Raw genomic sequence first — 46027 nt, 5'->3', positions numbered from 1 at the left:
TCCCAGGGGGGTGGGCAAGCGCCGCGTGGGCGGGAGATGGGGATTAGAGCGATATGCGATTAAGTTGACGCGGCAGCGGCAACATAATCGCATGAAATTGCTCGAAAAAATATAGAGTTAGAGCGTTAAGCTGAAAGCATAACGCTCTAAAGAATGAACCGGCTGAGATCGCCCTTGGCGGCGAGCGGGGCGACTTTTTCGTGGACCAGGCTGGCGTCGACGCTGATGGTCTCGCCGGCGCGGTCGGTGGCGCCGAAGCTGATTTCCTCGAGCATGCGTTCGAGCACGGTGGCGAGGCGGCGGGCGCCGATGTTTTCGACGCGGTCGTTGATGTCGGCGGCGAGGCTGGCGATGGCGTCCACCGCGTCATCGGAGAAGTCGAGATGGACGTTTTCGGTTTCCATCAGGGCGACGTATTGCTTGAGCAGCGAATGTTCGGGTTCGGTGAGGATGCGGCGGAGATCGTCGCGCGAGAGCGGGGCCAATTCGACCCGGATGGGCAGGCGGCCCTGGAGTTCGGGCAGCAGGTCGGAGGGTTTGGCGATGTGGAAGGCGCCGGAGGCGATGAACAGGATGTGATCGGTTTTGATCGGGCCGTATTTGGTGGTGACGGTGGTGCCTTCGATCAGGGGCAGCAGGTCGCGCTGGACGCCTTCCCGCGAGACATCGCCGCCGCGGAAGCCGCCTTCGGATTTGGCGCAGATTTTGTCGATTTCATCGAGGAAGACGATGCCATGGTTTTCGGCGTGGGTGCGGGCGTCGGCGGTGAGCTGGTCGGTATCGAGCAGGCGGTCGGCCTCCTCGCGGTTGAGCGCGATGCGGGCGGCGGCGACGGTCATGCGTTTGCGGCTGTGCGGGCGGCCGAACATGGATTTCATCATTTCGCCGAGATTGGCGGCACCGCCGGGGGGCATGCCCGGCATGTCGAGCTGGCCGATCATGGCGGCCGGGTTTTCGGCGACTTCGATGTCGATTTCCCGGTCTTCGAGTTGACCCTCGCGCAGCATGGCGCGGAAGCGGTTGCGCGTGTCGGCGGAGGCGCCCTCCCCGACCAGCGCGGTCAGGAGCCGCTCTTCGGCGGCAAGCTCGGCGCGGGCGGCAACCCCCTTGCGATTGAGCTCGCGCAGCATGGTGATCGAGATTTCGACCAGATCGCGGATGATGCTTTCGACGTCGCGGCCGACATAGCCGACTTCGGTGAATTTGGTGGCCTCGACCTTGATGAAGGGGGCTTGCGCCAGTTTCGCCAGTCTGCGGGCGATTTCGGTTTTGCCGCAACCGGTCGGGCCGATCATCAGGATGTTTTTCGGCACGACCTCCTCGCGCATCGCTTCGGGCAGTTGCTGGCGGCGCCAGCGGTTGCGCAGCGCGATGGCGACGGCGCGTTTCGCGTCGTTCTGGCCGACGATGAAACGGTCGAGTTCGGAGACGATTTCGCGGGGTGTATAGGTCGGGCTATCGATCACAGGGTTTCCACGATCACGTTGTGATTGGTGTAGATGCAGATGTCGCCGGCGATTTTCATGGCGCGGCGGGCGATGTCCTCGGCGGTGAGGCCCTCGATGGTGAGCAGGGCGCGGGCGGCGGCGAGGGCGTAATTGCCGCCGGAGCCGATCGCGATGATGCCATCGTCGGGTTCGAGCACGTCGCCATTGCCGGTGAGGGTGTAGGAGTGCACGTTATCGGCCACCGCCATCATGGCTTCGAGGCGGCGGAGGTAGCGGTCGGTCCGCCAATCCTTGGCGAGTTCGACGCAGGCGCGTTCGAGTTGGCTGGGGAAGCGTTCGAGCTTGGCTTCGAGGCGTTCGAGCAGGGTGAAGGCATCGGCGGTGGCGCCGGCAAATCCGGCGAGGACGGCGCCGTTGCCGATGCGGCGGACCTTGCGGGCGTTGCCTTTGACCACGGTGTTGCCGAGGCTGACCTGGCCGTCGCCGGCCATGGCGACCGCGCCGTTCGCGCGGACGCAGAGGATGGTCGTGCCGTGCCAGCCGACCGGATCGTGCGGGAGTTCCATCAGCGGGAGATGGCATGGGTTGGGTGGGTTAGGAAGGGAAGCGCTGCTTTTTTGAAAAAAAGAAGCAAAAAACTTTTCGGAGTTGGGTTGCCGGCGCGGTCACCGGCACGGGCTAACGAAAGGGAGTTTTTTTGCTGCTTTTTTTGCAAAAAAAGCAGGCCTTGCTTTACTTTTACCTGTCGTGGTGTGTTTGTCGCGGGGCGGGCGCTGGTGCGCTGGACACGCAAAAAAGGATGATCAGGAATGCGCGCAGGCTTGGAGACCAGGATCTATCATTATTTCGAGATCGTCGTGGTGCAGGTGCTGACGCTGCTGATGGCGGTCGTGGTGACGGCGGCGCTGCTGCATCTGATTTTGAATATCGTGCATGATATTCTGTTCACCAGTTTCGATCCGACCAATCCGGCGATTTTTCAATCGGTGTTCGGGGCGATTTTCACCGTGGTGATCGCGCTCGAATTCAAACGCTCGATTCTGGTGACCAGCGAGCGGGCCGAGGGGTTGGTGCGGGTGCGGGTGGTGATTTTGATCGGAATGCTGGCGATCGTGCGCAAGTTGATCATTCTGGATCTGGGCAAGGGCGAGTCGTTGCAGCTGTTCGCGCTCTCGGCGGCGTTTTTGTCGCTGGGGGCGGTGTATTGGCTGGTGCGCGATCAGGACCGGCGGGATCAGGCCGACCGGGTGGAGTGAGGCGGGATTTCAGGTTGGGGTGACGGGCGGTGGTTGGCGGGGATAGGATGCCACGGCGGGGTCGATCAAGCCCCAGGTCGGGGCGCGATCGGTCCAGATGAAGGCTTGCGGGCGGGCGGGCGCGGGATCGTCGAGCGCGCCGGCGCGGATCACCAGGAGACCGGGGCGGCCGGATGATTCGCTGAACAGCGGCGTGCCACATCGGGGACAGAACGAGCGCTGCATGGCGTTGCCGCTGTCCGCGGTGCTTTCATAAGCCTGGGTGGTGCCCGTGATGCTCAGGTGGTCTTTGCTGAAGATCACATTGATCGTGGCATTGCCGCCGGCGAGATACTGGCAGTCGCGGCACCAGCAGGCGCGCGTCGCGATCGGCGCGGCGCTCGATTGGAAACGGACGCTGCCGCAGAGGCAGCGGCCGGTGATGGGTGGTGCCATGATCGTGGCCTTTGCACGGTTGCCAGCTTGAACTTGGGCTTGGGCTTGGACGGTTGGAAACTGCCGGAAACCGTGCGGCGGGGCAATGAGTTTCGCGATCAGCCGGGTTGGGTGGATTTGAAGCTCGGCAGGGCCTGGATGGCGGTCCACCAGGCGTGAAAGCCAGGAATGTCGAACAGGGCGTCCTTGTCCGGGGTCATGGCGACATAGGCGATGATCGGGGCGAGGTAGAGATCGGCGAGGCTGAGATCGCCGGCGATGAAGGGCGAGGTGCCTTTGGTCTGCATGGCGATGGTGAGGAGTTTGCGGCCGGTTTCGATGCCGGCGACGCGGGCGGCCTCGTTCTGGCCGCCGACGAAATCGGGGAAGAGGTGATAGGCGGCGACGCCGCCGAGCAGGGCGCCGTAGCCGTAGGAATCGATCAGGCTGATGATCATGTCCATCCGGGCGCGGTCTTTCGGCGTGGCCGGGATCAGCGCGGGGCCGGCGAGGATGTCGTTCAGGTAGCGCGTGATCGCGCCGGTTTCGAGGATGCGCAGGCCGTCATGATCGAGGACGGGGACCTTGCCGAACGGGTGGCGGGCGAGATGGTCGGGGTGTTTCGGTTCGCCTTCGAGCACATTGACCTGGTGCTGGGTGTAATCGGCGACGCCTTTTTCGGCGAGGACCATTTTGACGGTGCGGACATAGGTGGAGCCGTCGAAGCCCCAGAGAACCAGTTCGGACATGGCGCGTTTCCTTGATGTGGCGGATCGGTAGGCTGATGTTGAGGCCGCCGCGCCGAAATGCAAGCGGGCGGCGGGGGGATGGGCGCTTGGCTTGATATTTGGTGAAGGTACTGGCTTAAGGGAGGGAAATAAAACGAATAGGGGGATCATCGGATGTCAGGCCAACATTCAGCGGATATTGCCGCGCGGCTCGACCGGTTGCCGCCATCGCGCACGGTCTGGACCATGGTGATCCTGATCTCGCTCGGCGGGATTTTCGAATTCTATGATCTGTTCTTCACCGGCTATGTCGCGCCCGGCATGATCGGGTCGGGGCTGTTCAAGCCGGCGTCGCTGGGGATTTTCGCCTCGCTCGGCGCGCTGAAGGTGGCCGGGTTCGGCACCTTCGTGTTCGCGACCTTCGCGGGGCTGTGGCTGGGGGCGCTGGTGTTCAGCCAGGTGGCGGACCGGTTCGGGCGGCGCATCGTGTTCACCGGATCGTTGCTCTGGTACATGGTGTGCACCGCGATCATGGCGTTTCAGACCAGCGGGTTCGCGCTGGATATCTGGCGCTTTATCGCCGGGGTCGGCATCGGGGTCGAGCTGGTGACGATCGATACCTTCATTTCCGAGCTGATCCCGCGCGGCGAACGCGGGCGGGCGTTTTCGGTCAATCAGTTCATCACCTTCTCGGTCGTGCCGGTGATTGCGTTCCTCGCGTTCGCGCTGAAGGGAACCCGGCCGTTCGGGCTGGATTACTGGCGGGTGGTTATTCTGATCGGGTCGCTCGGGGCGGTGGTGGTGTTCGTGCTGCAACGCGGTATTCCGGAAAGCCCGCGCTGGCTGGCGCGGCATGGACGGATGGCGGAGGCGGAGGCGATTGTCGCCCGGATCGAGGCGCGGGTCACCGCTGAGACCGGCATCGCGTTGCCGGCACCGCAGCCGGCGGCGCCGGAGGAAGAGGGGGTTGGCTCGTTTTTCGAGATTTTCAGCCCGCAATATCGCAAGCGCACCCTGATATTGTCGGTGTTCAACATGGCGCAGGTGATCGGGTTTTACGGGTTTGCCGCCTGGGTGCCGACCCTGCTGATCCATCGGGGCATTCATGTGACGGCGAGTCTTGAATATGCCTTCATCATCGCGATCGCCAATCCGTTCGGGCCGCTGCTCGGCACGTTGTTCGCCGACCGGCTGGAGCGCAAGACCCAGATCATCGGCGGGCTCGCGGTGATGGGGGTGGTGATGGCGCTGTTCGCGATGAGCAATGCGCCGGTGATCCTGATTGCGCTGGGGGTGGCGTTCACCCTGGCGGCCAATATCATGTCGTTCGCCTATCATGGGTATCAGCCGGAGCTCTACCCGACGCGCATCCGGGCGCGGGCGGTGGGGTTTGTGTATTCATGGAGCCGGATCGCGGCGGCGTTCGCGGGGCTGGCGATCGGGATTCTGCTGGCGGATTACGGCGTGCCGGGGGTTGCCGTGTTCATCGGGATCGCGATGCTGGTCGGGATCGCGATGATTGCGCTTGGGCCGTCCACCAAGGGTCTGGCGCTGGAACAGATCAACCATTAGTTGAAAAATAACCCGAACCGCCGCATTGGCGCGGCGGCGGTTTTGGGTTAGGCAGCGCGGATGAATCGCACCGCAACCATCAGCCGGAAAACCTCTGAAACCGCGATCGAGTTGATGCTCGATCTGGATGGCACCGGGCAGACCGAGATTGGCACCGGGATCGGGTTTTTCGATCACATGCTGACCGCGTTCGGGCGGCATGGGATGCTCGACCTCGATGTGCGGGCCGAGGGCGATCTGCATATCGATGCGCATCATACGATCGAGGATGTCGGGATCGTGCTGGGCCAGGCGATCCGCGAGGCGTTGGGCGACAAGCGGGGGATCACGCGGTTCGGGTTTGCCGTGGTGCCGATGGATGAGGCGTTGTGCGAGGCGGTGATCGATCTGTCGGGCAGGGGGTTTCTGGTGTTCGATGTCGCGTTCGAGCGGCCGATGCTGGGGGATATGGACACGCAGCTGGTGGGCGAGTTTTTCCAGGCCCTGGCGGCGAACGGGCAGTTTGCGCTGCATGTGACGAGGCGGGCCGGGCATAATGCGCATCACGTTGCCGAGGCGGCGTTCAAGGCGGTGGCGCGGGCGCTGCGGATGGCGGTTGAGCCGGATGCGCGGGCGGCGGGGGTGGTGCCTTCGACCAAGGGGGTGCTTTGAGGATCGCGGTGATCGATTACGGCAGCGGCAATCTGGCCTCGGCCGCGCGGGGGCTGGAAGTGGCGGCGGCGCGGGCGGGGTTGGCTTGCACGGTGACGATTACCGATGATCCCGATGAGGTCGCGCGTGCGGACCGGATCGTGCTGCCGGGTCAGGGGGCGTTTGCCGATTGCGCGCAGGGGTTGGCGGCGCGGCCGGGGCTGGCGGGGGCCATGCATCGGCGGGTCGATGCCGGGGCGCCGTTCCTGGGGATTTGCGTGGGGATGCAATTGATGGCGGCGCGCGGGTTGGAGCATGGCACGACGCCGGGATTCGGCTGGATTGACGGGGATATTGCGCCGATCACGGCGCACGGGTTGCGGCTGCCGCATATGGGGTGGAACGAGTTGGTGTTCACGCCGGGGGCGCATCCGTTGCTCGCGGGGTTGGTGCCGGGGGATCACGCGTATTTCGTGCATTCCTACGCGTTGGTGACCGATGACCCGGCGCCGGTGATCGCGACGACGGATTACGGCGGGGAGGTGGTGGCGATGGTGGCGCGGGGTAATCGGGCGGGGACGCAGTTTCATGTCGAGAAGAGTCAGGAGGTCGGGTTGACGATTCTGGGCAATTTTCTGCGCTGGACGCCGCAATGACCGGCGCGCCGATCCGCGACATGCCGCCGCCGCAGACGCTCGCGGTCGATCGGTTATCGGTGATCGGCGATGATGACATGCAGGCGCTGTGCGAGGCGGCGGATGCGGCGATTATCGATGGCGGCGGGTTCGGCTGGATCAAGCCGCCGGGGCGGGCTGCGCTCGAGCAGTATTTTCGCGGCGTGGTGATGGTGCCGGAGCGCGAGTTGTTCGTGGGGCGGATGGACGGCACGATTTATGGCGCGGCGCAACTGGTGCGGCCGCCGCGCAACAACGAGGCGCAGGCGTTGGGGGCGACACTGGCGCTCAATTTCGTCGCCCCCTATGCGCGGGGGCATGGGTTGGCGCGGTTGATCGTGCGGCGGGTTGAGGAGCGGGCGCGGTCGTTGGGGTATCAGGTGTTGAACCTCGATGTGCGCGAAACGCAGACGGCGGCGATTGCGCTTTATGAGGCGGCGGGGTTCGTGCGCTGGGGCAGTCATCCGGCCTATGCGCGGGCGGAGGGGCGGACGGTGGCGGGATTGTTTTATTATAAGATGTTGCAGGCGCAGGGATGAGGGAAGGTCAGCAAGGCTTCTTTTTTGTAAAAAAGAAGCAAAAAACTTTTGTTCCTCTGGTCCGTACGGGTTTCGACGTCGTGCACCAAATTAAGGGAAGTTTTTTGGTTCTTTTTTACAAAAAAGAACTCTTCTTCTGATGCCCCTCACCTTATTCCCCGCGATCGATTTGAAAGACGGCGCCTGCGTTCGCCTCAAGCGCGGCGCGATGGCGGAGGCGACGATCTATGCCGATGATCCGGCGGCGCAGGCGCGCGCGTTCGAGGCTTTGGGGTTCGCGGCGCTGCATGTGGTGGATTTGAACGGGGCGTTCGCCGGCCGGCCAGTGAACGGCGAGGCGGTGCGCGCGATATTGGCTTCGGTTTCGATGCCGGTGCAGCTGGGCGGCGGCATTCGGGATATGGCGGGGATCGAGGCGTGGCTGGCGCTGGGGATTGCGCGGGTGATTCTGGGCAGTGCTGCCGTGAAGAACCCGGCGCTGGTGCGCGCGGCGGCGGTGGCGTTTCCGGGGCGGATCGTGGTCGGGATCGACGCGGCGGACGGCATGGTGGCGACCGAGGGGTGGGCCGAAGTGTCCAGCCTGTCGGCGGCGGAGATGGCGTTGCGGCTGGAGGATGCGGGGATCGCCGCGATCATTTACACCGACATTGCGCGCGACGGGATGAAGGCGGGGTTGAACCTGGCGGCGACCGAGGCTTTGGCGCGATCGGTGCGGATTCCGGTGATCGCCTCCGGTGGGGTGGCGGGGCTGGGCGATATTGTCGCGTTGCGAGAGGCGGCCGGGCGGACGCCGAATGTGGTTGGCACGATCATCGGGCGGGCGCTGTATGATGGCAGTATCGATCCGGCCGCGGCGTTGGCGGAGGCTGGGGCGGAGGCATCATGCTGAAATTACGGGTAATACCCTGCCTTGACGTGAAGGACGGGCGGGTGGTGAAGGGGGTCAATTTCGTGTCGCTGCGCGATGCGGGCGATCCGGTCGAGCAGGCGGCGGTGTATGACGCGGCGGGGGCGGATGAGTTGACGTTCCTGGATATTACGGCGAGCCATGAGAATCGGGACACGATGACCGATGTGGTCGCGCGCACCGCGGCACGGGTGTTTCTCCCGCTGACGGTGGGAGGCGGGATCCGCAGCACCGAGGATATGCGGCGGCTGCTGCTGGCGGGGGCGGATAAATGCAGCATCAATTCGGCGGCGATCGCGCGGCCGGATTTCATCAATGAAGCGGCGCGGAAATTCGGCAGCCAATGCGTGGTGGTGGCGGTGGACGCGCGGGCGAACGGGCGCGGCGGGTGGGAGATTTTCACCCATGGCGGGCGCAACCCGACCGGGATCGATGCGGTTGATTGGTGTCGAGACATGCAGGCGCGCGGGGCGGGCGAGATTCTGCTGACGTCGATGGATCGGGACGGGACCGGGTCAGGCTTTGATCTCGCCCTGTTGCGGGCGGTAGCGGGGGCGATCACGATTCCGATCATTGCCTCTGGCGGGGTCGGCACGCTGGACCATTTCACCGAGGGCGCGCAGGCGGGGGCGAGCGGCCTGCTGGCGGCGAGCGTGTTCCATTTCGGGCAATTCACCATTGCCGAGGTCAAAGAGAATTTGCATCGCGCGGGTCTGCCGGTCAGGCCGATCACGTCGTTGCGTTAGAGGATTGCCATGGCGAAAAAACCGACCAAAACCACCCGAACGATGCCGATTGTCGCACCGGTCAAGGCCAAGGCCACCAAGACCGCCAAGACCGAGAAGGCGAAGGTGACCCGCAAGATCAAATCGGCGGTGCGGTTTGCGCCGGTGCCGCCACTTGACCCCGAAGCGCCGGATGCGCGGGTCATGGACCGGCTGTGGTCCACCATCATCGCGCGCAAATCGGCGGACCCGCTGATCAGTCATTCGGCGCGGTTGCTCTCGCGCGGGATCAATAAGGTGGCGCAGAAATTCGGTGAGGAAGCGGTCGAGTGTCTGATCGAGGCGGTTGCGGGGAACCGCGACGCGCTGATCGCGGAAAGTGCCGACGTGCTGTATCATCTGCTGGTGATGTGGGTCGCTGTCGGGTTACGGCCGGAAGATGTGTGGACCGAGTTGAAACGGCGTGAAGGGATTTCGGGCATTGCCGAGAAATCCGCGCGGCCGGTGATGCTCTCAATTGCGGAAACCAGGAAAATTCCATGACCGATAAACAGGATATCCTCAGCCGGCGGGGCGTGAGCGGCAAGCCGCCGTATGATGATGGCAATATCTTTGCGAAAATACTGCGTGGTGAGATTCCGAGCCGCAGGGTGTTCGAGAATGAATTCGCGCTCGCGTTTCATGATATTAATCCGCAGGCGCCGCATCATATTCTGGTCATCCCGAAAGGCCGGTATGTCTCGTTCGCGGATTTCGCCGCGACGGCGCCGGAGGCCGAGATCAGCGGATTCATTCGTGCGATCGGGCATGTGGCGCAGATGCTCGGCTTCGAGGAGACCGGCTATCGGCTGCTCGCGAACATGGGACCGGACAGTCATCAGGAAGTGCCGCATCTGCATGTTCATCTGTTCGCCGGCAAGCCATTGGGCCCGATGCTCGCGACCTGAGCCATGATAATCGCGGCGCCGCACCTGTTCATCGACGGGCGCATCCGCGGTCCTGGGGCCGTGCTGATCGAGGCGGGCGTGATCGTCCGCGTACTCGGACATGTGCCGGCCGATGCCGATGTCGTGCTGGCGGAGGGGATGCTGGCGCCGGGGTTGATCGATCTTCACAATAACGGCGCGTTCGGCATCGACTGCGCCACGGCGGATAGCGATGGTTTGCGAACCCTGTGCCGCCGCCTGGCCTCCTGCGGCGTGACCAGTTTTCTGCCGACCGTGATCACCGCGCCGATCGGCGCGATACACAGTAGCGCCGCCCGCATCGATGCCGCGATCGACGAACTTCGGTCAGAGCCGGTGGCCCGCATGGTGGGGGTGCATCTGGAAGGGCCGTTTCTGGCGGCGAACCGGCGGGGCGCGCATCGGGCGGATTGGCTGCTGGTTCCCGATGAGGCGGCGTTGGATCGGGTATTGTCCGACCCGGCGTTGCGCCGCGTTCTGCGGCTGATCACGCTGGCGCCCGAACTGCCGCACGCGCTGCCGGCGATCCGGCGGCTTGCGGCCCTCGGCATTGCTGTGTCGCTGGGACATAGCGATGCCGATGCGGCGACGGCCGCGCGCGCGATCGAGGCCGGGGCGCGGATGGCGACCCATGTGTTCACCGCGATGCGGCCGTTTCATCATCGTGATCCGGGATTGATCGGCGTTGCGCTGAGCGACGCGCGGATGGCGGCGTGTTTCATCGCCGACGGGGTTCATGCCGATCCGATCGCGTTGAAACTGGGGTTTGCGGCGGCGGGCGGGCGAGCGATCGCGGTGACCGATTCGATCAATCTCGCCGGCATGGCCGAGGGGTCCGGCGCCGCGTTCGGCGGGGCGCCGGCGATGGTGATCGATGGGGCCGCACGGCGGCTCGATGGGACGCTGACCGGGGCGGTCATCACGCTCGATGAAGGGGTAAGGCGCTTGATCGGGGCCGGGATCGACCCGGCGGCGGCGCTGCTGGCCGCGACCGAGGCCCCTGCCCGCGCCCTTGGCCTTGCCGACCGGGGCCGGATCGCGCCGGGGCAACGGGCCGATCTGATCTGGCTCGATGACGCGTTTCACGTGCGCAACACCTGGATCGCCGGCACGCCGATCGGGGTGGTGACCGGCAAGCGGTCCGGCGCGACACTGTTGCCGGCGACCGAGACGGCACGAGCCGATCTGGGTGATCTGGACTTGCGCTCGAGCGCGGCGATCATCAGCGCGCTGCTGGCGCAGGAGGTGCGGGCGCAGGCGGCGCTGCGCGACATCACCCCTGCCCTGGCCGATCTCGCCGATGCGATCGCGGCGCGGCTCGAAGCCGGCGGGCGGTTGTTCTACGCCGGGGCCGGCACCTCCGGCCGGTTGGCGGTGCTCGATGCGGTGGAATGCGGGCCGACCTTCTCGCTGCCGGCGGGGATCTTGATTCCGCTGATCGCCGGCGGGGCGGCGGCGGTGGCCGGTGCGGTCGAAGGGGCGGAGGATGATGGCGAGGCGGTCGTCCCGCTTCTGGCGGCGCATGGCATTGGCCCCGGCGATGCGCTGATCGGCATCGCCGCATCCGGCGCGACGCCCTTCACCCTGGCCGCGATCGAGCATGCCAATCGCGCCGGAGCGCTGACCGGGTGTCTGGTGAACAGTTTCGGGCCGATTGCCGAACGGGCGCTCATGCCGATTGTGATCGATACCGGCCCGGAGGTGATCGCCGGTTCGACCCGGCTTTCGGCCGGGACAACCCAGAAAATCGCGCTCAATTGCCTGTCGAGCACGGTGATGATCCGGTTGGGCAAGATTTTCGGCCCTTACATGGTCGATCTGAAACCGACCAATGCCAAGCTGCGCGCGCGGGCGGTGCGGATCGTCGCGGCGATTGCCGGGTGCGACGGGGCGGCGGCGCGCGCGGCGCTCGATGATTGCGACGGCGAGGTCAAGACCGCGATCGTGGCGCTGCTCATGGCCGTGCCGGCGCGCGAGGCGCGGACGCATCTGGCGCGGTCGGCCGGACGACTGCGCGCGGCCCTCACACCGGAGCGGATGGAGATCGGATGATCGCGGCGCTGATCGTGGCCGGAGGGCGCGGCCATCGGCTCGGGGGACCGGTGCCGAAACAATACCGGCTGCTCGATGGGGTGGCGATCATCCGTCACAGCATCGTTGCGTTTCGCGATCATCCGCTGATCGATCAGGTGCGGGTGGTGATCCATCCGGATGATCGGGCACTGTTCGCGGCGGCGACCGCCGGCATGGATGTGGCGCCGCCGGTGATGGGGGGGGCGTCGCGCCAGGACTCCGTCAGGCTGGGGCTGGAAAGCCTCGCCGCACTCGCGCCGGATCGCGTCGTGATCCACGATGCGGTGCGGCCGTTCGTTGCGGCGAGCACCATCGCCGCGGTGATCGCCGCACTCGATCACACACCAGGCGCGATCGCCGGGGTGCGGCTCGCGGACACGCTGAAACGCTGCCAGGGCGCGCTGATTACCGGCACGGTCGAACGCACCAACCTCTGGCGGGCGCAAACCCCGCAAGGGTTTCGGTTCGCCGCGATCCTGGCCGCCCACCGCGCCCACGCCGGACGCGCTGATCTGACCGATGACGCGGCCGTCGCGGAACTGGCCGGACTCGCGGTCACGATGGTTGAAGCCAGCGATGACAATTTCAAAATCACCACCGAAGACGACCTGCGCCGCGCCGCGTTCATGATGCAGCTTGGGTGATGGGGGTGTTGGGAAAGGTAAGGCCAGGGGCGCTGCCCCTGGACCCCGTTAAAGGCGGAGCCTTTAAAATCCACTGGTTTTAGGCAAGAGGAGGGCGCTGCCCGGAACGTTGAGAGCCCCTGGCCGGGATCGCCCTCCTCTTGCCTGAAACTAAAGGGTTCTAAGGGCCTCGCCCTTAGCGGGTCCAGGGCAGAGCCCTGGCCTTACCTTTCCCACCCCTCATTGACCCCCGGCGTCATCGGATGCCGGCGGCGGCGATCAGGATGATGCCGAGGCCGACCGTGGCGAGGCCGGTGATTTCGCTCTTTTTGGCGCGTTCCTTGAGGTAGAAATGTCCGACGGCGAGGGTGAACAGGATTTCGATCTGGCCGAAGCCGCGCACCAGGGCGACGTTGGTGAGGGCGAAGCCGATGAACCAGCAGCCTGAGCCGAGGGCGGAGAGTATGCCGACGGGTATGGCGCGGCGCCAGAGCAGGAGGGTTTTGCCGAGTTCGGCTGGGGTGCGGATGGCCATGAAACTGCCCTGGGCGAGGGTTTGCAGCGTGTTCGCCAGCGCCAGGACGAGCATGGCCTTGAGCAGCGTTGGGGTGGAGGTGGGCAGGATGAGTGTGGCGTTGCGCAGGATGATGGCGGTGACGGCGAAGGCGGAGCCCGCGCCGAGGCCGCAGAGGGCGGCCGGTTGCATCGAGGCGCGCAGCAGGGTGGCGGGTGTGATGGCTTCGCCGGCGAGCGAGAGGACGAGGACGCCGATGACCGCGAGCATGATGCCGATGATGGCGAGGAGCGGGATATGGGCGCCGAAGATCACGACCGACACCAGGACGAGTTGGGCGGCTTCGGTTTTGGCGTAGGCGGTGCCGACCACGAAATTGCGGTGGGCGAAGGCCATGATGAGCAGATTGGTGCCGATGATCTGGGCGATGCCGCCAATCAGACAGAGTGCGACGAACAGCCAGCCGAATGGGGGGAGGGTTGCATCGAGGGCGAGGAGGGTGACGCCGAGCAGCACATAGTCGAGCGGGAGGGCGTAAAGGTAGCGCACGAAGCCGGCGCCGGCGGGGGTGAGGCTGCCGCGCAGGCGGGCTTGCAGCGCGGTGCGCCAGACCTGGAACAGGGCGGCGGCGATGGTGACTGGAATCCAATCCGGGATGATCGTCATGCTTGGGTGGCGGCGTGGGCGCAGAAGCGGGCGATCATGGCGACCAGCTCGGCGACGATGGCCGTGCCGCGCGCGGCATCGGCGGCGGTGGCGTCGGCGGCGGCTGAGTTGGGGGCGATTTCGGGGTATTCGAGCGGGGCATCGATCTCGATGGAGTCATAGCCGATCGCGCCGAAGCCGGTGACCGGGCAGCCGAACACCTGAGCAGGGGCGGCGGGAGGCGTTGCGAGGTCGGGCCGGGCGGCGGCGGGGCGGAGGGCCAGGGTGATCGAGGCGAGGGGTTCGCCGGCGTGGCCGAAGCGGGCCGAGGGGATGGCGCTTTGGCGTTCCATCAGGCGGCGGGCGATTTTCCAGAGATAGACCGAGGGAATAATCGGGCCGCCGGCGCGGCGGATGGCGAGGGTGACTTCGTGGATCAACGGCGCGTTGCCGCCGTGGCCATTGAGAATGATGACGCGGGACAAGCCGTTGTGGCGGAGATTGTCCAGAAGATCGCTCAGCACGGCGCGGAACGTGGCGGGAGCGAGCGCGAGGCCGCCGGGGATGGCGCCGAAATGATCGGCGGCGCCGAACGGCAGGGTGGGCGCCAGAAGGGTGAGCGTGCCGGCGGCGGTGGCGCGCTGGGCGATTTGCGCGCCGATGAGCGCGGCGAGGCAGAAATCGCCCATCGGGGCGTGGGCGCCTTGATCTTCCTGGCTGCCGAGCGGGAGCAGAACGAGCGGACGCCGGGGCAGCAGGGCGCGCAATTCGGCGCTGGTCAGATCTTCGAGGTGAAGTTTGGCGTGCGAACCGGTCATGATGATCCCCTTTCGTCATGCTGGACGCAAAGCGCGTCCGCTGGCAATGAAGGGCGCGTGATCGATGGGGACCAGCATGGCTGACGATACGGAAACGCGGGACGAAACGATTGTGCCGGTCATCCTTTCGGGCGGCACCGGGACGCGGCTGTGGCCGGTGTCGCGCCGGGCGTATCCGAAGCAGTTCTGGCCGCTGATTTCGGCGCGCACCATGCTGCAGGAAACCGCTGGACGGGCGAGCGGCGGCGATTTCGCGCCGCCAGTGGTGGTCGCCAATGAGGAGCATCGCTTCATTGTTGCTGAACAATTGCGCGAATCCGGGGTGATCGGCGCGCGGATCATGCTCGAGCCGGTGGGTCGTAACAGCGCGCCAGCGATTACCGCTGCCGCCCTGCTGGTCGCGGAATCCGATCCTGACCAGGTGATGTGGATCATGGCGGCGGATGCGGCGATCGCCGATCCGGTTGCGTTGCAGGCTTCGCTGGCGGTTGCGGCGGCCACCGCGCGGGCGGGGTTCATTGTTACGTTCGGGATGACGCCGACCGGGCCGGAGACCGGGTATGGCTATATCGAGCAGGGTGACCCCCTGCCCGGCCATGACGGTGCGTTCCGGATCGCCCGCTTTATCGAGAAGCCCGATGCGGCGAGCGCGGCGCGATTGATTGCCGAAGGACGATATTTGTGGAATTCGGGCATGTTCGTCGTCACGGCGCGCACCCTGCTCGCGGAAATCGAACGCCACGCGCCGGCGGTGGCGCGGGCGGTGCGGCTGGCGTTTGATGAGCGTCGGCCGGATCTTGATTTCATCCGTCTTGGTGCGGCGGGGTTCGGCGGCGCACCGGATATCAGCATCGATTACGCGATTGCGGAGAAAACCGATCGCGCCGCCGTGGTGCCGGCGGCGCTGGGGTGGTCGGATGTCGGATCGTGGGCGGCGATCTGGGAGGTCGCGGTGAAGGATGCCGCCGGCAACGCCACGATGGGGGACGCCGTGGTCGAGGATTCGCGCGGTTGTTATGTCCGCAGCGAGGGGGCGGTGACCGCGGTGCTCGGGTTGGATGATGTTGTGGTGGTGACCACGACCGACGCCGTGTTGGTGACGCATCGGGGGCAGACGCAGAACGTCAAGCGCGTGGTGGACCGGCTCAAGCGCGACAAGCGCCCGGAGGCGGAGGCGCATCGGCGGGTGTATCGGCCATGGGGGTTCTATGAGAGCCTGATCCAGGGGGATCGGTTCCAGGTCAAGCGGATCGTGGTGTTGCCGGGGGCGAAATTGTCGTTGCAGAAGCATTTTCATCGTGCCGAGCATTGGGTGGTGGTGGCCGGTTCGGCGGTGGTGACGCGCGACGCGGAGACGCATTTGGTGCGGGAGAATGAAAGCCTTTATTTGCCGCTTGGCTGCATTCATCGGATGGAGAATCCGGGGAAAATTCCGTTGACCCTGATCGAGGTGCAGTCCGGCGCGTATCTCGGCGAGGATGACATCGTGCGCTACGAGGATACCTACGGCCGGAGCTGACCCCACGAGCGACGGATGGGTGCCGGTCCTGATGTAATCTGATCGGGATTATTGTGCGATTTTAGCACTTTCTTAACCAGTTTCCGGCATCCTGCGAGGTGATGAACAAGGACCGGGACCATGGGTGAGCGTTGGGATGCGGGGCTGGCGAGGCCGGACGGCACCGGTGGCCGCGGTTTGGCGACCTGGTTTGGCGGGGAGTGGGTGGGTCGATGAACGCTGCGGCGGTCATGTTCTGCCTCGATGCCGCGCTGATTGTGGTGGTTTGGCCGTTTGCGGCCTGGTTTGCGCTGCCGGGGCGGCTGCCACGGATCGACTTTGAGATCGTGCTGATCCTGGCGCTGTATCCGCTTGCCAATCTGCTCTCACTCTATGCGCTGGGACTGTATCGCCGCGATGTGATCTTGACGGTGAGACGCTCGATCCGCCGACTGCCGCTTGTGGTGGGCATCGGCACTGTCGCCGCCTCGGCGTTGGTGCTCGTGCTGCCGATGCTGCTGGCGCGGCAGGGCAAGGCCTGGCCGCCGCTCCTGCCCGATCCGCTGTTCGTCGCGGCTTCGACCTGTTTCACCGGATGCGGCGTTGCCGCGCGGTTGGCGTTTTTGCGTCTGCGCAAATCGGGACTGCTGAAACGCCGGTTGCTGGTGGTTGGCGCCGGGCGGCGCGCATGGGATCTGGCATGGATGCTTCAAAGCGAGGGTCGTAATCTGCATTACGACGTCACCTTTGTTCATGATGAGCGTTTCGGGCCGGTCGATCCGCGTCTTCAGCGTGACGATTCCCGCCGTGTGATCCAGTCACCGGGCGGGATTCTTGAGGTTGCCCGGCAATTGAGGGCGGACCAGATCGTGATTGCGCCGGACGAACGGCGCGGCATGGCGCTGGATCGGCTGATCGACTGCAAAATGGCCGGCTACCCAGTGTATCAATATATGAGTTTTCTGGAGGCTGAAATCCGCCGGATCGACATCAAGCGGCTCGATCTGTCGTGGTTGCTCTATTCCGAAGGTTTTTCATACACGATGTTCGATCGCGCGCTGAAACGGGCACTTGATGTCTCGGTCAGTCTGATCCTTCTGATCGTGGCATCACCGTTCCTGCTGGGTGGCATTCTGGCCGTTTGGCTACAGGATCGCGGCTCGCCGTTCTACTCGCAGATCCGCGTTACCAAAGGGATGAGGCATTTCAAAATTCTGAAGCTGCGCACGATGCGACTGGATTCCGAAACCGCCGGTGCGGTCTGGGCCGACGCCCATGATCGTCGGATCACCAGGGTTGGGAATTTTCTGCGCCGCACGCGAATCGATGAGATACCGCAATTGTTCAATATTCTCAGGGGGGAGATGTCGTTCGTCGGCCCGCGACCAGAGCGCCCGGAATTCACCCGCGAGCTTGCGCTGCAACTGCCGCTGTACAACGAACGTCACATCGTCAAAGCCGGTCTTACCGGTTGGGCGCAGATCAATTACCCGTATGGGGCCTCGCTGGATGATGCACGCTCCAAGCTGAGCTATGATTTATATTACGTTAAAAACGCTTCGATCGCGTTCGATCTGCTGATCATTCTTCAGACATTACGGGTTGTTCTCTGGCCTTCGGGGGTTCGGTAAGCGATTCGGTGTAAGTGTTCTTATTTTGTTCTTGACCGGCGTGGTGCGCGTTGTTAACAATGAGTTGTTAATGATTGGGGCACATCATGAACGCAGGAATACTCGTTTCCAGGACGATCCGCCTCGACGGACGTGGGACCAGACTCGATCCGGCCAATCGGTTCGAGACGGAGCACCATGACAGGGTCGACGATGGGTGGGAGACACTGGCTGAGGCGGTAGCGCCGCCGCAAACCGTGCTGATCCGCGATGCGACCCGCTCGGTCATCAGCCATAACGATAGTCCGGATCTCGGGTTCGATCGGAGTCTCAATCCTTACCGTGGGTGCGAGCATGGTTGCATTTATTGCTATGCACGGCCGACCCACGCTTATCTTGGCTTTTCGCCGGGACTCGATTTCGAGACGAAGCTGATCTTCAAACCGGATGCGGCCGCGCTGCTCGAGCGTGAGTTGTCGCGCAAATCCTACACGCCCGCGCCGATCGTGCTGGGATCGAACACCGATCCCTATCAACCGATCGAGCGGCAGTTGAAACTCACCCGCGCCGTGCTCGAAGTGCTCGACCGGTTCAACCATCCGGTCAGCGTCATCACCAAATCCGCCGGGGTGCTGCGCGACGCCGATATTCTGGGGAAAATGGCGTCACGCAACCTGGCACGGGTGCATTTGTCGATCACCACGCTCGATCCGCGCCTCGCGCGCGCAATGGAGCCTCGCGCCTCGAGTCCGATCCGGCGGCTTGACGCCGTTGCGGGGCTGACCGCTGCGGGTATTCCGGTCGGGGTACTGGCGGCGCCGATGATTCCAGGGCTGAACGATGCTGAACTCGAGCGTATCCTCCGAGCCGCCGCCGAGGCTGGGGCGAAGAGCGCCAACGCAATTCTGCTGCGTCTGCCTCAAGAGGTTGGTGCGCTGTTCGAGGATTGGTTAAACCGTATCATGCCCGATCGCGCCGCCCATGTTCTCAGCCTGATCCGCCAGACCAGGGGCGGGGCGCTGAACGATGCGAAATTCGGCAGCCGGTTCGTGGGCACCGGCCCGTATGCGGCTCTTCTCAGCGCCCGGTTTCACCGCGCGGCGAGACAGTTCGGGCTCAGTGACGAACCGCCCCCACTCGATTGCAGCGGTTTTGCGCGCCCGCCGCATCGAACCGGGCCGGGTGCACAATTGTCGCTATTCTGACCGGGACCGGCACCCTGGCGGCCCCGCGACGGATGGAAACGCCATGGTGCTGGTTTGCCTGCCATGGCATCGATCGGCGATCAGGGTGCCATCGGGCCGAACGGTGACGCTGTGAAGACATCGGAAATGGCGCGACCTATTGTGGATGTGACTGAACCGGCCGGCTCAGTCACATCACGGGGTGCGCTAGAGCGTTATGCTTTCAGCTAAACGCTCTAGCTCTATGTTTTTTCGAGCGATTTCATGCGATTATGTTACCGCTGCCGCGTCAACTTAATCGCATATCGCTCTATTGCGCCGCTGCCGGGTTCGGCTCGCTTGGCAATGATGTCGCTTTGGGCCGGAAAAAGACGATGCCGACGATCAAGCCGCCGATCCCGACCAGATTGGTGACGAGGTTGAACGTCGTGATCGCGTAGAGCGCCATGGCGAACAGAAAAATCGCGCTCGCGCCGGGGAACAGGCAAAGTCCGATCCAGCGCAGCACCGATTCACGGTAGATATCCCGCAGCATCCAGGCCGCGACCAGACCGGCGAGGCCGTAATAATAGGCGACCTGGATGGCGATGGCATTGACCGAGTCGGTGATAATCGCGTTGATCGAGGGCATCAGCGACGATACCCACAGAACGACCAGGCCGACGCCGATCAATAGATACATCGCCCGCACCGGCGTTTCGGTGCGTTGGTCAACCACACCGAACGTGCGCGAAAGCGATCCATCCCGCCCCATGGCGAAGAGGGTGCGCGAGAATTGCAGCATGGTGGTTTCCAGCGTCGCGATCGAGGACAATATGACGGCAATCGAGGCAAATAATCCCCCGGTTCTGCCCAGGCCGGAGGCGATCGCGATGTTGTAGACGATATTGTCGCTATAGCCTTCCGCCGCCTTGGTCGTGAACAAAAGCAGCGCCGCCAGCGTGAAGGCGACATAATAGGTGATCGTCACGAATACGCTGCCGAACCCGCCATTGCCGGCGTTGATCTCGGCATCCTTGGTTTCCTCGGCGAGATTGGCGGTGACATCCCACCCCCAGTAGAAGAAGATCACGACCAGCGCGGCACCGGCGAAGCCGCCGGCGGTGTAGTGAAAGCCGAACCAGGACCATGAGAACGGATTGACCGCGCCATGCAGGCCGATGTGAACGAAGGCCGCGATGGCCACGATCGCCAGGATCAGCAGCTCGATCGAGCTCATGATCATCTGAATTTTGCTGGTCAGCTTGATGCCGGCGATCAGTACCACGGCGATCAACAGGAACCATATCGTCGCGACGCTGGTGGTGGCGAGCACGCTCTTGGTCAGCGCAGGGGCGATGAAATTGAGGGTCGAGGTTGCGATCGGCAGGCTGCCGGTGACCATGAAGACCATTGAAGCCACAAGGAGCGCCCAGCCGGAAAAGAAGCCGAAAAACCGGCCAAATACGCGGCTGGTCCATTCATAGGCCGCGCCGGCGTGCGCCATTCGCTTGGTCAGCGCCTTGTAGGCGACGGCGATGCCGAGCATTGGAACCGCAAAAATGATCAGACTGCCCGGTGACATGAAGCCGGCGGCGCCGATCAGCGCTGCTGTGGTCACCGCGATGGTGTAACCCGGCGCGCTGCCGGCAATACCCATAACAATCGATTCAATAAAAGAAAGTGAGTTTGCTTTCAACTCTGTTCGCATTGTCTGTCTCCTGTTCGGTTAAACTCTCCTGGCGTGATCTTTTATTATAGACTGCTGTGCAGGCGGGCTGCAGCATCAGGCGTTTTTTAAATAAGCGTCGTATTCCACATCGGAGACCCGATGGCGGAATTCGTCGATTTCCTGGCGTTTGCACGCGGCGAAAATGCCCTGGAACCGGGCGCCGAAAATATCCGCGGCGCGGGACGAGCCGGCGAAGCGTTCCGTCGCGGCGCTCCAGGCGATCGGCAGTTTCGGGGCGGCGGCGCCGGTCCGGTCGCCGATGGTTTCCGGGCCGGGGTCGGCCTTGGTCTCGATACCATCGAGCATCGCGCCGAGCAGTGCCGCGAAGGCCAGATAGGGGTTGCAATCGGCCCCGGCGACGCGGTGTTCGATCCGCGCCGCGCGGGGCTCGGCATTGATCACCCGGATCGCCGACATCCGGTTGTCGTGCCCCCAGTCGCCGAACACCGGGGCATGGGTACCGGGGGCGAAACGACGGAAGGAGTTGGCATGGGGGGCGAAGACCAGCATGGTATCGGGCATCGCCGCGACCAAGCCGCCGAGCGCGTGATACAGGATCGGGTGCGGATGTGTGGCATCGCCGGTGAAGACATTGTCACCGTTACGATCAAGCAGCGATATATGGACATGCATGCCGCTGCCCGCCCAGTTGCCGAAGGGTTTGGCCATGAAGGTGGCGGACAGGCCGTGCCGGCGGGCGATCTGTTTGACCGCTCTTTTGAAGAGCACCGCATCGTCGGCGATCCGCAGGGCGTCTGGCGCGTAGCGCAGCGTCACCTCGAATTGTCCCGGGCCGTTTTCGCTGATCAGCGTATCGAGGGCGATGCCCTGGCTCGAGGCCGCGCGCAGCAGGTCGCGCAGGATCGGCTCGTAATCGTGGATTTCCCACAGACCCATCGTGTCGGTCTGCCAGCCGCGCCAGGCACTTTCATCGGCGCCGCGTGGCGCGATGCGCTGACCGCCGGCGCGATTTGGATCGACCAGGTAGAACTCAAGCTCGACACCGAGCGCTGGCGTCAATCCCTGTTGCGCATAGCGTTCGAGCACGCGGGCGAGCACGCCCCGCGGGTCGGCGTAGAACAGCGAGCCATCCGGCTCCTGCATGGTCAGCAGCGCTTGGGTGGCGCAGCCCTCGGCCCATTGCATGCGCGCGATGCTGTGAGGCACCGCGATGCAGTTACCATCGGGGTCGCCGGTATCGAAGGCGATGCCACCCTCGACGATGTCGCGACCCCAGATGTCAAGCAGATAGGCCGAGCGGGGGATGGCGATGCCGGCGCCAAGCAGCGCGCGGGCCTTGTCGCGTTGCAGCCATTTGCCGCGCGGCACGCCATTGACATCGATGATGAAGGCCTCGATCAGCTCGCTCCCGCTCAGGAGAGCCAGCCGGTCCTCATGGGTGGAGACGATGTCCATAACATCGCTCACAGGATTTCGGATTGCACATCGGCCTGGGTCGCCTTGATCGCTGATGTGGCGCGGGCGACCAGCTCGTCGATTTCGTCGTCGGTGATCGTCAGCGGCGGGGAGAACACCATGGTATCGCGCACCGCGCGCATCACCAGGTCATTGGCGAAACAGTGGTCGCGGCAGAGGGTGCCGACACGGCCACGCTTATCGAAGAAGCGCCGCGTGCGTTTGTCGGCGGTCAGTTCGATCGCGCCGATCAGGCCGGTACCGCGGATTTCACCGACGATCGGTTGATCATCGAGCGCGGCGTGCAGCTTTTCGCGCAGCCTGATGCCGCTGGCCGCGGCCCGCGCCACCAAGCCCTCGCGCTCGATGATGTCGAGATTGGCCAGGGCGACGGCGCAGGCGACCGGGTGGCCCGAATAGGTGAAACCGTGGTAGAACTCGCCGGTGTCGTTGATCAGAACATCGGCCACGCGGTCTCCGACCAGGACCGCCGAGAGCGGGATGTAGCCCGAGGTGATGCCTTTCGCCAGCGTCATCAGATCGGGGGTGATGCCGAAGGTTTCGCTGCCGAACATGCGGCCGGTGCGGCCGAAGCCGCAGATCACCTCGTCGGCGATCAGCAGAATGTCGTTGTCGCGGCAGATCCGGTTGATTTCGGGCCAGTAGGTGTCGGGCGGGATGATGACGCCGCCGGCCCCCTGGATCGGCTCGCCGATGAAGGCGGCGATGTTGCCGGCGCCGATCTCGCGGATTTTGTCCTCGAGCTGCCGGGCTGCGTAGAGGCCGAATTCATCGAGGCTCATCTGACCGCCGTAGCCGTACCAGTAGGGGGGCATGACATGGGCGAAATCGGGCAGCGCCGCCCCCTGGCGGTGCATGTCCACCATGCCGCCGGCGGCGGCGCCCAGCGTGGTTGAGCCGTGATAGCCGTATTCGCGGCCGATGATGACGCGTTTTGCGGGCTGGCCCTTGGTGATCCAGTAGGTGCGCGCCATCCGCAGCGCGGTATCGACCGCTTCGGAACCGGAGCTGGCGAAGAAGGCGTGGTTGAGATCGCCTGGCGCCATCGCGGTCAGGCGATCGGCCAGCGCGATCACCGGGCGGGTCGCGGTTTTGAAGAAGGTATTGTAGAAGGGCAATGTCTGCATCTGACGCGCCGCGGCATCCACCAGCTCATGGCGGCCGTAACCGACGGCGACGCACCAGAGTCCGGCCATGCCGTCGAGGATGCGGTGGTTGGCGTCGTCGGTCAGGTAAACGCCATTGGCGCTGGTGATGATGCGGACTTTGCCCTGGTGGAGGGATTTATGGTCCGAGAACGGGTGCAGGTGATGCGCGGCGTCGGCCGCCTGCCAGTCGAAATCCAACGAAGCGGCCGCCGGGGCGGGATGATCGAGCATGAGATAACTCCGATGTTAGAGCGTTATGCTTTCAGCCTAACGCTCTATCTCTATGTTTTTTCGAGCGATTTCATGCGATTATGTTGCCGCTGTCGCGTCAACTTAATCGGATATCGCTCTAGAGCAAGATCGCGGCGGGATCGCCGCGGGGCTGCAACGATCAGGAGTGGTGGGGGCTGTAACCGATCCGGGCGCAGAGCCGAAGCAACTCGGCGCGGCCGTTGCGCGGCGCCACGAGAACCGACGCCAAGCTGTGGTTCAGGCCGGACTCGACATGGCTGATGTCAAAAATTACCATATCTCAGTACTGTAACCAGAATGAAATGCCAATTCAACTAAAAAACACGCGGGATCAGAAACTCGGCGGGGTGTTTGCGCTGATCACTTCGCATAATTCGTTGAACGGGTTTCGGAAGCGGTGCGGGATCTGGCTTCTGAAATAATAGGCATCGCCGATGCCGAGCGCCTGTTCCTGGTCGCCCACCGTTACCAGAAGCCGGCCGCGCACGACGATGCCGGCCTCCTCGCCGTCGTGACGCAGCATCGCCTCGCCGGTATCGGCGCCGGGGCGATAGGTTTCATGGAGCATCTGAAGGGCGCGTTCGGTGAGGCGACGGCCGACCATGCGAAACGAGATACGATCCTCGAAGGCAATTTCGGTCAGATCGGCCGCGGTGAAGAACACGTCCTCCGGGGCGGCAAGCTCGATGGTGAAAAACTCGGCGAGCGACATCGGGATGCCGTTGAGGATTTTTTTCAGCGACGCAATCGAGGGACTGACCCGGCCTTGTTCGATCAACGAAATGGCGCCGTTGGTGACACCCGCGCGGCGGGCCAATTCGCGCTGGGTGAGGCCGAAGAGCTGACGCGTCCGCTTCAGCCGTGCGCCGACGGCGGCATCGTCGCGCCCGGCCGGTGGGCCATCATCCATGCGATCTCACGCGGCTGCCAGCGCATCGTCAGCGGTCAGCAGCGACTCGCCCAAAGCTTCGGCGACGGCGGGATGCACGATGCGGCCTTCCGCGACATTCAAACCCGCGCGCAGGTGCGGATCGGCCCGGAGAGCATTTTTCCAGCCATGATCGGCGAGTTTCAGGACATAGGGCAGGGTTGCCTGGGCGAGCGCGAAGGTGGAGGTGCGCGGCACCGCGCCGGGCATATTCGCCACGCAATAATGCACCACGCCATCGACGATATAGGTGGGATCGTCATGCGTGGTCGGTTTGCTGGTCTCAAAACAGCCCCCCTGATCGATCGCGACATCGACCAGAACGGCGCCGCGCCGCATATGGCTCAGCATGGCGCGCGTGACCAGTTTCGGGGCGGAGGCACCGGGGACCAGCACGGCGCCGATGATCAGATCGGCATGAAATACCGCCTCCTCGATCGCCTCGGCGGTGGAAAAAACGGTCTTGAGGTGGGGGCCGTACAAATCATCGAGCTGTGCGAGGCGGGCGATCGATTTGTCCAGAATCGTCACATCGGCACCGATTCCCATGGCGATGCGCGCGGCGTTGGCTCCAACCACGCCGCCGCCGAGTACCGCCACCCGCGCGGGCGGCACGCCGGGCACACCGGCGAGCAGGACGCCGAAGCCGCCATTGGCCTTTTGCAATGATACGGCACCGACCTGCACCGCCATCCGCCCGGCGACTTCGCTCATCGGCGCGAGCAGCGGCAGGCGGCCATTTTCGTCGGTCACGGTTTCATAGGCGATGGCGATGACGCCGGATTGCATCAGCAATCTGGCTTGCTCGGGATCGGGCGCGAGGTGAAGATAGGTGAACAGGATCTGGCCGGGACGTAGTTGCCGGCATTCGCCCGGTTGAGGTTCCTTGACCTTGACGATCATTTCAGCGGTGGCGAATACCGTTGCGGCGTCCGGCGCGATTTGGGCGCCGGCCTTGGCGTAGGCGGCATCGTCCATGCCAATCCCCTCGCCCGCCGCGGTTTCGACCAGCACCTGGTGCCCGTGCATGCGGAGTTCGCGCACCGAGGCGGGGGTCAGTCCAACGCGATATTCGTGGTTCTTGATTTCCTTCGGAACGCCGATCAGCATGATTGAGATCTCCTCGTGGTCCGGATGCCGTTTAGAATAATCAACACCTTCTAAGCAGCCGGTCAGGCGCGCGCAACATGATTTCATGATGCCCCATCCGATTTCGACATATAAAACAGGATCACGAAACGATCATTCAAAGGATGTTGATTATTCTTGACGATCCGCAAAACTTTGGCGATGCTCTGGGTAACGGGAGTAAAGTCAGCATTAAACAAGGCGCCGTCGACCCGCGTGCCGGGTCGGTTGCCGGGGAGATTGAATGCGCGCACCGCCGAACCCGCACCACCCTGAGCTGACCGAGGCGGGATGAGCCTGTCCGGCGTCACGGCGCCCGATCGGGGTGCGTCTGCCGAACCGGGCGCTCAACCATGGGCGGCGGCTGACGCGAGCCGAGGCGCGATCGCGCTGGAACGGGTGAGCCGGGTGTTCGGTGGCGGCGTGGTGGCGGTGGACCAGATCGATCTGACGGTCCGGCCTGGCGAGTTTTTTACGCTGCTCGGCCCCTCGGGTTGCGGCAAGACGACTCTGCTGCGGATGATTGCGGGCTTCGAGGTGCCGGATTCCGGTCGTATTCTGGTCTCGGGACGGGAGATGCAGGCGGTGCCGGCTCATCGGCGGCCGGTGAATACGGTGTTTCAATCCTATGCCCTGTTTCCGCATCTGAATGTTGCCGATAATATCGGCTTCGGGTTGCGGATGCGCGGTGTGGCAAAACCGGAACGGAAGCTACGCGTCGATCGGATCATGGCGCTGCTGCAGATCGACGGGTTCGCGGCGCGCAATCCGGCCCAGCTTTCGGGCGGGCAGCGCCAGCGCGTGGCCCTCGCGCGCGCGCTGGTGAACGAGCCTGAGGTTGTGCTGCTCGATGAACCGCTCTCGGCGCTCGATGCCAAGTTGCGCGCGGAACTTCAGGTCGAATTGATGCGCATGCAGAAACGCCTCGGCATGACCTTCATTTTTGTCACGCATGACCAGCACGAGGCGCTGGTGATGAGCGACCGCATCGCGGTGATGGAGCGCGGCCGGTTGCTGCAGGTTGGCCCGGTGCTCGATGTCTATGAACAGCCGCGATCGGTGTTCGTTGCTGAGTTTCTTGGCCTGTCCAATATCTGGTCCTTCACGCGGGCCGGGGGCAACATGATCGATACCTCGATCGGGCCGTTGACCGTCACCGCCGCGATCGGGGTTCAGCGAAGCGCGATGATCCGGCCGGAGAAAATCTGGATTTATAGCGAGGGCGCCGTTCCGGAGAACCGTCCCAACATGTTCTGCGGTATTGTGCGCGAGGCGATTTATATGGGCGCCTCGACGCAATACAATGTTGAACTGCCCGGCGGGGCGGTTATCCTCGCGCTCGATACCAACAACCAGGCAGCGGAGCGCAGCTGGCGGCCGGGTGAGCGGGTTACGCTGGAACTCAAGCCGGACAACATCATGCTGATCGAGCAATGATTGCGGAGGCGGGATGTCGGCACTGACCGGGGCTGTGAGCCGCCAGGGCGCCGCTGAGCGCGCCGAACGCCTCGCGAGGGCATGGCGACTCTGGATCACCGCCGGACCTGGGCTGTTCTGGATCGTTATGTTCCTGATTCTTCCGAGCCTCGTTCTTCTGGGGATCGGTTTTTTCTCGATCGGCGATTACGGAAATCCGCATCTGCCGCTATCGATCGAACCGTTTCGCGAGGTCGCCGGCTATTCGATCCTCGGCTGGAGCCCTGGCAATATCGAGGTCATTTTCCGCTCGCTGCTCCAGGCGCTCTCCGCGGCGGGGTTGACGATTCTGCTGGCCTATCCAGTGGTTTTTTTTATCGTCACGCAACCGCCGGCGCTACGTCCCCTTTTGTTGCTGTTCGTGATCCTGCCGTCGTGGACCAATCAGGTGGTGCGCACCTATGCCTGGATGGAGTTGCTTGGTCCGGATTCCGTCTTGTCCCATCTGGCGCAGGCGGTCGGTTTCATCCCGGCGCATCTTGGTCTGATGCCGGGCATTTTCGCCATGCAGATCGGGCTGACCTATAATTATCTGCCCTATATGGTCGTGCCCCTCTACGCGGCAGCGGAGAAGCTTGACTGGAGTCTGGTGGAGGCCGGGCGCGATCTGTACGCGTCGGGCCGCAGGCTGTTCTGGAACGCGGTCTTTCCGCAGACGATCCCGGGCCTGCTGTCGGGCATCATCCTGGTCGCGATTCCCGCGTTCGGCGATTATGTGGTGCCGACCCTGCTTGGCGGCGGTAAATCGATGATGATCGGCTCGCTGATCGCCTCACAGTTTCTTGATACGCCGAATTGGCCCTATGGCGCCGCGCTAACGATTTTCATGTTGATATTCACCTGCGGTGGCCTGATCGTGTTTCGGGTCATGAGCAAACGCCTGGGGAGTTCCGAGGGCAGCATGATATGAGCCAGCATGTTGCACGATCGATGCGCCGGACTCTGCTGCTCACCAGCCTGCCGGTCTATGTGCTTCTCTATGCGCCGCTGGCATTGATCGCGGTGTTTTCATTCGCGCCGGGACCCGGTGCTGCGGGCGCGGGATTTCATTGGTACGATGAGTTGCTCCACGCGCCTGATGTGCTCGCGGCGTTGCGCCGCTCGCTCGAATTGGCATTCGGCTCGTCCATCCTTGGCACGGCGCTTGGCACATTGATGGGATTCGGGTTGAGCCGGTTTCGCAGCCGGTCGCGCGGCGGGGTTGCGGCGGCGCTGCCCGCCTTGATCATTTATACACCGATTATCATGCCCTCTCTCGTGTTTGGCATATCCGACCTGATTTTTTTCAATCTGATGCACAAGGCGACGGGCCTGTTCGCGGCGGGACTCCTCACCATGGGGATCGCGCATGTCACGTTCCAGGCCCCCTATGTCGCGCTCGTGGTCTTTGCCCGGATGGCTGGGCTTGACCCGAATTTGTTCGAGGCCTCGCAGGATCTGTATGCCGATGCACGGCAGTCGTTTCTGCATCTGACCGTGCCGGTGATCCGGCCGGCAATCATCGGCGGGTTTCTGCTCGCGTTCACGCTGTCGATCGATGATTTCACCATCAGTTATTTCACCGCGGGACCCGGCAGCACGACACTGCCGATTTATATTTACAGCGCGGTTGCCCGCAAGGGAATTGCGCCGGATATCAATGCCCTTGCGACGCTGATGATTGCCACTGTCATCGGCATCGGCCTATTGCAATACGGGTTCACGCGTCAAAGAGAACGGCATCCCGTGCTGCGCACCGGCGACTGATCAATCAAACCACCAGGAGGCTGACAATGCAATTTCGTTTTCATCATCTGAAGACACTCGTAATGGCCGGTGCCGTGACCACCGGGATGATCGGCGGCATGATCGCGCTGACGCCCCCGGCACAGGCGGCCGGGAAAACGCTGTATCTGTTCAATTGGCAGGATTATATCGGCAAGGGATTGATCAAGAAATTCGAGGCCCATTGCGGCTGCACGGTGGTTCAGACCTATTACGATTCGAACGCCGCGCTGGCGGCCAAATTAAAGGCGGGTGGGGATTCGCAATATGATGTGGTGGTGCCGTCGAGTTATTATGTGCCGCAACTGATCCACGAAGGGCTGATCGCCAAGCTCAACAAGGCGGAAATTCCAAATTTCCGCAATTTGTCAGCGAAGTTCAAAAATCCCAGCTACGATCCGCACGATGACTACTCGATGCCGTATCAATGGGGGACCACCGGCATCGCGTATCTGAAGACGAAAATCTCGACGCTGCCGGACAGCTGGGCGGTGTTGTTCGATCCTAAATTGAATGAACATTATCCCTTCGCGCTGATGGGAGGCTCAGGCCGCGACACGATGGGGGCTGCCTGCGCCTATCTTGGTTATGGATTTACCTGCAACAAGAAAAGCGAGTGGATCAAAGCGGCGAAACTGATCGAGAAGACTGAGAAGCGCAAGAATTTCACCGGATTCGTCGATGGTGATCCCGCGATGGGACAGGTCAAAAAAGGCACCATCGCGATCGGCATGACGTTCAATGGCGCGGTCGCCGAGTGCTACGATGATAAATCATGTCTGAATTCGGCCTATCTGGTGCCAAAGCAGGGGACCGAAATCTGGGTCGATACCATGGCGGTTCCGAAACATGCGCCTGATCCGAAGCTTGGTTATGACTTCATCAACTTCATCCTGTCCGCCAAGGCGGGCGCCGAGCTTTCCAACTACAATCTCTATGCGAGTCCAAACGCGGCATCTGGACCCATGCTCAGTCCCGAACTCAAAAAGCCGCTGATCAAACCGACGTCGGCACAACTGAAATATCTGCACTTCCTGCCGCCGCTGGCCGGCACCAAATTGCAGACGTTCAACGCCATCTGGACGGCCGTGCGCCAGCACTAACAACACGACACTGCGGCGCGCTCATTCCGGGCGCGCCGATACGCTGAGGCTGACATGATCGACCTGGTTGAATGGTTCAACGAACATCGCATTACCGAAGTCGAGTGCCTGGTGCCCGACATTACCGGCATTCCGCGGGGCAAGATCATGCCGGCTCAGAAATTTCATCAGGGTGGTGCCCCACGCCTGCCCGAGAGCATATTCATTCAATCGGTCACCGGGGAATATCCGGACGATCCCGATGATATTCTCAGCGACCCTGCGATCATCGACATCAAGCTGATCGCCGATCCTTCGACCGTGCGTCTGGTGCCCTGGGCACATGAGCCGACCGCGCAGATCATTCACGATTGCCATTATGCCAACGGCAAGCCGGTGCCGATCGCACCACGGCAGGTGTTGCGTCAGGTGCTGGCGCTGTATGCTGAGCGTGGTTGGACGCCGGTATTGGCACCGGAACTGGAATTCTATCTGGTTGGGCGCAATACCGATCCCGATTATCCGCTGGTCCCGCCGATCGGCCGCTCCGGGCGGCAGGAAACCGGGCGGCAGGCGTACTCAATCGACGCGGTCAACGAATTCGATCCGCTGTTCGAGGAGATGTATGATTTCTGCGAGATCCAGGAACTCGATCTCGATACCTTGATCCATGAGGAGGGTGCCGCACAGGTCGAGATCAATTTCCTGCATGGCGATCCGCTGAACCGGGCCGATCAGGTGTTTCTGTTCAAACGCACCGTAAGGGAAGTTGCCTTGCGGCATGATATTTACGCAACTTTCATGGCCAAGCCGATGGGTCAGGAACCCGGTAGTGCGATGCATGTGCATCAAAGCGTGGTCGATGCCGAGACGGGCGAGAACCTGTTCGCCGACCGCGACGGCCGGCCGAGCCCATTGTTCCTGTCCTTCATCGGCGGGATGCAGAAATACATTCCGGCAATCATGCCGATTTTCGCACCGAACGTGAACTCGTATCGCCGTCTCACCCGGTTCTCCAATGCGCCGATCAATTTGCAGTGGGGTCATGACAATCGCACCTGCGGTCTGCGGGTGCCGTTCGGCGACCCTTCGGCCATGCGGGTCGAGAATCGGGTGCCGGGGGCGGATGCCAATCCTTATCTTGCGTTCGCCGCCTCGCTGGCGTGCGGCCTGCTGGGCATGACGGAGGGGCTTTCGGCAACACCACCTTTCAAGGGATCGGCCTATTCGCAACCTTACAGCCTGCCGCGGGAACTTTCGCATGCGCTTGAGATGATGGAGCAATCACGGCCCCTCAATGACATTCTCGGCGAAAAGCTGGTGCAGGTGTTCGTTGCCGTCAAACGTCTTGAATACGAAACTTATTTGCGCGTGATCAGCTCGTGGGAGCGCGAACATCTGCTGTTGAACGTCTGATCAACCGATGGTCTTGGCCAATTACTACGAGGCAACCGCGCGGTTTCCGACGACCACAGCGCCGCTGACGGGTGATTTTCGGTGCGATGTCGCGATTATCGGTGCGGGCATGACCGGATGCTCAGCGGCGCTGCATCTCGCTGAGCGTGGCTATCGTGTCGCGGTGCTGGAAGCTCGGCACATCGGGTTTGGGGCATCGGGGCGCAATGGGGGCCAAGCCCTGCCGGGTTTCGCCGCCGATCAGACCAGAATCCGTCGATTGGTCGGGCCGCAGGCCGCCAAATCCTTATGGGACATGTCGGTCGAAGCCGTCACGCTGCTGCACGCGCAGATCGACCGATTCGCTATCCCGTGCGATCCGCAACGCGGCTATCTTCATGTCGCGGTCAAGTCTCGGCAAGTTCGTGAGTTGCACGCGTGGGAGAGTGAACTTCACGAATTGGGCGCGTCGGGTTTTACCCTGCTGCATGGTGCCGCGTTGCAGGAACGGCTGCGCAGTCCGCGTTATCTGGCCGGGCTTTACGATCCGATGGCCGGCCATATTCATCCGCTCAATTACACGCTCGGCCTCGGCCATGCCGCGATCGCGGCGGGGGCGGATATATTTACCGGCACACGGGTGAGCGCGATCGATCAGGGTACCACGATCAAGCTCCGCACCCCGCACGGCACGGTAACAGCCGATTATCTGTTGCTCTGCGGCAATGCTTATCTTGGTTCGCTCGCCCGTCCGATCGCCGGCTATGTCATGCCGGTCGGCACCTATATCATCGCGACTGAACCTCGGGCGGACATTCCCGACCTGATCCCCAACAACGAAGCCGTGGCCGACCTGAACTTCGTGCTCGACTATTTTCGCCGCAGCGCTGACGATCGCATGCTATTCGGTGGCCGCGTGTCCTATTCCACCATGCCGCCGCCTCATCTTGCGGCGTCGATGCTTGCCCGCGCCCGCCGCGCCTTTCCTCAACTCGCCGACGCGCGGGTTGATTACGTGTGGGGCGGCAATGTCGCGATCACCCGCAACCGCCTGCCGCATTTTGGCCGACTGGGCAGAAGCATCCTGTTCGCCCAGGGATTTTCGGGGCACGGAGTCGCTTTGACCGGGCTTGCCGGGAAACTCCTTGCCGAGGCTGTTGCCGGTCAGGCGGAACGGTTCGATATCGTCTCCAGCATTCCTCACGCCCGTTTCCCCGGCGGCCCGTTGCTGCGGATGCCGAGTTTGGTTCTGGCGACCAGCTGGTTTCGATTGCGCGACATGTTATGAACATTCCCCGTCCCGGACCGAAGGCCAGCACTGTTGCGATATTCGGTGTTGTGGCGATCGTTCTCCTGATCATCGCCTGGAGCCGTGGCGGCGAATATGACGAATATTACAGTATCTTTCTGATCGCCGGCGATGCCCGACCAAACTGGCCGATCATGCCTGTCACAGTGGCGACACTACGTCACTTCTACCATGGACATGGGACGTTTCTCACGATCGCGCATGACCTCCGCCATGGCGATGTCCACCCACCGCTCTATTTCTGGCTGCTCTCGCTGTGGCGCGATCTGGTCGGCATGGGGCTGGTACGGATGCGTGACCTTTCGGTGCTGTTGACGTTGGTTGGCCTCGCCAGCCTGGCACGCATTGCGGCGCGGGTTGGCGTTTCCCCGCTCCTCACGATCGTTCTGACCGTGTTGTGCTACGGGTTTGCCTACACCGGGATCGTTGCGCGCAATTTTGCGCTGGCCGATACGCTCTCCCTGACCGGGGTGATGCTGCTGTTGGCTGCCGATAACCGGAAGGATCGCGTACCGGCCTTGCTCGGCGGCGTTGCGCTTGGTGCTGCGTGTTTCTCCAATTATCTTGCGAGCTTCACGACAATTGCGGCACTCGCCTGGTTCGCCGTTGCGAACCGGCGCCATGCGGCGCAGGCGCTGACGCCTGCCCTTGGCGCGGGCGTGTTCATCCCCGCCGGCGCCTGGTTCTTCCTGGCCCAGGCCGGTACGCGCAAGGGACAATTTCATCCGTTTTTCCTGCCGCGCGCGCTGCTCGATCTCACGCGCGACCAAGCCGGCGCGCTGCTCGGCGCCCTGCCCCGCTATATGCCGCACCCATGGTCGATCGTTCTTGAAGCCTGTCTCGGTCTGTTTGCCGCATTTCTCGTCATTGTTGCAATCCGCTCCGGATTGCCACTTCTGGCACCGCGCCACCGCGCCCTGATTGTCAGTTTGATTCTGGCACCTCCGATCGGCCTGCTCGCCCTCGGCGCCATTTTCGATAATACGCCGATCGAGGTCCGCTACGTCTGGCTCGGACTCCCCTATATCGGCCTGATTCTTGCCGCCGCCCTGCGCGACAGGCCGCGCCTCGCCGCGGTATTGATGGCTGTTCAGCTGAGCGCCATCATCGGCCTTGCGATCGCACCTCAAACCATGCAACCGGCGGCGCGCACAGCGCGCAGCGCCGCGGCAAATTCGGGGCCGGATACGCTGGTTGTCGTGCCGTTCGGCAATGATGGCGTCGGCATTCCCGGCCCCTTTATCGCTGCGGCACCGTCGCGCCTGCTGGTGCAAATCATCCGAACCGCCGACGCCGTCCATCCCGCGGCGATGATGCGATTCCACCGGATCATCATTGCCAATATCACGGTCGATAGCTCAAGCCGCACTCTGATTCCGCAGGTGGCCGCGCTGTTCAAAGCGACCTCGTGTTGGCGGCGACAAGCCGCACCATCGGACATCATCGTTTTCGACAACCACTGCCGGGGCGCGACATGAGCAAAACATTCGACGATTTCACGCTTCACGAGTTGAGGCTCGGCGATGGCCGGTATTTCCGTGCGCGCACCCACGGTACCGGCCCCGCGTTGGTCATGCTGCACGGCATGCCGCAGACCCATTACATCTGGCACAAAGTCGCGCCGGCCCTGGCATCGCGCTTTACCGTTATCTGCCCGGATATCACCGGCTATGGTGAAAGCTACAAGCCTCCGGCAAGTGCTGATCATGTCGCCTATTCAAAGCGGGCCATGGCCGAGGACATTGTTGCACTGATCGACCACCTCGGCATCGATGCGATTTCGTTGGTCGGGCACGATCGCGGCGCGCGTGTGGCACACCGGCTTGCACTGGACCACCCCGGACGGGTGCGGCAATTGGCGCTTCTCGATATCATTCCGACTATAGAACATTTTGAGCGCACCGATATGCGTTTCGCGATGGGCTATTATCATTGGTTCTTCCTTGCACAACCGCATCCATTTCCGGAAGAACTGATCAACCTCGATGCGGGACGCTGGCTGCTGGCTCAGAGTGCGCGCCATAAAACGGCAACCGCCGTCTTCGCGGCGCCTGCAATGGCCGACTACCAACGCGCCATCGCCAATCCGGCGACGGTGGTTGCGATTTGCGAGGATTACCGCGCGGCCGCCACGATCGACCTCGAACACGACCGCGCCAGCCGCAGCAGCGGCGCCAAAATCGCCTGCCCCACGCTGGTTCTGTGGGGCGCGCGCGGCTTGGTCGGGGCGCTATACCAACCTCTGGAGATCTGGCGCGCGTATTGTGCCGGCACACTCAGCGGTAGCGCGCTGGCTTGCGGCCATTACCTCGCCGAGGAAGCGCCGGAGGAAACCGGCGCCGCCCTGCTGGCGTTTCTGTCAGGCCGATAGCGCCGCCGGTTCGGTGCGGGCGCGTTTGACCATTAACTTGTTCAGCGCATGGATATAGGCCCGCGCCGCCGCCACGATCGTGTCGGTATCGGCACCCTGACCATCGACGAGTTTGCCGCTCTCCTCCAGGCGGACGCCGCATCGTGCCTGGGCGTCGGTGCCTTCGGTCACGGCGCCGACAGTGAATAATCGCAACTCCGCCTCATGCGGCGAAATCGCACGAATGGCATTGAACGTCGCATCCACCGGGCCATCGCCGAACGCTTCCTGCTCATGACGCACACCATCGACCTCGAGTTCGAGCACGGCGCGCGGCTTCGCCTTCGATCCTGACCAGACCTCGAGTGAGATGAATTTGATCCGGCTCTGGTCGCGCACCACGGTTTCGTCGAACAGGGCGGTGATGTCTTCGTCGTAGACAAGCTTTTTGCGATCGGCCAGATCCTTGAAGCGGCGGAACGCATCGTTCAACGCGTTATCGCCGACTTCGCCATAGCCCAGCGCGCGCAATTTATCGCGAAATGCCGCGCGACCGGAGTGTTTGCCCAGTACCAGGCTGGTCTTTTGCCAACCGACCGATTCCGGGGTCATGATTTCATAGGTCGCTGCGTTCTTCAGCACACCATCCTGGTGAATTCCGCTTTCATGGGCGAAGGCATTGCGCCCAACAATCGCTTTGTTGGGCTGAACGTCGAAACCGGTGATGGCGGCCAATAGTTTTGATGTGCGGAGGATTTTTGTTGTTTCGATACCGTTGTTGAAAGGCACGGCATCGCGGCGGGTGCGGATCGCCATGACCACTTCCTCAAGCGCGGCATTACCGGCACGTTCACCAATACCGTTGATCGTGCATTCGATCTGCCGGGCGCCCGCATTCACTGCCGCCAACGTGTTGGCGACGGCAAGGCCGAGATCGTTATGGTTATGGGTCGAAAAAATGACGCCGTCGGCGCCCGGCACACGTTCACGCAGCATCGAGAAAATCCGTGCGATATCGGCCGGCACGGCGTAGCCGACAGTGTCGGGAATGTTGATCGTGCTTGCCCCCGCGCTGATCGCCGCCTCGACGCAACGACAGAGAAAATCAGGTTCGGTGCGGCTGCCATCCTCGGCTGACCACTCCACATCATCGGTGAACTCCCGCGCCAGCGCGACCGATCGGCCAACGGCTTCCAGCACCGCCTCGGGCTCCATCCGCAGTTTATACTTCATATGCAGCGGCGACGTTGAGATGAAGGTGTGGATGCGCTTGCGCTCAGCCGGCTTTACGGCTTCGGCCGCCCGCAGAATGTCCTCACGGCCCGATCGTGCCAGCCCGGTGATCACGGGGCCATGAATACTCTCGGCAATCCGGCGCACACTCTCGAAATCGCCCTGGCTCGCAATCGGAAATCCGGCCTCGATCACGTCGACGCCAAGATCCGCCAGCGCCTCCGCCATGCGTAGCTTCTCGTCGAGATTCATCGAAAAACCCGGCGATTGCTCACCATCACGCAAGGTTGTGTCGAATATGATGACGCGATCATCCGCGATCGCGCCGAAATTTGGGTGATTGATTGTCATGGGTTGGTCTCACTTCGCTGCTGCAGTCTTGAACCTCGACATCTGGCCCCCCTGCGCGCGCCGGGCAGAAGCCCGGGTTCACGCCCAGGGGTGGATAAGTCGAAGCGCAAAGGCAGCGCGCGGCAGTGACGCCACGCGGCTCGATTTCGTCTCGAAACTGGAAATCGTAACACCCATAATTTTCGCGTAGCACATCGATTGCCGGCCACGCAAGGTAACGCAACCCTGAAGTGCGGGATCAGAGGGCGAACACAACGACACTCTCCAGATGGCTCGATCCCGGAAACTGATCGATCGGCGTTGCCGCCACCACTCGATAGCCGGCTTGACGCAACCATTTCGACTCGCGCGCCAGCGCTTCGGGATTACAACTGACATAAATGACGCGAGGCACTTTCGACTCGATGATTGCGCGTATCTGTGATCCGGCGCCATCGAACGGCGGATCGAGCACTACCGCGGCAGAGCCGGCGAATTCTCTGGCCGTTACCGGTCGGCGGGCCAGATCACGGGTTTCGACCGTGATCCTGCCGGTTAGTCCGGCAAGCCGTGCTGCGGTTCCGAGCGCGGCACAGGCAGGCTTGCTGCCTTCGACCGCATGCACCCGCGCCCGTTGCGCCAGAGCGCCGGTCAGGGTGCCAATTCCGGCATAGAGTTCCACGATACGTGATTTACGGGTCATGCGGTCGGGCAGGCCGGTCATTACGGCGCTTCGAATGGCCCTCTCGCCTGCGACGGTGGGCTGGAGAAACGCTCCCGGTGGGGGTGTGACGACCAATCCATCGACATCGAGGGTAACCGCGCGCATCACCAGCACAGGTTCATCGCCCAAGCTGATCCGCGCCACGTCATGGGTTCGTGCAAATGCCACCAGCCAAGCCCGATCGGCGGCGCTGGCCTCACCATCCAGCACAATCGAGATATCGAGACCATTGTCGGTCGCGTTGACCAGAATACTGCCCGATTTGCGAAATCCCGACAGGCGGCCCAGCAATTCTCTTGCCGGGCCGATCAGCCCGGAGATTTCCGGGATCACCAGGGGACATTCGGCGATATCCACCACATCGCGCGATCGCGCTGCATGAAATCCGAGTCTCACCGCGCCCGCCACCCGCATTGCCGCAAAATCGACCCGCCGGCGCATTCCCATCGGCACCAGGGTCATTGTGGTGATGGGCGCATCGACGAACCCGGCCTGCGCGAGCGCATTGACCAGCAATGTCCGTTTGGTATCGACGTAATGCGACGTCGGTACGCCTTGCTCGGTACAGCCGCCGCAAACGCCGAAATGCCGGCAGATTGCCGGCATTGTATCATCCTCGATCATCGTTCAGGTCCCTTCCCGCGCCTCGATAACTACCTGCGCGTAGGCATAGGGATATTCGTCGGTCAGCGACACATGGATAAACGGCTTCTTTCCTGGCGAAATCAAGCGCGCTAATTGCACTGCCGCCCCGCCGGTGAGAGCCATGGTCGGCTGGCCGGACGGCAGATTGACCACGCCGAGGTCGGAGAAAAACACGCCGCGCCGAAAACCGGTGCCCAGCGCCTTGGCGCAAGCCTCCTTCGCGGCAAAGCGTTTGGCATAGCTCGCGGCACGCTGGTGCGGCCGGCGCTCGGAGCGGCGTCGCTCACTGTCGGTGAAGATCCTTGCGATGAACCGCTCGCCAAATCGGGCCAGGGTTTCCTCGATACGCCGAATATCGCACAGGTCGGAGCCGATGCCGATGATCATGGATATTTCAGTTTGGGGTTCCGATCGTTCACGTTCGGGCCCTGTCGACCTGCGCTACCCCACCGGCCGCGCGCAACCCGGCAATCACCTGCGACAAATGCCGCAAATCGCGCACTTCGACATCCATCAGACATTCGAAAAAATCCTGCTGGCGATGGACGATCTTGAGGTTGGCGATGGCACCGTCCTGCTTGGATACCGCATTTGCCAGATTTGCAAGCGCGTTCGGGCCATTGGCGGTGATCACGCTGATCCGGCCGGTGAACGGCCGATCGCGCCCGGCGCCATCTTTGCCGCTGTCCTTGCCTTGGGCAAGTTGCGCGTAATCCCAATCGACGTCGATGAACCGCTCCGGTGTATTGGCAAAGGTCTCAAGCGTCATGCAGTCACGGGTATGGATCGTCACTCCCTTGCCGGTCGCAATGATACCGACAATTTTATCGCCAGGCAGCGGGTGGCAGCAGCCAGCGTAATGCACTTCCATGCCTGAAATCAGCCCTGTCAGCGGCAAGGCGTTCGGGCGCGCCGGCGCCCGCGGCGGGCGGGCGAGCATACCGGGCACCATCCGCGCCCCCCGCGTCTCGCGCAATTCCGGGTAGGCGGCTTGAACCACCTCTTTCGCGGTCAGATTACCGGTGCCGACCGCGACATAGAGATCATCGAGCGTCGGCTGCTTGACCGATTTGAGCGCCGCTTCCAGAATTTTTTCCGAGCCGTCGACCCCGTCCTGGCGGAACGCCTTGGCCAGCGCCGCCTTGCCCTGGTCACGATTCTGCTCGCGTACCTGGCTGGCCAGAAATCGCCGGATACGCGCACGCGCCTTGCCGGTGACAACAAACCGCTCCCACGAAGGTGATGGGGTTCCACCCCGCGCGGTGAGAATTTCCACCTGGTCGCCGTTTTGCAACTCGTAGCGCAGAGGCATCAACCGTCCGTTGATCCGCCCCCCCACACAGGTGTCGCCAACCTGCGAATGCACCGCGTAGGCGAAATCGACTGCCGTCGCCCCGCGCGGCAACTGGATCAACTGGCCTTTCGGGGTAAAGCAGAAAACCTGGTCCTGATAGAGTTCGAGCTTGGTGTTTTCCAGAAACTCGTCAGGTGCGGCGGAGTTTTCCAAAATTTCAAGCAGGTCCTGCACCCAGCGGAACTGCTTCACATCGGAGGGCGAAGCGTCCCCCTGTTTATAGACCCAATGCGCCGCGACCCCGTTTTCCGCCACCGCATGCATTTCGGGTGTGCGGATCTGCAGCTCGATTTTCTGGTTGCGCGGATGACGAAGCGTCACGCCGGTGTGAAGTGACTGGTAGTGGTTGGCTTTCGGTGTCGAGATATAATCCTTGAACCGCCCGGCGATGACGGGAAATGCGGCATGGATCGCTCCGAGGGCAACATAGCATTCCTCCCGCGTGGGGACGAGAATACGGAACGCCATGATGTCGGATAGTTGCTCGAAAGCGACATTGCGTCGTTGCATTTTTTCCCAGATCGAGAAAATCGATTTTTCCCGACCCGCAATATCAACCACCTCGACACCTGCAGTGGCGAAGATACGCAGCAACTCGGCGCGCACTTCGTCGATCACGTCAGCCCCTTGGCCGCGCAGAAAATTCATCCGCGCCTGAATCGAATCGTACGCTTCCGGATCGAGCACGGCGAAGGACAGATTCTGTAATTCCGTCTTGACCCGATCCATGCCGATGCGTTCGGCGAGCGGCGCATAGATCTCCATCGTTTCGCGTGCGATCCGAGCGCGGCGCTCCGGTTCCTGCATGAAATGAATCGTGCGCATGTTGTGCAGACGATCAGCGAGCTTCACCAGGAGAACCCGAATATCCTTGCTCATCGCCAGGACAAGCTTGCGGAAATTTTCCGCTTGCTTGGTTCGGTCCGACTGAAGTTCAAGCCTGGTAAGCTTGGTCACACCATCGACCAGCCCCGCCACTTCGGCACCAAAGCGTGATTGCAGAGCGGGCAGGGTAACTTTGGTGTCTTCAATGACATCGTGGAGGAGGGCGGTCACAATACTGTCGCCATCGAGCCGGTAGCCGGCCAGAATATCAGCCACCGCCAGCGGGTGGGTGATGTACGGGTCGCCATTGTCGCGGATCTGCCGGGCGTGGGCTTCAGCGGCGATACCGTAAGCGGCATCGATCACTGCGGGATCGATTTTAGCATCGTAGCTGCTGATTCGATTCAGCAGTGGGACCAAAGCCTCATGATAGACCGCGGTGCCGTTGGCGACCCCATCCGGCGCGGCCGCAGGCTGGTTGATACCGACCCCGGCGCGCCCCATCACCATGGCATGGAGTCTCGGTTCAGCGGCGCAGACGCCCGCCGCCAAGCTCCGCCTCGATCGCGGCCGCGATATCCTCGGAGGTCATTTCCTCGGATTCGGCGGCGAGGGCGGCGGCTTCTTCCTCGGCGGAGACGTCCTGCAACCCGAAAATATTCTGATCGGTCGGGATCAGATCCTGAACCTCCTCGTCGATCGGCTCTGGATCAGGCACACGCGACAGCGACTTGATCAAATCCTGCTCAAGCCCGCCAAAATCAACGGAAACATCGGCGATCTCGCGCAATGCCACCACGGGGTTCTTGTCATTATCGCGATCGATCGTGATGGCTGCACCACGCGCGAGGTTACGCGCACGCTGCGCCGCCAGCAGGACCAACTCGAAGCGGTTGGGGATCTGTTCGATGCAATCTTCAACGGTTACGCGTGCCATTTAACCAACTCCCATCGCCATGCGCTCTGAAACGCATGATAAAAACTACTGCGCGGACGACGACCGAGATGCCCGCCTCGTGAACCTGCTAAATCATAGAGACTAAATGGTTGGTTACCAGACGATACGTTGCAGCGCAACCAATTCCGACAATCGGCGTCAAGCCACCGGCTCCGACACAGCTACCACGGAACCAGGAAATCCGCGTCATGGTTCGGCAGCGCGGCTAAAAGCTGGGCGCAGCTTCGTCTGAGCGAAGGGTGCACCCATTCGGGCGCGACATCAAGAAGCGGTTGAAGCACAAAAGCCCGCAGATGCGCTCGCGGATGCGGTAGTGTCGGCGACGGCTCAGCACGGATCATGCCGTTCATGTCGATCACATCGAGATCGAGCGTGCGCGCGGCGTTGGCTACCGAACGCACCCGACCGAAACTGGCTTCGATGCGATGCAGGGTTGCCATCAGCCAAGCCGGGTCGGGCCTTCCCTCGAAGCGCGCGACGCCGTTACAAAAATCAGGCTGCGAATCATCGCGCGGGATCGGCCGGGTCCGATACCATGGTGAGATTTTAACGAAAGCCATCCCGTCCGTTCGTCGCAAGATTTCGAGCGCCGCGCGGCAGGTTTCCCGCGGGCTCTCCCCATTGGCACCCGGCAGATTTGACCCGATCGCGATCAATAGCATGTGGTTTACCCTATACGATCAAGGCGGTTTCGCGTAAGGAAGACGATCTGCCGGCCATATTCAACTTGAATATTTTGAGACAATCCCGATTCGGAAGGTTTTGGCAATGCGCTTACTCCCCCATGAAAAGACTGCGCTCTTTATCGATGGCGCCAATTTATATGCTGCGTCTCGCGCTGTGGGATTCGATGTCGATTACCGACGACTCTTGGATTTTTTTGGTAGTGTCAATCTTATTCGTGCCTATTATTACTCGGCCTTGCTTGATACCGAGGAATACTCGCCGCTCAAGCCCCTGACCGATTGGCTGGCCTATAATGGTTATACGCTGGTCACCAAACCAGCGAAGGAATTCACCGATGGTGCCGGTCGGCGCCGGGTGAAGGGCAATATGGACATCGAACTGGCCATCGACATGCTGGAGATGGCTCCACATATCGACCATGCCATTTTGTTTTCCGGAGATTCCGACTTCCGCCGGCTGGTTGAAGCCGTGCAGCGCCGCGGCGTTCGCGTCTCTGTTGTATCGACCATCAAGACCGCGCCGCCAATGATTGCCGATGAGCTGCGCCGGCAGGCTGATCAATTCGTTGAACTCTCGGATATCGCCGGCGATTTCACCCGTCGTCAGACCGAACCGCGCCAGCGGACGCAGCGCGCTGAAGCCGAGGTCGAATAGGCCGAACATGGCTATACCGGCTGCGGATTGCGCGCTCTGTCCGCGCCTGGCCGATTTTCGATCGGTAAATCAGCGCAAATTTCCAGATTGGCATAATGCCCCGGTGGCTTGTTTCGGCCCTTTGAGTGCCGGACTGCTCATCGTCGGCCTTGCTCCCGGCCTGCGCGGCGCCAATCGCACCGGCCGACCGTTCACTGGCGATTTCGCCGGTAAATTACTCTACGAGACCCTGCTTAAATTCGGCTTCGCGACCGGGGCGTATCATGAACGTGCCGATGATGGGCTGACCATGCACAATTGCCGCATTATCAACGCGGTCCGTTGTGTGCCACCGGAAAATAAGCCGTTACCGGTTGAAATAGCCACCTGCAATCGGTTCCTGCGTGATGAGATCGACCGAATGCATCATCTGCGCGCCATCATGGCGCTCGGCGGCATCGCCCATCAGGCAACGCTCCGTGCCTTTGGTCTCAAGAGCAGCTTTGCGAAATTTGTCCACGGCGCGACCACGACCCTGCCCAATGGCATCACCCTGACCGATAGTTTCCATGTCTCGCGGCTAAACACCAATACCGGCCGCCTCACCACGCCAATGTTCGAGGCCGTCGTGGCATCATTGAGTGCCTGAGCTGTTTGGGCGTTGTTGTTTTAAACCACGGTCCGGCTAAACCTTGAGCATGAACGCGCCGCCACGATCGCTGTTGCCCGATGCGCCATCGTTGGTCACCGCCCACGGACGTGCCGCGATTCTGACAATCGACGGCGAATTGCTGCATCTCACCATCGATGCCGCTCGCAGCGCCGTGCGCGGGATGCCGCCGCCGCTGGTGATCCACGCCCCATCAACGCTCAGACGCCTTGGCACCAATGTTAAGACGCTCGATCTGCTCGAACTTTATGCCTTCGTCCTGCCGGCGCAGGCCGTAGCGCCCACGGCGGCCGCCATGGCGCGGGCACTCGACCTCGAACCGCCGATCACGATCGAAGACGCGGCGGCGCTCCTGCCGGAACTTGCCGATGCTTTGCTCATCCGCCTCGCGCAGGGCAGAACCCTCAAAATGAACCGCCATGCCGCCGGTCTGGCCGCCCTGATGGGTAGTGCCGGCTGGCCGTGGGCGAGAGCCGTGGCAGCCGCACTCGACGATGCCGCCGCGCGACCGGATCGCGGTCCGCTGCGGCTGTGGTCGATCCTGCCGGAATGGGACGATGAAGCGCCACGCCCGCCACCCTCCGCCTTCCCGGTCGCGCCGGAAGCTGCGCGCAACCGACTGGCTAAGCTGCTCGGCGATCATGCCGAGCAGCGCCCGGCGCAATCGGATTATGCCTCTGCCGCCACCGCCGCGTTCGCCCCCGCCGCAACCGAGGGGGCGCCGCATTGCGTCCTCGCCGAGGCTGGCACCGGCACCGGCAAAACCCTGGGGTACCTCGCCCCCGCTTCGCTCTGGGCGGAGCGTAACCAGGGTAGCGTTTGGATTTCAACCTACACCCGTCACCTCCAACGTCAGATCGAACAGGAACTCGCCCGGCTCGAACCCGACCCCGTGAAGCGACGCAATCGGGTTGTGCTCCGCAAGGGTCGTGAAAACTATCTATGCCTGCTGAACTATGAAGACGCCGTTAATAACGGCGGCTCTAATCTCATTGCGTTAGGATTGATTGCGCGCTGGGCGCTGGTGTCGAGCGATCATGATGTCGCCGGGGGGGATCTGCCCGGATGGTTTGCTGAATTATTCGGTACTGCCTTACTGCCCCAAATTGCTGATCGGCGCGGTGAATGCATCCATGGTGCCTGCCCGCACTGGAAACGATGCACGATCGAACACGTCATCCGCCGGGCGCGCGGCGCCGATCTTGTGATCGCCAATCATGCCCTGGTCATGGCACAGGCGGTGTGGGGCGGGTTGGATGATAACAGCATACCCACCCGTTATGTGTTCGATGAGGGGCATCATCTGTTCGATGCGGCCGATTCGGCATTTTCGGCCGAACTCTCCGGTATCGAAATGGCCGAATTGCGTCGCTGGCTGCTTGGCGCCGAAGGGGGTCGCTCACGCGCTCGCGGCATCGCGCCGCGCATCGCCGATCTGCTCGACGCTGATGAAACACTGGCGGCCCCGCTCGATGCCGCGCTGATTGCCGCCCGCGTGCTGCCCGGTTCGGCATTTTTTGCCCGACTTGGTTCAACGGGGGGTGCCGAACTCGATACGATCGGCACCGGCCCGGCCGAAGCCTTCCTCAACGCCCTGGTCACGCAGGCGCGTGCCCGCGCCAGATCAGCCGATCGTGAGTCAGCCCTTGATTTCGAGGTCGATCTCCACCCCGTTGAACCGGATTTGGCCGAGACCGCCGTGACGCTGGAACGCGCCCTTTCCCGGCTGGAAACCCCGCTCAAGGCGATTCGCGACCGGCTGCTGGCGCGACTCGATGCCGAAGCCGACACGATCGAGGCGCGTGATCGCCAGCGCATCGAGGCGATGGCCCGTAGTCTGCGTCGCCGGGCGCTCGATAACCTGGCCGCCTGGCGCCGCATGCTCGCCAGCGTCAGCGCCGCGCCGTTGGAACCCGGCACACGACCACGTCATATCCTGTTCATCCGTCTGGGACGAGACGCTGCTCTGCTGTCACATTTGCTCGATCCGACCGAAGCCTTCGCCGAAACCGTCGCCGCGCCGTCGCACGGGCTGCTGATCACTTCAGCGACGCTGCGCGACACCACGACCGAGACAGATCCCGAAGCCGGATGGCGCGGCGCCGCCGCCCGCAGTGGCGCGATCTATCTACCGACACCGGCGATTCGCGCTGGTTTTGCCTCACCGTTCGATTACCCGGCTCAAACCCGTATTTTCGTGGTACGCGATGCGCCGCGCGACAATATGGACGGGCTTGCCGCGGCTTTCCGCGCCCTGTTTCTTGCCGCGGGCGGCGGCGCTCTTGGCTTGTTCACCGCCATTTCGCGCCTGCGCGCGGTGCAATCGCGCATCGCGCCGGCACTGGAGGCGGAAAATATTCCACTATACGCCCAGCATGTCGATGTGATGAACAATGCCACGCTGGTTGATATTTTCCGGACCGAGCACAATGCCTGTTTGTTAGGCACCGATGCGATGCGCGATGGTGTCGATGTCCCCGGCAATGCACTTCGTCTGGTCGTGTTCGAGCGCACGCCCTGGCCACGGCCGGATATTCTGCACCGGATTCGGCGCTCCCATCTCGCGGAGGGCGATCCGAAATCCTATGATGACGCCATTGTGCGGCTGCGCCTTCGGCAGGGCTTCGGCCGGCTGATTCGGCGCGCGAGCGACCGCGGTGTGTTCGTTCTGCTCGACCGCGCGTTTCCCTCGCGGCTGGAATCGGCGTTTCCGCCCGATGTGATTGTTCAGCGCGTTGGGCTCGCTGAGACGATCGCCGCGATCACGGCGTTTTTCGCGCCATCCTAAATGTCGTAAAAATGCAACACTTGGCGTCAATCGCGTCGAATTGACCTGGTTACTGATGCATATTCTTGCAGCGGCATGTAGTTTGCGTCGGGTGAATCATGCTGCGCTGCGGCAGTTCGAAATGAGCCGATCTCGGTTAATTTAAGGGCAACGTACGCATCAATCGCTTAAACAGGAGGCATTATGCAGGCTACAAAAATCAGAACCCGGCGCAAGTCGCTCGGTGCGACTCTTGCGTCGCTCGGTCTTGGCGCCACGATCTCGCTGCTGGCGCTGCAATCGGCGCAAGCCATGAGCGGCCCGACCGCGATCAACATCAACGGCGGTCCGCTCGGAACGCTTGCGTTGACCGGTGGTGCGGATGGTTATTTCTACGG

43 protein-coding genes and 1 pseudogene are annotated in these 46027 nt (G+C 62.6%); 26 read left to right on the top strand and 18 right to left on the bottom strand.

What is annotated here, in order from left to right; all coding sequences use genetic code 11:
- Positions 1 to 146: 146 nt before the first annotated feature.
- A complete protein-coding gene (gene hslU, locus ACP5E6_RS04125; protein WP_427952069.1) occupies positions 147 to 1463 on the bottom strand; it encodes an ATP-dependent protease ATPase subunit HslU in 1317 nt (438 codons plus the stop codon).
- Complete coding sequence (gene hslV, locus ACP5E6_RS04120) at positions 1463 to 2014, bottom strand: ATP-dependent protease subunit HslV (protein ID WP_427952065.1); 552 nt, start codon at positions 2012 to 2014, stop codon at positions 1463 to 1465. The genes hslU and hslV overlap by 1 nt, the downstream gene beginning before the upstream one ends.
- Positions 2015 to 2257: 243 nt before the next feature.
- Between hslV and ACP5E6_RS04115 the strand changes: the two genes are divergently transcribed.
- On the top strand, positions 2258 to 2704 hold the full coding sequence (locus ACP5E6_RS04115; protein ID WP_427952062.1) for a phosphate-starvation-inducible PsiE family protein: 447 nt from the start codon (positions 2258 to 2260) through the stop codon (positions 2702 to 2704).
- 9 nt (positions 2705 to 2713) lie between these two features.
- On the opposite strand, the gene ACP5E6_RS04110 is transcribed toward ACP5E6_RS04115, so the two are convergent.
- A complete protein-coding gene (locus ACP5E6_RS04110; RefSeq protein ID WP_427952059.1) occupies positions 2714 to 3139 on the bottom strand; it encodes a GFA family protein in 426 nt (141 codons plus the stop codon).
- Between the two features lie 98 nt (positions 3140 to 3237).
- The gene (locus ACP5E6_RS04105) at positions 3238 to 3867 is read right to left on the bottom strand and encodes a glutathione S-transferase family protein (RefSeq protein ID WP_427952057.1); all 630 of its coding nucleotides are present in this window, start codon (positions 3865 to 3867) and stop codon (positions 3238 to 3240) included.
- A gap of 153 nt (positions 3868 to 4020) precedes the next feature.
- On the opposite strand from ACP5E6_RS04105, the gene ACP5E6_RS04100 reads away from it, so the two are divergent.
- From ACP5E6_RS04100 to ispD, 10 genes are all read left to right on the top strand, one after another.
- Positions 4021 to 5418 (top strand): MFS transporter, encoded by a 1398-nt coding sequence (locus tag ACP5E6_RS04100; RefSeq protein WP_427952054.1) that lies wholly within the window; start codon positions 4021 to 4023, stop codon positions 5416 to 5418.
- 60 nt (positions 5419 to 5478) lie between these two features.
- Positions 5479 to 6069 (top strand): imidazoleglycerol-phosphate dehydratase HisB, encoded by a 591-nt coding sequence (gene hisB, locus ACP5E6_RS04095; RefSeq protein WP_427952052.1) that lies wholly within the window; start codon positions 5479 to 5481, stop codon positions 6067 to 6069.
- Positions 6066 to 6704 (top strand): imidazole glycerol phosphate synthase subunit HisH, encoded by a 639-nt coding sequence (gene hisH / locus ACP5E6_RS04090; RefSeq protein WP_427952050.1) that lies wholly within the window; start codon positions 6066 to 6068, stop codon positions 6702 to 6704. The genes hisB and hisH overlap by 4 nt, the downstream gene beginning before the upstream one ends.
- Entirely contained in the window at positions 6701 to 7261 is a 561-nt protein-coding gene (locus tag ACP5E6_RS04085) for an N-acetyltransferase family protein (protein WP_427952048.1), read from the top strand. The genes hisH and ACP5E6_RS04085 overlap by 4 nt, the downstream gene beginning before the upstream one ends.
- Before the next feature lie 139 nt (positions 7262 to 7400).
- Complete coding sequence (gene hisA, locus ACP5E6_RS04080; RefSeq protein ID WP_427952046.1) at positions 7401 to 8150, top strand: 1-(5-phosphoribosyl)-5-[(5-phosphoribosylamino)methylideneamino]imidazole-4-carboxamide isomerase; 750 nt, start codon at positions 7401 to 7403, stop codon at positions 8148 to 8150.
- The gene (gene hisF, locus ACP5E6_RS04075; RefSeq protein ID WP_427952044.1) at positions 8144 to 8914 is read left to right on the top strand and encodes an imidazole glycerol phosphate synthase subunit HisF; all 771 of its coding nucleotides are present in this window, start codon (positions 8144 to 8146) and stop codon (positions 8912 to 8914) included. The genes hisA and hisF overlap by 7 nt, the downstream gene beginning before the upstream one ends.
- 9 nt (positions 8915 to 8923) lie before the next feature.
- Positions 8924 to 9436 (top strand): phosphoribosyl-ATP diphosphatase, encoded by a 513-nt coding sequence (locus tag ACP5E6_RS04070; RefSeq protein ID WP_427952041.1) that lies wholly within the window; start codon positions 8924 to 8926, stop codon positions 9434 to 9436.
- Positions 9433 to 9840, top strand: a complete 408-nt coding sequence (locus tag ACP5E6_RS04065) for a histidine triad nucleotide-binding protein (RefSeq protein ID WP_427952039.1) — start codon at positions 9433 to 9435, stop codon at positions 9838 to 9840. Before ACP5E6_RS04070 ends, ACP5E6_RS04065 begins: the two co-directional genes overlap by 4 nt.
- Positions 9841 to 9843: 3 nt before the next feature.
- Positions 9844 to 11910, top strand: a complete 2067-nt coding sequence (nagA, locus tag ACP5E6_RS04060) for an N-acetylglucosamine-6-phosphate deacetylase (RefSeq protein WP_427952036.1) — start codon at positions 9844 to 9846, stop codon at positions 11908 to 11910.
- On the top strand, positions 11907 to 12575 hold the full coding sequence (ispD, locus tag ACP5E6_RS04055; RefSeq protein ID WP_427952033.1) for a 2-C-methyl-D-erythritol 4-phosphate cytidylyltransferase: 669 nt from the start codon (positions 11907 to 11909) through the stop codon (positions 12573 to 12575). Before nagA ends, ispD begins: the two co-directional genes overlap by 4 nt.
- Before the next feature lie 235 nt (positions 12576 to 12810).
- Here the strand turns inward: ispD and ACP5E6_RS04050 are convergent, their stop codons facing one another.
- Together ACP5E6_RS04050 and ACP5E6_RS04045 are read right to left on the bottom strand one after the other, a co-directional pair.
- Positions 12811 to 13734, bottom strand: a complete 924-nt coding sequence (locus ACP5E6_RS04050) for an EamA/RhaT family transporter (protein WP_427952031.1) — start codon at positions 13732 to 13734, stop codon at positions 12811 to 12813.
- A complete protein-coding gene (locus ACP5E6_RS04045) occupies positions 13731 to 14531 on the bottom strand; it encodes a creatininase family protein (protein ID WP_427952028.1) in 801 nt (266 codons plus the stop codon). The genes ACP5E6_RS04050 and ACP5E6_RS04045 overlap by 4 nt, the downstream gene beginning before the upstream one ends.
- A gap of 76 nt (positions 14532 to 14607) precedes the next feature.
- Between ACP5E6_RS04045 and ACP5E6_RS04040 the strand changes: the two genes are divergently transcribed.
- The 3 genes from ACP5E6_RS04040 (at position 14608) to ACP5E6_RS04030 (ending at position 18844) form a co-directional block, all read left to right on the top strand.
- Complete coding sequence (locus ACP5E6_RS04040) at positions 14608 to 16050, top strand: mannose-1-phosphate guanylyltransferase/mannose-6-phosphate isomerase (RefSeq protein ID WP_427952026.1); 1443 nt, start codon at positions 14608 to 14610, stop codon at positions 16048 to 16050.
- A gap of 212 nt (positions 16051 to 16262) precedes the next feature.
- Positions 16263 to 17660, top strand: a complete 1398-nt coding sequence (locus ACP5E6_RS04035) for a TIGR03013 family XrtA/PEP-CTERM system glycosyltransferase (RefSeq protein ID WP_427952024.1) — start codon at positions 16263 to 16265, stop codon at positions 17658 to 17660.
- Positions 17661 to 17746: 86 nt separating this feature from the next.
- Positions 17747 to 18844 (top strand): PA0069 family radical SAM protein, encoded by a 1098-nt coding sequence (locus ACP5E6_RS04030; RefSeq protein WP_427952021.1) that lies wholly within the window; start codon positions 17747 to 17749, stop codon positions 18842 to 18844.
- A gap of 289 nt (positions 18845 to 19133) precedes the next feature.
- Here ACP5E6_RS04030 and ACP5E6_RS04025 read toward each other — a convergent pair whose 3' ends face one another.
- The 6 genes from ACP5E6_RS04025 to ACP5E6_RS04000 all read right to left on the bottom strand — a co-directional run bounded on the left by ACP5E6_RS04025 (position 19134) and on the right by ACP5E6_RS04000 (position 25681).
- Positions 19134 to 20462 carry an APC family permease gene (locus ACP5E6_RS04025; protein WP_427952018.1) on the bottom strand — a complete coding sequence of 443 codons (1329 nt, stop codon included), beginning with the start codon at positions 20460 to 20462 and terminating at the stop codon, positions 19134 to 19136.
- Positions 20463 to 20588: 126 nt separating this feature from the next.
- Complete coding sequence (locus tag ACP5E6_RS04020; RefSeq protein WP_427952015.1) at positions 20589 to 21962, bottom strand: glutamine synthetase family protein; 1374 nt, start codon at positions 21960 to 21962, stop codon at positions 20589 to 20591.
- Positions 21959 to 23350, bottom strand: coding sequence for an aspartate aminotransferase family protein (locus ACP5E6_RS04015; RefSeq protein ID WP_427952012.1), 1392 nt, complete (start codon positions 23348 to 23350; stop codon positions 21959 to 21961). Before ACP5E6_RS04015 ends, ACP5E6_RS04020 begins: the two co-directional genes overlap by 4 nt.
- 352 nt (positions 23351 to 23702) lie before the next feature.
- Complete coding sequence (locus ACP5E6_RS04010; protein WP_427952009.1) at positions 23703 to 24281, bottom strand: cupin domain-containing protein; 579 nt, start codon at positions 24279 to 24281, stop codon at positions 23703 to 23705.
- Positions 24282 to 24287: 6 nt separating this feature from the next.
- Positions 24288 to 25409: an alanine dehydrogenase gene (gene ald / locus ACP5E6_RS04005; protein ID WP_427952006.1), complete on the bottom strand. Its 1122-nt coding sequence runs from the start codon at positions 25407 to 25409 to the stop codon at positions 24288 to 24290.
- 83 nt (positions 25410 to 25492) lie between these two features.
- A complete protein-coding gene (locus ACP5E6_RS04000; RefSeq protein ID WP_427952003.1) occupies positions 25493 to 25681 on the bottom strand; it encodes a hypothetical protein in 189 nt (62 codons plus the stop codon).
- Positions 25682 to 25718: 37 nt separating this feature from the next.
- Between ACP5E6_RS04000 and ACP5E6_RS03995 the strand changes: the two genes are divergently transcribed.
- The 8 genes from ACP5E6_RS03995 to ACP5E6_RS03960 are packed head-to-tail and all read left to right on the top strand — an operon-like array spanning position 25719 to position 34824.
- The gene (locus tag ACP5E6_RS03995) at positions 25719 to 26864 is read left to right on the top strand and encodes an ABC transporter ATP-binding protein (protein WP_427952000.1); all 1146 of its coding nucleotides are present in this window, start codon (positions 25719 to 25721) and stop codon (positions 26862 to 26864) included.
- 13 nt (positions 26865 to 26877) lie between these two features.
- Positions 26878 to 27813, top strand: a complete 936-nt coding sequence (locus ACP5E6_RS03990) for an ABC transporter permease (RefSeq protein ID WP_427951997.1) — start codon at positions 26878 to 26880, stop codon at positions 27811 to 27813.
- Positions 27810 to 28649 (top strand): ABC transporter permease, encoded by an 840-nt coding sequence (locus tag ACP5E6_RS03985; protein ID WP_427951994.1) that lies wholly within the window; start codon positions 27810 to 27812, stop codon positions 28647 to 28649. The genes ACP5E6_RS03990 and ACP5E6_RS03985 overlap by 4 nt, the downstream gene beginning before the upstream one ends.
- Before the next feature lie 26 nt (positions 28650 to 28675).
- Positions 28676 to 29770, top strand: coding sequence for an ABC transporter substrate-binding protein (locus ACP5E6_RS03980; protein ID WP_427951991.1), 1095 nt, complete (start codon positions 28676 to 28678; stop codon positions 29768 to 29770).
- Between the two features lie 54 nt (positions 29771 to 29824).
- Positions 29825 to 31165: a glutamine synthetase family protein gene (locus ACP5E6_RS03975; protein WP_427951988.1), complete on the top strand. Its 1341-nt coding sequence runs from the start codon at positions 29825 to 29827 to the stop codon at positions 31163 to 31165.
- Between the two features lie 7 nt (positions 31166 to 31172).
- Positions 31173 to 32432, top strand: a complete 1260-nt coding sequence (locus ACP5E6_RS03970; protein WP_427951985.1) for an NAD(P)/FAD-dependent oxidoreductase — start codon at positions 31173 to 31175, stop codon at positions 32430 to 32432.
- Entirely contained in the window at positions 32429 to 33931 is a 1503-nt protein-coding gene (locus ACP5E6_RS03965; RefSeq protein ID WP_427951982.1) for a glycosyltransferase family 39 protein, read from the top strand. The genes ACP5E6_RS03970 and ACP5E6_RS03965 overlap by 4 nt, the downstream gene beginning before the upstream one ends.
- Positions 33928 to 34824 carry an alpha/beta fold hydrolase gene (locus tag ACP5E6_RS03960; RefSeq protein WP_427951980.1) on the top strand — a complete coding sequence of 299 codons (897 nt, stop codon included), beginning with the start codon at positions 33928 to 33930 and terminating at the stop codon, positions 34822 to 34824. The genes ACP5E6_RS03965 and ACP5E6_RS03960 overlap by 4 nt, the downstream gene beginning before the upstream one ends.
- Here the strand turns inward: ACP5E6_RS03960 and ACP5E6_RS03955 are convergent.
- The 6 genes from ACP5E6_RS03955 to folK form a co-directional block, all read right to left on the bottom strand.
- Positions 34813 to 36387 carry a 2-isopropylmalate synthase gene (locus tag ACP5E6_RS03955; protein WP_427951977.1) on the bottom strand — a complete coding sequence of 525 codons (1575 nt, stop codon included), beginning with the start codon at positions 36385 to 36387 and terminating at the stop codon, positions 34813 to 34815. The genes ACP5E6_RS03960 and ACP5E6_RS03955 overlap by 12 nt on opposite strands.
- Positions 36388 to 36625: 238 nt before the next feature.
- Positions 36626 to 37696: a class I SAM-dependent RNA methyltransferase gene (locus ACP5E6_RS03950; protein WP_427951975.1), complete on the bottom strand. Its 1071-nt coding sequence runs from the start codon at positions 37694 to 37696 to the stop codon at positions 36626 to 36628.
- Positions 37697 to 37717: 21 nt separating this feature from the next.
- The gene (gene acpS / locus ACP5E6_RS03945) at positions 37718 to 38122 is read right to left on the bottom strand and encodes a holo-ACP synthase (protein ID WP_427951972.1); all 405 of its coding nucleotides are present in this window, start codon (positions 38120 to 38122) and stop codon (positions 37718 to 37720) included.
- Between the two features lie 28 nt (positions 38123 to 38150).
- On the bottom strand, positions 38151 to 40424 hold the full coding sequence (locus tag ACP5E6_RS03940) for a RelA/SpoT family protein (RefSeq protein WP_427951969.1): 2274 nt from the start codon (positions 40422 to 40424) through the stop codon (positions 38151 to 38153).
- 16 nt (positions 40425 to 40440) lie between these two features.
- Positions 40441 to 40851 carry a DNA-directed RNA polymerase subunit omega gene (gene rpoZ / locus ACP5E6_RS03935; protein WP_427951966.1) on the bottom strand — a complete coding sequence of 137 codons (411 nt, stop codon included), beginning with the start codon at positions 40849 to 40851 and terminating at the stop codon, positions 40441 to 40443.
- 182 nt (positions 40852 to 41033) lie between these two features.
- Positions 41034 to 41534, bottom strand: coding sequence for a 2-amino-4-hydroxy-6-hydroxymethyldihydropteridine diphosphokinase (gene folK / locus ACP5E6_RS03930; protein ID WP_427951963.1), 501 nt, complete (start codon positions 41532 to 41534; stop codon positions 41034 to 41036).
- Between the two features lie 106 nt (positions 41535 to 41640).
- On the opposite strand from folK, the gene ACP5E6_RS03925 reads away from it, so the two are divergent.
- The 4 genes and pseudogenes from ACP5E6_RS03925 to ACP5E6_RS03910 form a co-directional block, all read left to right on the top strand.
- Positions 41641 to 42213 (top strand): NYN domain-containing protein, encoded by a 573-nt coding sequence (locus tag ACP5E6_RS03925; RefSeq protein ID WP_427951961.1) that lies wholly within the window; start codon positions 41641 to 41643, stop codon positions 42211 to 42213.
- A 7-nt stretch (positions 42214 to 42220) separates the two neighbouring features.
- Positions 42221 to 42841: a uracil-DNA glycosylase gene (locus ACP5E6_RS03920; protein WP_427951958.1), complete on the top strand. Its 621-nt coding sequence runs from the start codon at positions 42221 to 42223 to the stop codon at positions 42839 to 42841.
- 49 nt (positions 42842 to 42890) lie between these two features.
- Entirely contained in the window at positions 42891 to 45650 is a 2760-nt protein-coding gene (locus ACP5E6_RS03915) for an ATP-dependent DNA helicase (RefSeq protein WP_427951956.1), read from the top strand.
- A gap of 183 nt (positions 45651 to 45833) precedes the next feature.
- Positions 45834 to 46027: pseudogene (locus ACP5E6_RS03910) on the top strand (hypothetical protein); the annotation flags it as partial.

The sequence above is a fragment of the Acidiphilium sp. genome (assembly GCF_049977125.1).
Lineage (GTDB): Bacteria > Pseudomonadota > Alphaproteobacteria > Acetobacterales > Acetobacteraceae > Acidiphilium.
This window is presented reverse-complemented; position numbering and strand designations above follow the sequence as displayed.

Excerpts from the sequence above, each read along its gene's own strand:
- ACP5E6_RS04115 (WP_427952062.1), top strand. The coding sequence starts at position 2,258 with ATGCGCGCAGGCTTGGAGACCAGGATCTATCATTATTTCGAGATCGTC.
- ACP5E6_RS04010 (WP_427952009.1), bottom strand. The coding sequence starts at position 24,281 with ATGGATGATGGCCCACCGGCCGGGCGCGACGATGCCGCCGTCGGCGCA.
- ACP5E6_RS04070 (WP_427952041.1), top strand. The coding sequence starts at position 8,924 with ATGGCGAAAAAACCGACCAAAACCACCCGAACGATGCCGATTGTCGCA.
- ACP5E6_RS04040 (WP_427952026.1), top strand. The coding sequence starts at position 14,608 with ATGGCTGACGATACGGAAACGCGGGACGAAACGATTGTGCCGGTCATC.
- ACP5E6_RS04030 (WP_427952021.1), top strand. The coding sequence starts at position 17,747 with ATGAACGCAGGAATACTCGTTTCCAGGACGATCCGCCTCGACGGACGT.
- ACP5E6_RS04100 (WP_427952054.1), top strand. The coding sequence starts at position 4,021 with ATGTCAGGCCAACATTCAGCGGATATTGCCGCGCGGCTCGACCGGTTG.
- ispD (WP_427952033.1), top strand. The coding sequence starts at position 11,907 with ATGATCGCGGCGCTGATCGTGGCCGGAGGGCGCGGCCATCGGCTCGGG.
- ACP5E6_RS04105 (WP_427952057.1), bottom strand. The coding sequence starts at position 3,867 with ATGTCCGAACTGGTTCTCTGGGGCTTCGACGGCTCCACCTATGTCCGC.
- ACP5E6_RS04035 (WP_427952024.1), top strand. The coding sequence starts at position 16,263 with ATGAACGCTGCGGCGGTCATGTTCTGCCTCGATGCCGCGCTGATTGTG.
- nagA (WP_427952036.1), top strand. The coding sequence starts at position 9,844 with ATGATAATCGCGGCGCCGCACCTGTTCATCGACGGGCGCATCCGCGGT.
- ACP5E6_RS03960 (WP_427951980.1), top strand. The coding sequence starts at position 33,928 with ATGAGCAAAACATTCGACGATTTCACGCTTCACGAGTTGAGGCTCGGC.
- ACP5E6_RS03980 (WP_427951991.1), top strand. The coding sequence starts at position 28,676 with ATGCAATTTCGTTTTCATCATCTGAAGACACTCGTAATGGCCGGTGCC.
- ACP5E6_RS03995 (WP_427952000.1), top strand. The coding sequence starts at position 25,719 with ATGAGCCTGTCCGGCGTCACGGCGCCCGATCGGGGTGCGTCTGCCGAA.
- ACP5E6_RS03915 (WP_427951956.1), top strand. The coding sequence starts at position 42,891 with ATGAACGCGCCGCCACGATCGCTGTTGCCCGATGCGCCATCGTTGGTC.
- ACP5E6_RS04065 (WP_427952039.1), top strand. The coding sequence starts at position 9,433 with ATGACCGATAAACAGGATATCCTCAGCCGGCGGGGCGTGAGCGGCAAG.
- ACP5E6_RS03975 (WP_427951988.1), top strand. The coding sequence starts at position 29,825 with ATGATCGACCTGGTTGAATGGTTCAACGAACATCGCATTACCGAAGTC.
- hisF (WP_427952044.1), top strand. The coding sequence starts at position 8,144 with ATGCTGAAATTACGGGTAATACCCTGCCTTGACGTGAAGGACGGGCGG.
- rpoZ (WP_427951966.1), bottom strand. The coding sequence starts at position 40,851 with ATGGCACGCGTAACCGTTGAAGATTGCATCGAACAGATCCCCAACCGC.
- ACP5E6_RS03920 (WP_427951958.1), top strand. The coding sequence starts at position 42,221 with ATGGCTATACCGGCTGCGGATTGCGCGCTCTGTCCGCGCCTGGCCGAT.
- ACP5E6_RS03955 (WP_427951977.1), bottom strand. The coding sequence starts at position 36,387 with ATGACAATCAATCACCCAAATTTCGGCGCGATCGCGGATGATCGCGTC.
- ACP5E6_RS03965 (WP_427951982.1), top strand. The coding sequence starts at position 32,429 with ATGAACATTCCCCGTCCCGGACCGAAGGCCAGCACTGTTGCGATATTC.
- ACP5E6_RS04025 (WP_427952018.1), bottom strand. The coding sequence starts at position 20,462 with ATGGGTATTGCCGGCAGCGCGCCGGGTTACACCATCGCGGTGACCACA.
- hslV (WP_427952065.1), bottom strand. The coding sequence starts at position 2,014 with ATGGAACTCCCGCACGATCCGGTCGGCTGGCACGGCACGACCATCCTC.
- ACP5E6_RS03985 (WP_427951994.1), top strand. The coding sequence starts at position 27,810 with ATGAGCCAGCATGTTGCACGATCGATGCGCCGGACTCTGCTGCTCACC.
- ACP5E6_RS04085 (WP_427952048.1), top strand. The coding sequence starts at position 6,701 with ATGACCGGCGCGCCGATCCGCGACATGCCGCCGCCGCAGACGCTCGCG.
- ACP5E6_RS03990 (WP_427951997.1), top strand. The coding sequence starts at position 26,878 with ATGTCGGCACTGACCGGGGCTGTGAGCCGCCAGGGCGCCGCTGAGCGC.
- hisB (WP_427952052.1), top strand. The coding sequence starts at position 5,479 with ATGAATCGCACCGCAACCATCAGCCGGAAAACCTCTGAAACCGCGATC.
- ald (WP_427952006.1), bottom strand. The coding sequence starts at position 25,409 with ATGCTGATCGGCGTTCCGAAGGAAATCAAGAACCACGAATATCGCGTT.
- ACP5E6_RS04050 (WP_427952031.1), bottom strand. The coding sequence starts at position 13,734 with ATGACGATCATCCCGGATTGGATTCCAGTCACCATCGCCGCCGCCCTG.
- ACP5E6_RS03925 (WP_427951961.1), top strand. The coding sequence starts at position 41,641 with ATGCGCTTACTCCCCCATGAAAAGACTGCGCTCTTTATCGATGGCGCC.
- ACP5E6_RS03940 (WP_427951969.1), bottom strand. The coding sequence starts at position 40,424 with ATGGTGATGGGGCGCGCCGGGGTCGGTATCAACCAGCCTGCGGCCGCG.
- ACP5E6_RS04110 (WP_427952059.1), bottom strand. The coding sequence starts at position 3,139 with ATGGCACCACCCATCACCGGCCGCTGCCTCTGCGGCAGCGTCCGTTTC.
- ACP5E6_RS03970 (WP_427951985.1), top strand. The coding sequence starts at position 31,173 with ATGGTCTTGGCCAATTACTACGAGGCAACCGCGCGGTTTCCGACGACC.
- ACP5E6_RS03950 (WP_427951975.1), bottom strand. The coding sequence starts at position 37,696 with ATGCCGGCAATCTGCCGGCATTTCGGCGTTTGCGGCGGCTGTACCGAG.
- ACP5E6_RS04045 (WP_427952028.1), bottom strand. The coding sequence starts at position 14,531 with ATGACCGGTTCGCACGCCAAACTTCACCTCGAAGATCTGACCAGCGCC.
- acpS (WP_427951972.1), bottom strand. The coding sequence starts at position 38,122 with ATGATCATCGGCATCGGCTCCGACCTGTGCGATATTCGGCGTATCGAG.
- hisA (WP_427952046.1), top strand. The coding sequence starts at position 7,401 with ATGCCCCTCACCTTATTCCCCGCGATCGATTTGAAAGACGGCGCCTGC.
- ACP5E6_RS04015 (WP_427952012.1), bottom strand. The coding sequence starts at position 23,350 with ATGCTCGATCATCCCGCCCCGGCGGCCGCTTCGTTGGATTTCGACTGG.
- folK (WP_427951963.1), bottom strand. The coding sequence starts at position 41,534 with ATGCTATTGATCGCGATCGGGTCAAATCTGCCGGGTGCCAATGGGGAG.